Origin of the sequence: Apilactobacillus xinyiensis, from assembly GCF_019656235.1 — a bacterium.
In the GTDB taxonomy this organism is placed as follows: Bacteria; Bacillota; Bacilli; order Lactobacillales; family Lactobacillaceae; genus Apilactobacillus; species Apilactobacillus xinyiensis.
Genome location: NZ_BPLL01000010.1, coordinates 1 through 50397 on the forward strand (window position 1 = coordinate 1; position 50397 = coordinate 50397).

The 50397-nt window shown below is 31.4% G+C and carries 46 protein-coding genes and 1 tRNA gene; 41 read left to right on the forward strand and 6 right to left on the reverse strand.

Annotated elements, in window-relative coordinates; genetic code table 11:
- Positions 1-124 precede the first annotated feature (124 nt).
- Positions 125-197: transfer RNA gene (locus K5Q11_RS03345), tRNA-Thr, on the forward strand.
- 48 nt (positions 198-245) lie between these two features.
- Here K5Q11_RS03345 and helD read toward each other — a convergent pair.
- On the reverse strand, positions 246-2510 hold the full coding sequence (gene helD / locus K5Q11_RS03350; RefSeq protein ID WP_220751233.1) for an RNA polymerase recycling motor HelD: 2265 nt from the start codon (positions 2508-2510) through the stop codon (positions 246-248).
- Positions 2511-2828: 318 nt separating this feature from the next.
- On the opposite strand from helD, the gene trpS reads away from it, so the two are divergent.
- From trpS to K5Q11_RS03430, 16 genes are all read left to right on the forward strand, one after another.
- Positions 2829-3848, forward strand: a complete 1020-nt coding sequence (gene trpS / locus K5Q11_RS03355) for a tryptophan--tRNA ligase (RefSeq protein ID WP_220751234.1) — start codon at positions 2829-2831, stop codon at positions 3846-3848.
- A gap of 27 nt (positions 3849-3875) precedes the next feature.
- Positions 3876-4808: a Ppx/GppA family phosphatase gene (locus K5Q11_RS03360; protein ID WP_220751235.1), complete on the forward strand. Its 933-nt coding sequence runs from the start codon at positions 3876-3878 to the stop codon at positions 4806-4808.
- Between the two features lie 116 nt (positions 4809-4924).
- Complete coding sequence (locus K5Q11_RS03365; protein WP_220751236.1) at positions 4925-6175, forward strand: hydroxymethylglutaryl-CoA reductase, degradative; 1251 nt, start codon at positions 4925-4927, stop codon at positions 6173-6175.
- 3 nt (positions 6176-6178) lie between these two features.
- A complete protein-coding gene (locus K5Q11_RS03370; protein ID WP_220751237.1) occupies positions 6179-7141 on the forward strand; it encodes an IpaB/EvcA family protein in 963 nt (320 codons plus the stop codon).
- Between the two features lie 18 nt (positions 7142-7159).
- On the forward strand, positions 7160-7870 hold the full coding sequence (locus K5Q11_RS03375) for an NAD-dependent protein deacylase (protein ID WP_220751238.1): 711 nt from the start codon (positions 7160-7162) through the stop codon (positions 7868-7870).
- A gap of 13 nt (positions 7871-7883) precedes the next feature.
- Complete coding sequence (locus K5Q11_RS03380) at positions 7884-8729, forward strand: DUF72 domain-containing protein (RefSeq protein ID WP_220751239.1); 846 nt, start codon at positions 7884-7886, stop codon at positions 8727-8729.
- 70 nt (positions 8730-8799) lie between these two features.
- On the forward strand, positions 8800-10845 hold the full coding sequence (gene metG / locus K5Q11_RS03385; protein WP_220751240.1) for a methionine--tRNA ligase: 2046 nt from the start codon (positions 8800-8802) through the stop codon (positions 10843-10845).
- Between the two features lie 74 nt (positions 10846-10919).
- Positions 10920-11693 (forward strand): TatD family hydrolase, encoded by a 774-nt coding sequence (locus tag K5Q11_RS03390; RefSeq protein ID WP_220751241.1) that lies wholly within the window; start codon positions 10920-10922, stop codon positions 11691-11693.
- Positions 11693-12253, forward strand: a complete 561-nt coding sequence (rnmV, locus tag K5Q11_RS03395) for a ribonuclease M5 (RefSeq protein WP_220751242.1) — start codon at positions 11693-11695, stop codon at positions 12251-12253. Before K5Q11_RS03390 ends, rnmV begins: the two co-directional genes overlap by 1 nt.
- A 1-nt stretch (position 12254) precedes the next feature.
- A complete protein-coding gene (gene rsmA, locus K5Q11_RS03400) occupies positions 12255-13142 on the forward strand; it encodes a 16S rRNA (adenine(1518)-N(6)/adenine(1519)-N(6))-dimethyltransferase RsmA (protein WP_285289889.1) in 888 nt (295 codons plus the stop codon).
- An 87-nt stretch (positions 13143-13229) separates the two neighbouring features.
- Positions 13230-13481, forward strand: coding sequence for a Veg family protein (locus tag K5Q11_RS03405; RefSeq protein ID WP_220728834.1), 252 nt, complete (start codon positions 13230-13232; stop codon positions 13479-13481).
- 117 nt (positions 13482-13598) lie between these two features.
- Complete coding sequence (gene ispE / locus K5Q11_RS03410) at positions 13599-14447, forward strand: 4-(cytidine 5'-diphospho)-2-C-methyl-D-erythritol kinase (protein ID WP_220751243.1); 849 nt, start codon at positions 13599-13601, stop codon at positions 14445-14447.
- Between the two features lie 127 nt (positions 14448-14574).
- On the forward strand, positions 14575-15420 hold the full coding sequence (purR, locus tag K5Q11_RS03415) for a pur operon repressor (RefSeq protein ID WP_220751244.1): 846 nt from the start codon (positions 14575-14577) through the stop codon (positions 15418-15420).
- A gap of 9 nt (positions 15421-15429) precedes the next feature.
- Complete coding sequence (gene glmU / locus K5Q11_RS03420; RefSeq protein WP_220751245.1) at positions 15430-16803, forward strand: bifunctional UDP-N-acetylglucosamine diphosphorylase/glucosamine-1-phosphate N-acetyltransferase GlmU; 1374 nt, start codon at positions 15430-15432, stop codon at positions 16801-16803.
- A gap of 130 nt (positions 16804-16933) precedes the next feature.
- Positions 16934-17914 carry a ribose-phosphate diphosphokinase gene (locus tag K5Q11_RS03425; protein ID WP_220728838.1) on the forward strand — a complete coding sequence of 327 codons (981 nt, stop codon included), beginning with the start codon at positions 16934-16936 and terminating at the stop codon, positions 17912-17914.
- 47 nt (positions 17915-17961) lie between these two features.
- Entirely contained in the window at positions 17962-18264 is a 303-nt protein-coding gene (locus tag K5Q11_RS03430) for a DUF3899 domain-containing protein (RefSeq protein WP_220728839.1), read from the forward strand.
- Between the two features lie 53 nt (positions 18265-18317).
- On the opposite strand, the gene yidA is transcribed toward K5Q11_RS03430, so the two are convergent.
- Both yidA and K5Q11_RS03440 read right to left on the reverse strand, forming a co-directional pair.
- On the reverse strand, positions 18318-19127 hold the full coding sequence (yidA, locus tag K5Q11_RS03435) for a sugar-phosphatase (RefSeq protein WP_220728840.1): 810 nt from the start codon (positions 19125-19127) through the stop codon (positions 18318-18320).
- Entirely contained in the window at positions 19124-20488 is a 1365-nt protein-coding gene (locus K5Q11_RS03440) for an HD domain-containing protein (RefSeq protein ID WP_220751246.1), read from the reverse strand. The genes yidA and K5Q11_RS03440 overlap by 4 nt, the downstream gene beginning before the upstream one ends.
- 150 nt (positions 20489-20638) lie before the next feature.
- Between K5Q11_RS03440 and K5Q11_RS03445 the strand changes: the two genes are divergently transcribed.
- The 12 genes from K5Q11_RS03445 to K5Q11_RS03500 all read left to right on the forward strand — a co-directional run bounded on the left by K5Q11_RS03445 (position 20639) and on the right by K5Q11_RS03500 (position 31922).
- Complete coding sequence (locus K5Q11_RS03445) at positions 20639-21067, forward strand: YwiB family protein (RefSeq protein ID WP_220751247.1); 429 nt, start codon at positions 20639-20641, stop codon at positions 21065-21067.
- 89 nt (positions 21068-21156) lie between these two features.
- On the forward strand, positions 21157-21660 hold the full coding sequence (rpoE, locus tag K5Q11_RS03450) for a DNA-directed RNA polymerase subunit delta (RefSeq protein ID WP_373311485.1): 504 nt from the start codon (positions 21157-21159) through the stop codon (positions 21658-21660).
- 193 nt (positions 21661-21853) lie between these two features.
- Entirely contained in the window at positions 21854-23461 is a 1608-nt protein-coding gene (gene pyrG, locus K5Q11_RS03455; protein WP_220728844.1) for a CTP synthase, read from the forward strand.
- A 151-nt stretch (positions 23462-23612) separates the two neighbouring features.
- Positions 23613-24881: a UDP-N-acetylglucosamine 1-carboxyvinyltransferase gene (gene murA, locus K5Q11_RS03460; protein WP_220751249.1), complete on the forward strand. Its 1269-nt coding sequence runs from the start codon at positions 23613-23615 to the stop codon at positions 24879-24881.
- Positions 24882-25002: 121 nt separating this feature from the next.
- On the forward strand, positions 25003-25254 hold the full coding sequence (locus K5Q11_RS03465; RefSeq protein ID WP_220728846.1) for a type B 50S ribosomal protein L31: 252 nt from the start codon (positions 25003-25005) through the stop codon (positions 25252-25254).
- Positions 25255-25323: 69 nt separating this feature from the next.
- Positions 25324-25980 (forward strand): class A sortase, encoded by a 657-nt coding sequence (locus K5Q11_RS03470; RefSeq protein WP_251067902.1) that lies wholly within the window; start codon positions 25324-25326, stop codon positions 25978-25980.
- Between the two features lie 75 nt (positions 25981-26055).
- Positions 26056-26841 (forward strand): hypothetical protein, encoded by a 786-nt coding sequence (locus K5Q11_RS03475; protein WP_220751251.1) that lies wholly within the window; start codon positions 26056-26058, stop codon positions 26839-26841.
- A 99-nt stretch (positions 26842-26940) separates the two neighbouring features.
- Positions 26941-28320 carry a UDP-N-acetylmuramoyl-tripeptide--D-alanyl-D-alanine ligase gene (locus K5Q11_RS03480; protein ID WP_220751252.1) on the forward strand — a complete coding sequence of 460 codons (1380 nt, stop codon included), beginning with the start codon at positions 26941-26943 and terminating at the stop codon, positions 28318-28320.
- Between the two features lie 162 nt (positions 28321-28482).
- Positions 28483-30003 (forward strand): degradosome RNA helicase CshA, encoded by a 1521-nt coding sequence (gene cshA, locus K5Q11_RS03485; RefSeq protein ID WP_220751253.1) that lies wholly within the window; start codon positions 28483-28485, stop codon positions 30001-30003.
- A 93-nt stretch (positions 30004-30096) separates the two neighbouring features.
- Positions 30097-31221 (forward strand): alanine racemase, encoded by a 1125-nt coding sequence (gene alr, locus K5Q11_RS03490; protein ID WP_220751254.1) that lies wholly within the window; start codon positions 30097-30099, stop codon positions 31219-31221.
- A gap of 44 nt (positions 31222-31265) precedes the next feature.
- Positions 31266-31544 (forward strand): antitoxin, encoded by a 279-nt coding sequence (locus K5Q11_RS03495; RefSeq protein WP_220728851.1) that lies wholly within the window; start codon positions 31266-31268, stop codon positions 31542-31544.
- A gap of 15 nt (positions 31545-31559) precedes the next feature.
- Positions 31560-31922, forward strand: a complete 363-nt coding sequence (locus K5Q11_RS03500) for a type II toxin-antitoxin system PemK/MazF family toxin (protein ID WP_220728852.1) — start codon at positions 31560-31562, stop codon at positions 31920-31922.
- A 64-nt stretch (positions 31923-31986) separates the two neighbouring features.
- On the opposite strand, the gene cbpA is transcribed toward K5Q11_RS03500, so the two are convergent.
- The 3 genes from cbpA to K5Q11_RS03515 all read right to left on the reverse strand — a co-directional run bounded on the left by cbpA (position 31987) and on the right by K5Q11_RS03515 (position 35218).
- Positions 31987-32628 (reverse strand): cyclic di-AMP binding protein CbpA, encoded by a 642-nt coding sequence (cbpA, locus tag K5Q11_RS03505; protein WP_220728853.1) that lies wholly within the window; start codon positions 32626-32628, stop codon positions 31987-31989.
- A gap of 59 nt (positions 32629-32687) precedes the next feature.
- Positions 32688-34172 (reverse strand): glycosyltransferase family protein, encoded by a 1485-nt coding sequence (locus K5Q11_RS03510; protein WP_220751255.1) that lies wholly within the window; start codon positions 34170-34172, stop codon positions 32688-32690.
- A 95-nt stretch (positions 34173-34267) separates the two neighbouring features.
- Complete coding sequence (locus tag K5Q11_RS03515; RefSeq protein ID WP_220728855.1) at positions 34268-35218, reverse strand: L-lactate dehydrogenase; 951 nt, start codon at positions 35216-35218, stop codon at positions 34268-34270.
- A gap of 203 nt (positions 35219-35421) precedes the next feature.
- Between K5Q11_RS03515 and pth the strand changes: the two genes are divergently transcribed.
- The 12 genes from pth (at position 35422) to lysS (ending at position 50099) form a co-directional block, all read left to right on the forward strand.
- Positions 35422-35979, forward strand: coding sequence for an aminoacyl-tRNA hydrolase (pth, locus tag K5Q11_RS03520; protein WP_220728856.1), 558 nt, complete (start codon positions 35422-35424; stop codon positions 35977-35979).
- A gap of 26 nt (positions 35980-36005) precedes the next feature.
- A complete protein-coding gene (gene mfd, locus K5Q11_RS03525) occupies positions 36006-39530 on the forward strand; it encodes a transcription-repair coupling factor (RefSeq protein WP_220751256.1) in 3525 nt (1174 codons plus the stop codon).
- Entirely contained in the window at positions 39517-41082 is a 1566-nt protein-coding gene (locus tag K5Q11_RS03530; protein WP_220751257.1) for a putative polysaccharide biosynthesis protein, read from the forward strand. The genes mfd and K5Q11_RS03530 overlap by 14 nt, the downstream gene beginning before the upstream one ends.
- 11 nt (positions 41083-41093) lie before the next feature.
- On the forward strand, positions 41094-41366 hold the full coding sequence (locus K5Q11_RS03535; protein WP_220728859.1) for an RNA-binding S4 domain-containing protein: 273 nt from the start codon (positions 41094-41096) through the stop codon (positions 41364-41366).
- Positions 41367-41388: 22 nt separating this feature from the next.
- Positions 41389-41766, forward strand: coding sequence for an FtsB family cell division protein (locus K5Q11_RS03540; protein WP_220728860.1), 378 nt, complete (start codon positions 41389-41391; stop codon positions 41764-41766).
- Between the two features lie 75 nt (positions 41767-41841).
- Complete coding sequence (locus tag K5Q11_RS03545; RefSeq protein WP_220728861.1) at positions 41842-42306, forward strand: S1 domain-containing RNA-binding protein; 465 nt, start codon at positions 41842-41844, stop codon at positions 42304-42306.
- A 69-nt stretch (positions 42307-42375) separates the two neighbouring features.
- Positions 42376-43782, forward strand: coding sequence for a tRNA lysidine(34) synthetase TilS (gene tilS / locus K5Q11_RS03550; RefSeq protein WP_220751258.1), 1407 nt, complete (start codon positions 42376-42378; stop codon positions 43780-43782).
- Entirely contained in the window at positions 43775-44317 is a 543-nt protein-coding gene (gene hpt / locus K5Q11_RS03555) for a hypoxanthine phosphoribosyltransferase (protein ID WP_220728863.1), read from the forward strand. Before tilS ends, hpt begins: the two co-directional genes overlap by 8 nt.
- Positions 44318-44452: 135 nt before the next feature.
- On the forward strand, positions 44453-46513 hold the full coding sequence (gene ftsH, locus K5Q11_RS03560; RefSeq protein ID WP_220751259.1) for an ATP-dependent zinc metalloprotease FtsH: 2061 nt from the start codon (positions 44453-44455) through the stop codon (positions 46511-46513).
- Between the two features lie 75 nt (positions 46514-46588).
- Positions 46589-47485: an Hsp33 family molecular chaperone HslO gene (hslO, locus tag K5Q11_RS03565; RefSeq protein ID WP_220751260.1), complete on the forward strand. Its 897-nt coding sequence runs from the start codon at positions 46589-46591 to the stop codon at positions 47483-47485.
- A gap of 36 nt (positions 47486-47521) precedes the next feature.
- Positions 47522-48517, forward strand: coding sequence for a tRNA dihydrouridine synthase DusB (gene dusB, locus K5Q11_RS03570; protein ID WP_220751261.1), 996 nt, complete (start codon positions 47522-47524; stop codon positions 48515-48517).
- An 82-nt stretch (positions 48518-48599) separates the two neighbouring features.
- Positions 48600-50099 (forward strand): lysine--tRNA ligase, encoded by a 1500-nt coding sequence (gene lysS, locus K5Q11_RS03575; RefSeq protein WP_220728867.1) that lies wholly within the window; start codon positions 48600-48602, stop codon positions 50097-50099.
- The last annotated feature ends 298 nt before the right edge of the window (positions 50100-50397 follow it).

Sequence of the window (50397 nt, forward strand, 5' to 3'; positions counted from 1 at the left end):
GAACACAGTAGTTAAGCTTCTGTACGCCAAGAGTAGTTGGAGGATCGCCTCCTGCAAGGGTAGGACGTTGCCACGCTCATTATGAAAAGCTTTCGATTTATTTCGAAGGCTTTTTGTTTAATATGCCGTTTTAGCTCAGGAGGTAGAGCGTTTCCATGGTAAGGAAGAGGTCCCGGGTTCAAATCCCGGAAACGGCTTAATAAAAATATAAAAAGGTTTCCCTAATTTAATTAGAGAAACCTTTTTTACATTTTATAATCTATAGTAAAGTCAGCTTTGCTTTTCTTTATAATATTAGAAACTTCACCAATGCTTATCAATGTTAGTGTGTGCATTGCTCTTGTTATTATGGTATATAAAGTTCCAAGTAATTTTTTATCATTACTGTAGTTATTTTTAGAAATATTCCAAGCAATAACATTATCAAACTCTAAACCTTTGGCTAAATAGACTGGCATAATAACGTTTTGGTCTGGTAAAGATCTGTCTTTATCAGACATTAAATTAAGATCTATTTTATTGTATAAATTGCTATATAATTCTTTTGCTTCTTTCATGTTTTTGGTTATTATAGCTACATTTTTTTCCGCATTCTTAATTCTATTTATTAAATCATTTAGTGCAAGATTGTAGTTCTTTCTAATAATTATTTTAGGAATTTCTCCTCTACGGTTAAAAGCTTCTATTTCATTTCCATTAGGTAAAATAGATTTAGCTAAATTTGTTATTTCGTAAGTTGAACGATAGGAACGATTTAGTTTAATTAATCTTGAACGTTTTGTTTTAAACGCAACATTTAAATTATTTAATAACTCTTCTGGTTTTTCTACTTTTTTAAATAATGCTTGTTCACTGTCACCAATTAAATTCAATTTAGCATTTGGAAATGAATGTTTTATATATGTTAATTGAGCTATTGAATAGTCTTGCATTTCATCTATAAATAAATACTTAATCTTGTGATTTTGTCCGTCACCAGTTAACAATGATCTTAAGTATAGTATTGGCGCTACATCATCTAATGATATTTTATGAAATTCTAGTTTATTGGAAAAATTGTCTATCTCGTCACTATATATGTTTTCAGTACTTAAAAAGTTTAAATATTGAATATAAGGATCGAAGAAATTTCCATTAAAAATGGCATCATATATTTTTTGCAATTTTTTTCTGACAATGCTTTTAGCAATGTGATTTCTTTCATCGATTTCATCTTGAAACATCGAAATTTGGTAATCTTTCAGTAAATCATGATATTGTTCGGAACTAAGATTATCAATTTCTTTATCAACCCATGGTTCTTTTATAGATTCATTTATTAAGTTTTTTAACTCTTTAATTAGAGTGTTTTTAGTATTCAAAAACTTATCTTGGCTTTTCATTAATTTTGGTAATTTGTCATAAATATTTTTAATATGCTTTTTACTAAAATAAACTTCGCCATCTAAAGTTAGATTATTAAAAGCAATATCTGAACTTTTAATGTTTTCACAGTATTTTTCAATTGCTTTTGTAAAGTTATAACTACCTTTTATTTCTGATAAATTACTATCAAGTTTATTATTGGAACTACTACTTTCATATTTATCAAAGATGGTTTCAACTTTTAACCCTTCTAAACGATGTGATACAAACTCAGAAAATGTTACTTGTTGCATATTTCTTTCACCTAAACTAGGTAAAACATCTGAAATGTATCTAGCAAATAATTTATTAGGGGAGAATAATACTATTTGATCAGCATCTAGTGAATCACGACTGTGATAAAGTAAAAATGCAATTCTTTGTAATAACGTAGAAGTTTTTCCGGAACCGGCGACACCTTGAACAATTAATAAGTCACTTTTGGTATCTCTAATAATGTCATTTTGTTCTTTTTGAATTGTGGAAACAATATTTTGCATCTTTTCATCATTATGTTGACCTAAAACGTTTTGTAACATTTCATCTCCAACCGTTTCATTAGTATCAAAAACGTTTTTAATTTTACTATCTTTAATAGAAAACTGTCTTTTCTTTTTCAAATCAGTTTTTTGAATTCCTACAGGAGTTTGATAACTTGTTTCACCTAATGTTCCATTGTAATAAATACTAGAAATAGGAGCTCTCCAATCGTATACTAAAAAGTTTTGATCTTTATCTACAAAAGAAGAAGTGCCAATATATAGTTTTTCAATATCTGGATCGTCATCATCTTGAATATCAATTCTTCCAAAGTAAGGAGAATTAGCTAAATCCTTTAATTTTTTTAATTGATTGTTGATAATACTTTCATTTTCTACCACTCTATTAACTAATCCACGTTGTTGTTGTAAATCAGCTGATGTTTCAATTCGGTCATCTACTTCAAAGTAGTTAACAGAGGTATTATTGCTGTAATTAGTCTGAACATTTTTAGTTTCTTGTTTAGCTTTTTTGTATTCTTCATTAGTAGTAATAATTTTTTGCTTAATTTTATTTACTACTGAATCCACTCTGTCTTGTTCCAATTTAACTTCTTTAGGACTCATTTTCTACCTCCATTATTTTATTAAATTCGCCCAACTATTCTAGTGATTAAAAGTTGATATGTCAATAATTATTGCTTTGACATCAATAATTAAATCCAGTAAAATGTAAATGATTATACAGTAGTGGAACCAACTAAACAGAGAGATTATGTATAGCTGAAAAATAATCTGGTAACATGAATTGGAGATTAAAAAGGGTAGTTCCCGTATCACTAAAGTGGCAAATTATAATTTGCAATTTAGGTGGTACCGCGTTTCTAACGTCCTATTGGTTTTATTTCCAAGGGGCGTTTTTCTTTTTATAGGAGGATGATATATATGACAGACAAAAAAGTTATTTTAACGGGTGATCGTCCAACAGGAAAGTTGCATATTGGTCATTACGTTGGTTCATTAAGAAATAGAGTTCAACTACAGAATTCAGGAAATTACGACACTTATATCATGATTGCTGATATGCAAGCTTTGACTGATAATGCTCGTGATCCTGAAAAAATTAGACATAGTTTAATTCAAGTTGCACTTGATTATTTAGCAGTTGGGATTGATCCTAAGAAATCAACTATTTTAGTTCAATCACAAATACCTGCACTAAATGAACTTACAATGCATTATTTAAATTTAGTTAGTGTTTCACGTTTGGGTAGAAATCCAACAGTTAAAAATGAAATTCAACAGAAAAAATTTGGCCAAAGTGTTCCAGCTGGATTCTTTATTTATCCAGTAAGCCAAGCAGCTGATATTACTGCCTTTAAAGCCGATACTATTCCTGTTGGTGAAGACCAAGAGCCTATGCTAGAACAAACCCGTGAAATTGTTAGAAGTGTTAACGGAATATATGGTAAAGACATTTTAGTAGAACCAGAGGGATACTTTCCACCTAAGGGAATGGGACGTATTCCAGGGTTAGATGGCAATGCCAAAATGAGTAAATCTCTAAATAACGCTATATATTTATCTGATGATGAAGACACGATTAGACAAAAAGTTATGTCTATGTATACTGATCCAAACCATATTCATATTGAAGACCCTGGTAAAGTAGAAGGAAATACAGTTTTTACTTATCTTGATATTTTTGCAGAAGATAAGGATAAAGTTAATGACTTAAAAGCTCAATATCGTCATGGCGGTCTAGGTGATGTTAAAATCAAAAAATACCTAAATGAAGTTTTACAAGCACATTTAAAACCAATTAGAGAACGCCGTGAAGAATATGCTAAAGATGAAGCAGCTGTTTATGACATCTTAAAACAAGGTAGCGAAAAGGCTAACCTTGTGGCAAATAAAACTTTGCAAGAAGTTAGAGATGCAATTGGAATTAACTATTTCGGCTAATCTTTAGTTACCAGAGAGGGGGATTGGATGGATAAATTAGTGGTTGTGGATGTAGGTTCTAATTCCGTAAGAATGTCTATCTATCAAATTAATAAATATGGTAACTATCAAGAAATCAAACGTATGAAAAGCGATAGTCGTCTTTCTGAAAATATGGGATCTGGTAAAATTTTAAAACCTGCCGCAATTAATAGAACCATTCAAGCTCTTCATTCATTTAAAAATGTATATAAAAGAATGAATAATATAACTGTTTTGTCTATAGCTACCGCAGCAGTTAGACAAGCACGTAATCAAAAAATATTTTTAAATAAAGTAGAAAAACAACTTGGTTTAAAAATAAGAGTTTTATCAGGAAATGAAGAAGCATATTACGATTATTTAGGTGTTATTAATCGAGTTAAGATGAATGATTATTTGTTAGTAGATATTGGTGGTGCCAGTATCGAATTAGTACGAGTACGTGGTAAAAAACGTAAGAATTTAATTAGTTTGCCAATTGGTGCCGTTAATATTTCTGAACGATTTCATCTAGATGGTCTTCCTTCAGCAGCAGATTTGTTTAACGCTCAACGTTTTTTGAAAAGAATATTTCATCAAGTTCCATGGTTGCAAAAAGCTAGTCATTATCAATTGGTAGTTTTAGGTGGGGCAGCTCGAACTTTAGCGCGAGTAAATCGTTATCGTCAACACTTTGGTTATAGTGATAATTTAAATGGTTATCATCTTAATCAGCATCAAATTTTTACGACTTATGAAAATTTGTTAAGTAGAAATTATCATAGTAGACAAACGATTCCAGGAATAGAAAAAGATAAAGCTGATATTATTGTCGGGGGATTGTTACCTTTGATTACTTTAATTGATGAGTTAGACTCTAGAAGAATAGTTTTTTCTGATGGTGGAGTTCGTGAAGGTTTAATTAACGAATATGTTGATAAATATTATAAACACAATTAATTGGGGTTTTTAGTTCGATTTGAATTAAACCCCTTTTTTAATAATTTATATTTAAGTATTATTTAATTATAAATGTTATTATTAGCCTATATAAAGCGATAATGGGGTGTGTTCAAATGACTGAATTTAGACATTTTTATACTAAAAACTATAAAGATAGATTAAACATAATAAGTAAATTTTCCAATATCGATGCCCAATATGTAAACGAACAAACTGATTTTAATGCCATTAATGATAATTTAATTGAAAATTATGTTACCGATTATTCACTACCAGAAGGTGTATGTGTTAATTTAAAGGTAAATGGTAAGACGTATGTGGTACCAATGGTAACTGAAGAACCATCTGTGATTGCTGCAGCTAGTAATGGAGCTAATTTGTTAAGCTCATTTGATGGAATTCAAGCAGATGTTGATAAACGTTTGTTAACGGGTCAAATAATTATTAAAACTAATAATTATAATTTATTATATGGATATGTTAATAATCATATTTCTGATATTATAAAAATTGCGGATGATGCACATCCTTCTATTTTAAAATATGGTGGTGGAGCTAAAAAAATAAGTATTCGTCGGCTTGATGATGATTATTGCTCTATCGACTTATCAGTAGATGTTGCTGAGGCCATGGGTGCAAATATTATTAATACAATGTTGGAAGCGGTGGCAGGTTTCTTAAGTAATCGCTATGGTGATAACATTTTGATGAGTATTTTGTCTAATTATGCGACTGATAGTTTGGTTAAAGTCCGTGGAACGGTTAAGTATGAAAAGCTATCACAATCAAACGGTTTACAGATAGCTCATAAAATTGCTGAGGCTAGTCATATTGCACAAATAGATCCATATCGTGCTACTACACATAATAAAGGTATTATGAATGGGATTGATGCAGTTGTTATCGCAATGGGAAATGATTGTCGTTCGATCGAAAGTGCTGCACATGCCTATGCTGCTAATAACGGCAATTATCATGGATTAAGCACCTGGGTTGTTGACGATGATAAACGAGAGTTAATTGGTGAAATGACCCTTCCATTACCATTAGGATATGTAGGCGGAGTTACCAATGTTTTTCCTAAAGTCAAATTAAATCAGCAAATGGCACAAGTTAATTCTGCTAAGGAGCTAATGAAAATAACTGCTGGAGTTGGATTGTCACAAAATTTGGCAGCTTTAAAAGCATTAGTGACCGATGGAATTCAAAAAGGTCACATGCATTTACAACTTAAATCATTAGCCATGAGTGCAGGTGCTAATGCTGATCAAGTTAAAAATGTAGTTAAAGAGTTAAGATTAATAAAACATCCAAGCTTATCTGATGCTAAGCTAATATTACAAAAAATTAATAAAGGTGAATAAAAAATGGAAATTGATTTAAATAAAGATACACAAAGTTTAATTAATGTTGTAAACAGATTCTTTCCCGGAAAAGTGACCGTACAATTCGTAGGTCAACTACAATCCGGATATGTTCGTCATGATCAAGCACAAGTAGTGCAAGATGGCGAAAATATCTATATTCAAGTATCTGATTTATCAGCACCAAATTACACTGCTTCTCATGAGTTATTGCATGTTTTAATGACTTTAAGAGGTTTTCCACAAATATTTTTCAGTTTAACTTCTGGTGACGAAAAATTAGATGAACAACTACAAATTATGGGGACTGAATTATTCGATATCGTTTCACACATTGTAGTGGTGTCAGAACAACGAAAACATAATTTAATAAATGAAAATATCGAAGAAATGTATCTAAAGGGAATTAAGAACACTATTAGACCAGAACCAGAAAAATTAGATAATGAAATGGAACTACGTCTATTAACTTTAATTGATGCCCATGTTTTTTATGGCGACACATTTGATGAAAAAGTTCGTGATATCTTAGAAAAAGATTATCCGGTTGCATTAAAAGCATCGGATGAAATTTATAAAATAATTACTGAAAAACCTACTGATTCACCTTTTGGATTGCGTAGAAACGTGGTGAAATTATTCAGAGCTTTTGATGAACAATTGAAAGCCTGGGGACTTCCAGCTTTGCATAATAATGATTTTACAACTGTTTCCAGTGTACTTTCTGAACGTCAACTAGGATTAAAAGTTAATCAGATGTTTGAAATATTCCATTCAGATTTACATGAAATGAAAACTCAACGTCGTGCTTATGTAGGATTTAATAAAACTGATAATCAAAATTCGTTTGTTATTCCTGCACCTACCGGAATGGAAGATAGTCCAGCTTATTTTAAGAAGATATACGATAAAAGTGTAAAAGAATTATTTAAGGACTTACAAATGCCCTATATTATTAGAAAATAATTTTAGGAGGAACGTTATATGAATAGTGATATTCAATCAATGTTTAATGATGCTAAAAAGATTGTATTTTTGACTGGGGCAGGGGTATCGACTCCATCAGGAATTCCTGATTACCGTTCTAAAAATGGTTTATACTCATCTTCAGCACAAGGTAAACCGGCAGAATACTATTTAAGTCATTCTTGTTTAGTTAACGAACCAGAAACCTTTTATCAGTTTGTTAAAACAAACATGTACTTTCCTGAAGCTAAGCCTAATGTGATCCATGAAAAGCAGGCTGAATTTACTCAAATGGGAAAAGCCTCAATCATTACACAAAATGTTGATAATCTTTATAAAGTGGCAAATGCTAAAAATTTGATTGAATTTCATGGTAATTTATATAATGTTTCATGTGAACGTTGTCATAAAACAGTGGCTTGGCAAGATTATTTAAATACCCCAGTACATGCTGATTGCGGAGGAATTTTACGTCCAGATATTGTTTTGTACGATGAAGGTTTAAATGAACAAAATATTATGAATAGTATTAATCTGATGGAAAATAGTGATTTGATAGTAATTGTAGGAACTTCAATGCGAGTTTATCCATTTGCAGGGCTTTTAGATTATCGTAATCCAAATGCTAAAGTTTTAGCGATTAATAAAGAACAATTGCATTTTGCATTTCCTTTTGAAATGATTCAAGCCGATGCAATCGAATTATTTAGCCAACTAAATGTGAACTAGGGGATGCATATACTTGATTACAGTTGGATTAACTACTTGGAGTGAGCATCCAGCGTTGAACAATGGATTATCACCAGTAAGTTTAAATAATTATGCAGCTTATCTTCCTACAGTTGAAATAGATAATTCATTTTATGGGGTTCCTCGTATATCAACCGTTAATAATTGGTTAAAACAAGTTCCTAAAAATTTTCAATTCATTATTAAAGCCAATCAATTCATGACTAAGCATGATTTGAAAAATGCAAAACCAATGGATTTAATTGAAAGGGAACAAGTTTTTAAAGCTTTTTTATCATCCATCAAGCCACTTGTAATTAATCATAAGCTAAAGACAATTTTGTTTCAGTTTCCACCTTACTTTAATTGTACGGATGACAATATTAATTATTTAAGAAAAGTCAGATTTATGATGGCTAACATGCCGATAGCAATTGAATTTAGAAATAACAGTTGGTATTACAAAACCAATAGACTATCTACAACTAATTTGTTAAAAGAGCTCAATTTTACAGAAGTGATTGTAGATGAACCACATAGTATTAATACCGGAGTGCCTTTTTATCCAATAGTGACAAATGAAGCATTAACAGTCATCAGATTACATGGTCGAAACAATAAATGCTGGAACATACGTACTAAAAATTGGCGAAAAGAAAGAACGTTATATTGTTATTCAGATGTTGAATTAGCTAATCTAGCTAAGATTGTTAATAGATTGAAACTTAAAACTAAAGAAGTATGTATTATTTTTAATAATAACTCTGGAAAAGATGCTGCGCCTAACGCTTTAAAGTTAGTAGAATTATTAAACTTACATTTTAAAGATTTAGCTGATAGGCAATTGAGCTTATTTTGACGTTAAAAGTGAGCATTAAAAATATGATATAATTGTTACAATAATTTTAAACAAATTAAGGATGATATGAATGGTAGATAATAAAAAAACATTTTATGTTACAACTCCAATTTACTATCCTTCTGGACGTTTACACATTGGTAATTCATACACAACAATTGCTTGTGATGCTTTAGCACGTTTTAAACGTTCTAATGGATATGATGTGTTCTTTCTAACTGGTACTGACGAACATGGTCTAAAGATTGAACAAAAAGCGGAAAAGTTAAATATGTCTCCACAAAAGTATGTCGATGGAATGGCTGACCAAATTAAAAAATTGTGGAAAACTTTAGACATTACGAATGACAAATTTATTCGTACTACTAATGAATATCATGAAAAAGCAGTACAAAAGATTTTTCAAAAACTGTTAGACCAAGGGGACATTTACTTAGGTGAATATTCTGGTTGGTATTCAGTGTCTGATGAAGAATACTTCACTGAATCACAGTTAGGTGAAGTATATCATGATGAAAATGGTAAAGTTATTGGTGGTAAAGCACCTAGTGGCCATGAAGTTCAGTTAGTTAATGAAAAATCATATTTCTTCAAAATGAGTAAATATGCGGATTGGCTTTTAGACTATTACAAATCACATCCTGACTTTATTCAACCTGAATCTAGAATGAATGAGATGATTAATAACTTTATTAAACCAGGATTAGAAGATTTAGCTGTATCTAGAACTTCATTTACTTGGGGAGTTCCAGTTAAATCAAATCCTAAACATGTTGTATATGTTTGGATTGATGCCTTAACTAATTATATTACTGCTCTTGGTTATGGTAGTGATAATGAAGAATTATTTAATAAATTTTGGCCAGCAGATGTGCAAATGGTAGGTAAAGAAATTGTACGTTTCCATACAATTTACTGGCCTATTATCTTACATGCGTTAGGCTTGCCATTACCTAAGCACATTGTTGGTCATGGTTGGTTAACAATGAAAGATGGTAAGATGTCCAAGTCTAAAGGAAATGTGATTTATCCTGATGTTTTAGCTGAACGTTATGGTTTAGATTCAGTTAGATATTATCTTTTAAGAGCGGTACCATTTGGTAATGATGGAATGTTTACTCCAGAAGATTTCGTAGATCGCATTAATTATGACTTGGCTAACGACCTAGGCAATTTATTAAACCGTACAATAGCGATGATTAATAAATATGAAAATGGAATTATTCCAGAATACAAAGCTCCAATGTGTGATGCTGATAAAGAACTAGAATCAGTTGCTGAAACAGCAGTTGCTGAATATAACGCTTGCATGAATAAAACTTATTTTGCAGATGCATTATCTAATATTTGGAAATTAGTTTCACAAAGTAACAAATACATTGACCAAACAACTCCATGGATCCTAGCAAAGAGTGATGCTCCAGAAGATAAAGCTTTATTAGCTTCAGTTATGGCTCATTTAGCAGCTAGTTTAAGATTAATTGCTTTATTAATTAGTCCAATTATGACGCAAGCACCACATGAAATCTTTAATCAACTAGGCTTAGATGATAGTGATTTTGATTTAACTAATCCAAAACTAGCTGATTTACCAAGTGGTGATAAGGTTGTTGAAAAAGGAACCCCAATTTTCCCTCGTTTAGATCATGACGAAGAAGTAGAATATATTAAAAATAAAATGCAAAAATCTGATAAACAAAAGGGTCGTGCAGCCAAAGAAGCAGCTGCTAAAAAGCAAATAGAAGCTGCTAAAAAACAAGCTGAAGAAAACGATTCAGACAATAAAGAGATTCGTTTTGATGCTTTTGAAAAGGTTGCTCTACGAGTAGTACAAATTAAATCAGTAGAAAAAGTTGCTAACGCAGATAAGCTATTGAAATTTAGCTTAGATGATGGAACTAGTGCTGGTCGACAAATTCTATCAGGAATTGCTAAATGGTATCCTGATTATGAAAAATTAGTTGGCAAAAAAGTTATTGCTGTAGCAAACTTAAAGCCTAGAAAAATGCGTGGCGAAATAAGCCAGGGAATGTTGTTGTCAGTTGAACATGATGATGGCAACGTAGAACTAGTTACAGTTGGCGAACAATTTGAAAATGGTTCCTTACTAGAATAATAATTAATTTATAATGATAAAAAAGCCATTAATTAATTGTATTAATGGCTTTTTTATTGAAGAAAGGATAGATTATGCAAATTTTTGATTCACATACCCATTTAAACGATGATGCTTTTATTGACAATGTAAAAAAATACATTCATCACGCGGAAAAATTGGGTGTTTGTAAAATGGCCATTGTAGGGTCCAATGCTAAACTTAATCAATTGTCGCTAGAACTTTCGCATAAATATGACAATTTATATTCAATTATTGGTTGGCATCCAGAAGATGCTTTAAATTATAATGATGAACAGGAAAACATTTTAAAAGAACAGTTAAAAGACCCTAAAGTAGTTGCCTTGGGGGAAATTGGTTTGGATTATCATCAAGATGTAACTCCACGAAAATTGCAAATGAAAATATTTCGTCGACAAATTCAAATTGCAAAATCCATGAATTTACCTATTTCAGTTCACAATCGAGATGCATTTGAGGATACTTATGAAATAATTAAAGATGAAGATGTACATGCTAATGGTGGAATTATTCATAGCTTTAATGGTGACGTCGATTGGTTAAATAAATTTATTGATTTAGGCATGCATGTTTCATATAGTGGGGTAGCTAGTTTTAAAAAGACACATGAAGTTCATGATGCCGTTAGAGCTACTCCAATTGACCGTATGTTGGTAGAAACAGATGCACCTTATCTAGCACCCGAACCATTACGTAGACATCAAAACGAACCAGCCTACACACTATACACTTTGGAAGCAGTTGCTAGATTTAGGGATGAAGATCCAGATGTTATTGCTAAAGCAACTTACAATAATACTTTAAAATTATTTGGGATTAAAGATTAATGAAAAAAATAGAAGAAGTAATTGTCGTTGAAGGTCGTGACGATACTAAAAGAATTAAAATGGCGGTTAATGCTGATACGATTGAAACCAGAGGTTCGGCAGTTTCTGATGAGACCATTAAATTAATTCAAAAGCTAGCTAAGACTAGGGGTATCATTATTTTTACCGATCCAGATTTTTCTGGAGAAAGAATTCGTCGAATTGTTTCGCAAGCAGTTCCCAATGCTAAACATGCTTTTGTTGCTAGAAATAAGTCAGTACCAACTAAATCTGATGGATCTTTAGGTGTTGAACATGCTAGTGTAGAAACTATTCGTGAGTCTTTAAGCAATCTATATACAGAAAATACTCAAGCTGATGAACAAATCAATCGTGATGATTTAATGGCAGCACGTTTAATAAATGATGTTCAAGCTAAAGTACGTCGTGAAAAATTATGTTCCATTTTGCAAATTGGCTATGTAAACGCAAAACAATTAAGTAAACGCCTACGCATGTTTGGTATTTCTAAGCATGAATTTAATACAGCAATAAAAAGCATTGACGAGAAAGGAATTTAATATGTCTAATATACCTGATATAGCAACTCCCGCAAGAACACAAGCAATTTTAAATCGTTATCATTTATCAGCAAAAAAAAGTTTGGGTCAAAACTTTTTAACAGATTTAAACATTTTACAAAAAATAGTAGATGCAGCTAATGTATCTGACGAAGATAATATTATAGAAATTGGTCCAGGAATTGGTGGATTGACTGAGCAATTAGCCAAACGTGCTAAGAAAGTATTAGCTTTTGAAATTGACCAAAACCTATTGCCTGTTTTAGATGACACACTGGCTGAATATAATAACGTTAAGGTTATTAACCAAGATATCTTACAGGCTAATTTACCTCAAACCATTAGTTCTGAATTCGAAGAACAAGGACCAGTTAAGGTAGTTGCTAATTTACCATACTATATTACAACACCCATTATCTTAGACTTACTAAAAGGAAATGCTAATTTTGATCAAATTGTAGTTATGATGCAAAAAGAAGTAGCGGATCGTTTAGTTGCTAAGCCAGGAAGCAAAGACTATGGATCATTGTCTATTATAATTCAGTATTTAAATAACACTGAAATTGCATTTGAAGTTCCTAGAACTTCGTTTATACCAGCTCCTAAAGTTAATTCAGCAATTGTTTCATTAAGTAGTAGAGAAAATATTGATAATCCAGTTTTTGACTTTGATAAATTTTGTGGATTTGTTAGAGGTTGCTTTTTACACCGTCGTAAAACTTTTTGGAATAATTTACAAGGCTTATTTGGTAAAACTCCTGAAATCAAAAATGAATTAAAATTAGCATTACAAAATTTTGATATTGATGCAGGTATTCGACCAGAAAAATTATCAATTGATGAATATGTAGAACTGGCAAATTATTTTCATGATAAGAAAATGCTTTAAAAAATTGTTGAATTATAAATTATGTTATGATATAATTTGAAATATTTTCATTATAGTTGTATAATGACTATAGTGAGGTGACAGATTATGCCAACAAGCTTGACAAATATTAAAAGTAAGTTGGATGATCGTCTTGGCCAAGAAGTCATGGTGACCGTCCAAGCAGGACGTAACAAGATTGTAGAAAGACACGGTGTTTTATCTGAAACATTTCCTGCCGTCTTCGTTATAGATTTAGAAAAAGATGAAAATTTAAAACGAGTTTCTTACAGTTATACAGATATTTTAACTAAAAATATCGATGTAGAATTCGAAAATGATATTGCTGAAGAAGTTTAACATTTAATTAGGATTAGACATTTGTCTAATCCTTTTTTCATGTTTTATAAAACTGACTTTTTACAGTTATTTTAGTATAATACATATAAAATATTGCGATGAAGCGGAGCGATATGCATGGAAATCATAGAAAAAGCACCGGCTAAAATAAATTTAGCTTTAGATACACCGTATAAGCATAAAGATGGTGAACCGGAGTGGAATATGGTTATGACTTCGATTGACATTGCTGATTATGTACGAATTGTTGATAATAATAGTGGAAAAATAACTGTTCAATCAGATAGTTTATTTTTGCCTGAGGATCATCGAAATTTAGCTTATCAAGCTGCTGATTTAATTAAAAATAAATTTAATATTCATTTAGGTGTAGAAATAACTATTAGAAAAAATATTCCAGTTTCAGCTGGATTAGGTGGAGGGTCATCTGATGCTGCAGCTGTGTTACGTGGTTTAAATAAAATATGGAATTTAAAAATGAGTTTAGAAGACTTGGCCAATTTATCATTAGAACTAGACTCAGATGTACCTTATTGTATTTTTAGTAAAACTGCTAAAGTTAGCGGTCGAGGATCTAACATTAATCCTTTACATAAGCTGCCATCAATGTATTTTGTGATTGTTAAACCACAAGTTAGCATTTCTACGCCTCAAATTATAAGAAAAATTAACTATAAAAGTATTGAGCATAAAAATGTAAATAATTTAGTACAGTCAATTTATCAAAACGACTATACTGAAATTGTTAATAATATGTTTAATGTTTTAGAACCTATTTCTGCTGAAAAACATCACGAAATTTATAAAATAAAAATGAAAATGCTTAATTATGGAGCAGATAGCGCTCAAATGAGTGGCACTGGTCCAACTGTATTTGGTGTTTGTAAAACTGAACAAAGTGCTAAACATGTTTTTAATAGCATTAGAGGCTTTTGTTCGGAAGTATATTTAGTTCACTCACTTTAATGATAAATTTATAGTTTTTATCGAAAAAAATAGCTTGTTTTCATAAAAACGTTTTATAAAAGCCGAACATTATGATAGTATTTAAATGTGATTTTATTGATGACATGAATACTATGAGGTGAACAATTTGAAGAGTAAAAGAAGTGCGCGTTTAATTGATATGACTAGGTATCTAATGGAAAATCCACATACATTAGTTCCGTTAACTTTTTTTGCTGAACGATATGGCTCAGCAAAATCTTCCATTAGTGAAGATTTAACGATTGTTAGGCAAACTTTTAGAGACAGAGGAATTGGACTTTTGGAAACTATTCCAGGAGCTGCTGGTGGAAGCAAATTTATACCATACATTCTTAAAGAAGAAGCCGAACAATTTGTAGGTGAAATTAAGCAGGCTTTAAATGATCAATCTAGATTATTGCCGGGTGGATATATTTATATGGCAGACTTGTTAAGTCGTCCATATATTTTGAGACAAATTGGTCGCATTATTGCAACTCAATATTTAAATCATGATATTGATGCAGTTATGACAGTGGCTACCAAGGGAATTCCAATTGCACAAAGCATTGCTAATTTATTAAATGTTCCATTTGTTATTGCTCGTCATGATTCTAGAATAACTGATGGATCAACTATAAGTGTTAATTATGTATCTGGATCAAATCGCCGTATTGAAAAAATGGTCTTATCCAAAAGAAGTTTACCAGAAGGATCTAACGTTTTAATAGTTGATGATTTTCTACGAGGTGGCGGTAGTGCTGCTGGACTATCTGATTTAGTAAAAGAATTTAATTGTAACGTAGTGGGAATTTCTTTCTTTGCTGAAGGTGTTTATAATGGAGAAAGAAAGATATCTGCTGATCAGTATACGTCAATCTTTAAAATTAACACTGAGAGCGATAAAATTAGTGTATCTGAAGGTAACTATGATAATAAGGTATATGGATACTTGGATAACAAGGAGAATTAATTATTAATAATGAATACTAGAAATACGATTATTTTAGCTGCGGGTAAGGGTACTCGTATGAAGTCTAAACTGTATAAGGTTTTACATCGAGTTTGCGGTAAAACGATGGTGGATTGTGTTTTAACGCAAGTAGAAGCTAACAATATGGACAACATAGTAACAGTTGTAGGTTATGGTGCTGAAAATGTAGAACATACATTAGGTGATAGAACAAAATATGTGCTACAAAAAGAACAACTTGGAACTGGTGATGCAGTTAAACATACAGCAGAATTACTTGCCAATTTAGAAGGTTCCACTATGGTTGTGAGTGGGGATACACCGTTATTTAAAGCAGAAACGTTTAAAAAACTTTTTGATTATCATGAATCACAAAAAGCGACAGCTACAATATTAACGTCACATGCTTCTAATCCATTTGGTTATGGACGAATTGTTCGTAGTTCTAATGGGGATGTTGCAAAAATAGTTGAACAAAAAGATGCTAGTGAAAGCGAAAAACAAATTCATGAAATTAATACGGGTGTTTACATTTTTGATAATCATGCTTTATTTGAAGCCCTAAAGAATGTTAAAAATGATAATGCACAAGGTGAATATTATTTACCTGATGTTATTGAAATCTTTAAAGCTAATAACTTAAAGGTTTCAGCTTATGAAATGGATGATTTTAGCGAATCTATGGGTGTTAATGATCGTGTTGCTTTATCAAAAGCTACTAAGGTTATGCAAAATAGAATTAATGATTTTCATATGCGAAATGGTGTTTCAATCATTGATCCAGACAATACCTACATCGATTTAGATGTGCAAATTGGTCAAGATACAGTAATAGAACCAGGAGTACAAATTCATGGTAAAACTGTTATTGGTAATGATTGTAAAATTGGTGCTAATTCAGAAATTATAAATTGTAATATTCATGACAATGTTACAATTACTTCATCATTATTAGAAGATTCTGAAATGTTAGATAATTCTGATATTGGACCATATAGTCATTTAAGACCACAGGCATTAGTAGGTAAGGGCGTTCATTTAGGTAACTTTGTTGAGGTTAAAAAAGCTCAAATTGATGAAGGAACTAAAGTAGGTCATTTAACATATATTGGGAATGCACATTTAGGTAAAAATATTAATGTGGGTTGTGGAGTAATATTTGCTAACTATGATGGTGCTAATAAACATCAAACTAATGTAGGCGATGACAGTTTTATTGGTAGTAATTCTAATTTAATTGCGCCATTAGAAATTTCGGATCATACCTTTATAGCAGCTGGTTCAACCATTACCGATGATGTTAAGCAATACGATATGGCTATAGCTAGACAACGTCAAACTAATAAGGCTGGTTACTTTAAAAAGTTGCCTTATAATAATTAATAATTCTAAGTTATAAATGTTATAATATTTGTATGAAAAAAATATGCTTTTAGTGTAGAATTGATGTAGAATTATATCTGTTAATCAGCGATTAATAGTAAAAAACAATGAATAATAGTTGGAGGAACTTATGTCTGAAAAATATTCTGACCCTAAATTGAAGATTTTTGCATTAAATTCCAATCGTCCTTTAGCTGAAAAAATTGCTAAACGTGTTGGTGTAGACTTAGTTGAAACTTCAGTAGATAGATTTAGCGATGGTGAAATTAGAATCAACATTGAAGAAAGTATTCGTGGTGATAATTGTTATATTATTCAATCAACATCAGCTCCAGTAAACGATAATTTAATGGAATTGTTGATTATGATTGATGCTTTAAGACGTGCCAGTGCTAAGACCATTAACGTAGTAATTCCTTATTATGGTTATGCTAGACAAGACCGTAAAGCTCGTTCACGCGAACCAATTACTGCAAAATTAGTTGCTAATATGTTGGAAACTGATGGAATCACTCGTGTGGTAGCTTTAGATTTACATGCTGCTCAAATTCAAGGATTCTTTGATGTTCCGGTTGATCATTTAATGGGAGCACCACTATTAGCTGATTACTTTATGAATAATGGTTGGAATTCAGATGATGTAGTAGTATCACCTGATCATGGTGGTGTAGTTCGTGCCAGAGCATTAGCCGAATTCTTGAAATCTCCAATTGCTATTATTGATAAACGTCGTCCACAAGCTAACGTCGCTGAAATTATGAATATTATTGGTGATGTTAAAGGTAAATCTTGTTTGATGATTGATGATATGATTGATACAGCTGGAACAATCACTTTAGGTGCTCAAGCATTAATTGATGCTGGTGCTAAAGAAGTTTACGCTTGTTGTACGCATCCAGTCTTATCTGGCCCAGCGATTGAACGTATTGAAAAATCACCAATTAAACAATTAGTTGTTACTGATTCAATTCGTTTACCTAAAGAAAAGCAAATTGATAAAATTAAACAAATATCAGTGGCTCCATTAATTGGTGATGCAATTATTCGAGTTAATGAAAACAAACCTGTTAGTCCACTATTTAGTAATAGATTTCGTGGGGATGACAAGTAATCAAAAATAAAAGATATATTTTAACTGCAATTTTTATAATTATTACTTTGATAGCGATTTTAGCTCGTTTTGTTGTAAACATTTCATTAGCGGTTAGTAATACTTATTTTATGGTAGGTATGTTAATGATTGTTGTTGCATTGTGCATAATTGTTTTTCACGGTGGATTGTTTACGGGATGGCGTATATTTCACCGTAAGGGTGACGATGTTCGAAGTGAAAATGAGAAAATTCCTTATAATAAGATAGGACGTGTTAAAAACAAACCTATCAGAGTTGGTAAATTAGATACTATATTATTATTGTTTGGTATGTATTTAGCAATATTAAGTGTTTTAATTACAGTATAAAAAATAAAGCATTCAATCTTATTGATTGAATGCTTTATTTTTTATACATTTTTTTATTTTAAAGCATAATTCCTTATAGCGTATGCAACACCATTTTCTTTATTAGACTTAGTAATAATATCTGCAATGTCTTTTACCTTTTGAATACTATTACCCATGGCAACACCTTTGCCTGCGTATTCAATCATAGACATGTCATTTCCTTCGTTACCAATTGCCATAACGTTTTCTGGAGTCATGTTTAAATCTTGGACTAGTTTATGCAAAGCTTTGCCCTTAGTGGCGTTTTTATTCATAAATTCGATAAAAACAGGTTCAGATCTAACCATTGATAATCTTTCGGTTAAATCTTTTGGAATGTTTTCCATAGCATTATCAATAATGTCAGGATTAGCGATAAGCATAGCTTTAATAATATCAAAATCGTCAGTTATTTCTTTAGGAGTTCTTACACGAATTGGCATATTAACTAAATAACTTTCAGTAATTGAAAATGGACTTAAGTCACGATTAGTTGCATAAATGTATTCATTAGTTTCAATTTGAAAATTAGTATTTAATTCATGACTTAATTTTTCAATTTCTTTAAAGTCAGAATGTTGTAATGAATATTTTTCAATTACTCGACCGTTGCTATCTTGTACTTGTGATCCATTAAAAGTTATTGCATATTCTTTATTTCCAGAAATGCCTAATTTTTTAAGATATGGTTTTACACCGGTTAGTGGCCTGCCAGTACATAAAACGACTTTAATTCCTTTATCTCTAGCTTCTTGAACGGCTTTAATAGTGTCCTCAGTTAATTGATTTTCTTCATTTAATAACGTTCCATCAATATCAATTGCAATTAATTTAATACTCATAATTGTTCTCCTTTTTGATTAATTATATGGTCATTTTTGATAAAACTTTGAAATTTTTCATAGTAAGGTTGAAATATTTCAATATTACTATCTATACTTAATAATTCTTTTGGGAAAAAGAATCTTTCATCACCTAACTGTTTGCCCGTTACTGCTTTTACTAGCGGAGAAATAGTTGACAGTTCAACTAACGAACCGTCTTTTTGTCTTAACTCAATTTGGGTGGTGTGATTTTTTTTCTTAGGGTCATATGCATCATATGGTAGATCAAAACTATTATTAGTATCAGTATAATACTTAACGTTATAACCAACTTTTTTTATTATATCTTCCATTAATTTAATTAAATGTTTGTTTTGTTGATTATATTTAGTGGATTTAAAAGGTTTACGGTCTAAAAATCTATGTGATAAGTCAGCAAGAATAGGGTCATTATTATCACACCACTGTAAAAAGTAAGTATTAAGAACACCATCATCTAATTTTAGATAATCATTTAAATTAAAATGATGATTAAAAAATGGCATTAACATATACGGTGTACTGGGTGAATCAGTAGGTAGTTTATTAGACAATTCTCTAGCTCGCAATAGTAAATGAGTTAAAATCACTTCCATTGATCTAGAAACTGGATGAAAATAAACTTGCATATACATTTGCAATCTACTGATAATATAGTCTTCGACAGCGTGCATACCTGAAATATCAAAACAAATACCACCATTGTACGGACGCATTACTCTTAAAATTCTAGTTAAATCAAAAGTCCCATACTGTGCACCAGTGTAGTAAGCATCTCTTAATAAATAATCCATACGATCAGCATCACATTGACTCGAAATCATTTGAACTACTTGAGGATTAGGGTAAGTGTGATTTATAACACTGGCTACTTTTTCAGGAAAGTCATCACTAACCGTTCGCAAAACGCGATTTACATTAGTTTTGGGTGATGTAATGATTTGACGTGTAATGTCCTCATGATTGGTATGAAAAATGTGTTCAAATGTGTGCGAATAAGGACCATGTCCTAAATCATGTAATAATGCTGCACATAATGCTACCAAACGTTCAGAGTCATTCCATAATCCATCATCATTACTTTTGCTAGGAAAATTTCTTTGAAAAACATCACAAATTTGACGGGTGATTTCATAAACGCCTAAACAGTGACCAAATCTTGAATGTTCAGCACCATGAAATGTGTATGAAGTAGGCCCTAACTGTTTTATCCTTCTTAATCTTTGAAATTCTGGAGTATTAATTAAATCCAAAATAACATGATGTTGAACGAATATGTAATTGTGTATAGGGTCTCTGAAAACTTTTTCACGAGGTAGCAATTGGTCTTTATATGCCAAACAATTACCTCCTTAAATATATTATTTTCTTACATAACATTATAACAAAATTTATGCTTTTAACGTTGTATTGACTACTAAAATTAATGCATATAGAATGGACTAAGCTTATAATTAATTTGATTAATTAGATATGAAAGAAGGGTATTAATGCACCGTTCTAGAAACCAACAAGTAAAAATTAGTTTAAAAACGCAAATTGAACAAAATAATGAAGTTAATGATTTTAATTTCGATGTTATAGGTAGTATTGTTCAAATTGAAGATAGTTTATACATTAGGTACAATGAAAACAATGATGTTACAGTACCAGTAACTATTAAGATACCAGGTAATGATCAAGATGTTCAATTAACTCGTAAAGCTGCGGGTACGCATACCAAGTTATTTTTTAATAAAAACAAAGTGATTCCCACTAAGTATGAAACACCATATGGGAAGATTGACATTAGAGTTTTTACTTCTAAGCTAGAGTTTACAGATAAAAAAGAATATGGTAATTTGTCGATTGATTATATAATATCTGACCATCAAGATATACTAGGTCGTTATAAGATTAGATTGCAATTTACAGCTTAAGCGAGTATTATATTTATTAGATTTGTGAAAGGACGTGTACCAATTTGAAATTAAAATCCTTGGAAGGTAAAGATAAAAAAGAATTATCCATGGTTGAAGTTGCTCATGCTATTCTTGAGGAACGTGGTGACGTTATGGCATTTGCTGATATAGCAAATGAAATCCAACAATATCTGGGCGATTCTGACGAAGAAATTCGTAAACGATTGGTTCAATTTTATACTGATATGAACGTCGACGGTAGCTTTATTTCTTTAGGTGATAATCTCTGGGGACTAAGAACTTGGTACCCTTATGAATCTATCGATGAAGCTACTGTTCACCCAGAAGATGAAGATATTGATCGTCCTAGAACTAAAAAGAGACGTAAAGTTAACGCATTCTTAGCAGATGCTTCAGATGATGATGACGTTATTGATTACGATGACGATGATCCTGAAGACCAAGATGATGATTTTGAAGATACTGACATTGATGACGATGTTGATAACAAATATGATAAAGATTTAGATGATATTGATGACGATGATTCTGATTTACCAGACGGTATTGAAGGCGACTTGTCAGAATTAAAAAACGATGATGATGAATAAATTATCATAAAAAATTCTTGACGAATTATTTTTAATTATGTATTATATTCTTTGGGCGCTTCACAGTTTAGTCTGTGGAGACAATTGATCGAAAAAATTAATCATTGGCTCCCTATTCTTGATGAATAGGGAGTTTTTATATTTTTGATTTAAAAATATTTACCCTAAATAAATTTTATGAGGAGTTATATAAATGACTAAATATGTTTTTGTTACTGGTGGAGTTGTTTCTTCACTAGGAAAAGGAATTGTTGCTGCTTCACTTGGTCGTCTATTAAAGAATCGTGGCATAAACGTCACAATCCAAAAGTTTGATCCATATATTAACGTCGATCCTGGGACAATGAGTCCTTACCAACATGGTGAAGTATTTGTTACTAATGATGGTACAGAAACTGATCTTGATTTAGGTCACTACGAACGTTTTATTGACAATGATTTAAATAAATATTCTAATGTAACTACTGGTAAAATTTATGAAGAAGTATTGAAAAAAGAACGTCGTGGTGATTATTTAGGGGCTACAGTTCAAGTTATTCCACATATTACAGGAATGATTAAAGAAAAAATAATGCGTGCTGCTAAGGTTTCTGATGCTGATATAGTTATTACTGAAATTGGTGGAACTGTTGGAGATATTGAATCTCTTCCATTCCTAGAAGCTATTCGTCAAATGAAAGCTGAAGTAGGTGGAGATAATGTATTTTACATTCACACTACTTTAATTCCATACCTAAGAGCAGCCGGTGAAATGAAAACAAAACCTACTCAACATAGTGTGAAAGAACTACGCGGTTTAGGTATTCAACCTAACTTATTGGTAGTTAGAAGTGAACAACCAATTGATGAGTCTATGCGTAAGAAAATTGCTTTGTTCTGTGATGTAAAACCACAAGCAGTGGTAGAATCACTAGATGCACCAACACTTTACTCAATTCCATTAATGCTACAAAAACAAGGTATGGATCAACAAATTGTTGACCATTTTGGTATTAAGTCAGCTCCAGCTGATATGTCATCTTGGAAAGCTTTGGAAAGCAAAGTACAAAATCTTGATAAAGAAATTAATATTACTTTAGTTGGTAAATATGTAGCTTTAAAAGATGCATACATTTCAGTTGCTGAATCACTTAAGCATGCTGGATATCCATTAAATGCTAAAATCAATCTTAAGATGATGGATGCTGAAACTATTAAAGAAGACAATGTTAAAGAAAAACTACAAGATGCTGATGGTATTTTAGTACCAGGTGGTTTTGGTGATCGTGGAACTGAAGGAATGATTACTGCTGTTAAATATGCACGTGAAAACGACGTACCATTCTTTGGAATTTGTTTAGGTATGCAAATTGCAAGTATTGAATTTGCTCGTAATGTATTAGGTTATGCTGATGCTAACTCTACTGAATTAAATCCAGATACTAAGCATAAAGTTATTGATTTAATGGCTGATCAAGCTGATTTAAACGAAATGGGTGGAACTCAACGTCTAGGTGCTTATCCATGTAAGTTAAAACCAGGCACAGTAACAGCAGCTGCTTATGGTAACAAGGAAGAAATTTCTGAACGTCATCGTCATCGTTATGAATATAACAATGCTTACAGAGAACCAATGGAAGCTAAAGGATTGGTTATTGCTGGTACTTCTCCAGATAATCACTTGGTTGAAGTTGTTGAAATTCCAAAAAACAAATTCTTTGTAGCTTGTCAATACCATCCAGAATTCTTATCTCGTCCAAATAGACCAGAAGGATTATTCAAAGCGTTTGTTGATGCAGCATTTGAACAACATGGTGAATAGTTAAAGTTTATTAAAAATCGTAGATTGAATTTACGATTTTTTTTATTACATTTTTATGAATTTACTATAAACTATTGTATTTTACCTATTATTTATTTATGATTGTAATGTTTGCTATATTTTGGTAAAAACATAAGTGAGGAATTTGAGCATGACTAAAATGATAATTCACGGGGGTACCCGTTTATCAGGGGATGTTACAATTGGAGGCGCAAAAAATAGCACAGTAGCATTAATTCCAGCTGCTATTTTAGCCGACACCCCAGTACAATTAAATATGGTTCCAGATATATTAGATGTTCACAATTTAATGTTAATTTTAAAATCAATGAATGTTCGTTCTGAATTTGCTGATGGAATGCTAACGATTGATCCAACTAATATTGTTGAAAATATTCTACCCAGTAAAGCAATTAAAAGTTTAAGAGCTTCTTATTATTTTATGGGAGCTTTACTTGGCAAATTTGGTGAGGCAACATTAAGTTTTCCAGGTGGGGATAATATTGGTCCTAGACCGATTGATCAACATATTAAAGCGTTTGAAGCACTAGGAGCGGATGTTACTAACAACAACGGTACTGTTCACATTAAAGCCGGTAAAAATGGTTTACACGGTGCACAAATATTTTTAGACTTAGTATCAGTAGGTGCAACAATTAATGCAATTTTAGCTGCAGTGAAAGTGAAGGGTTCAACTGTAATTAGAAATGCGGCTAAAGAACCTGAAATTATTGATATTGTAACCTTTTTAAATAATATGGGCGCTAAAATTAGGGGTGCTGGTACAGATGTTATTCGTATCGAAGGAGTAGATAAGTTAGAAGCTCAAAATACGCATATTGTAATACCTGATCGTATCGAAGCGGGAACTTATCTTTCATTAGCAGCAGCTTATGGTGATGGTGTGACCGTTCACAATGTAATTCCAGAACATTTAGAATCATTTATTGCTAAATTACTGGAAATGGGTGTTGATTTAGAAGTTAATGAAGACAGCATTTTTGTACCACGTTGTGATCATTTTAAAGGAATTGAAATAAAAACAATGGTTTATCCAGGCTTTGCAACTGATTTGCAACAACCTATAACTCCATTATTGCTTAGAGCCGATGGACAAAGTGTAATTACTGACACTATTTATCCTGAGCGAACTAAACATATTTCTGAATTATCCAAAATGGGTGCTAATATTAAATATCAAAATGGTTCTATTATTATTAATCACACTGGAAAGTTAACCGGTCAAGAAGTTTCCGCTGGTGAAATTCGTGCGGGAGCAGCTGCAGTGATTGCTGGAATTATGGCTGATGGAACTACAACCATTTTTAATGCCGATAATATTTTACGTGGATATGATAATATTATAGATAAATTAACTGAGTTAAATGCTGATGTAGAGCTACTTAACGATGATATGTAATTTATTAAATTGTTAATAGGTATTGATAGAATTTTATAATAGTGTTAAACTACTTAAGTTAAGTCAACTAATCGATAATCTCTGTTTCAGCAAATGATTCAGGGCAAAGGAGCGATATATTATGAAAAAAGGAATTCATCCAGAATACCATCAAGTAGTATTCCAAGATTCAAGTACTGGTTTTAAATTTATGGCTGGTTCAACTGTTAATTCTGACGAAACTATTAAGATGGAAGACGGTAATACTTACCCATTAGTACGTGTTGAAATTTCATCAGATTCACATCCATTCTACACTGGTCGTGAAAAATTCACACAAGCCGATGGTGCTGTGGACCGTTTCAACAAAAAATACGGATTTACAAACAAATAATTTTTGTGAGAATATCATGTTTTACAACTTGGTATTCTTTTTTTGTACCTAAATTTAGTGAGTGATTTTATGAAAAAATTTTTAAAAATTGTATTATGTATATTGTTGATGATAATAGCAATCGTTTTAATTTTTAATAGTCAAATTAGCAATCTTATGACACAAAGTTATCATCCCAAAATCGATAAGACTATTATTCAAAAAAACATTAATAAGCCGGCAGATTTTGATTTTTCAAAAACTAAGTCGGTTGATTTTTCAAGAGTTGTTAAAGCAAAATTAAATCAGTCGCATATAAAAGTCGTTGGTAAGATTATTATTCCACAAATTGGGATTAATTTACCAATTGGTAAAGGAATAGATAATAACACTTTATCATTAGCTGCAGGTACTATGCGAGCTGATCAAAAGATGGGTGTTGGCAATTATCCATTGGCTGGACACCACATGGAAGATAAGAAAGTATTATTTAGTCCGCTTTATTATAAAGCTAAAGTTGGTCAATATGTATATTTAACTAATATGAACAAGATTTATAAATATCGTATCTATCAAAAGAAATTTATTAAGGCTACAGACTTATCAGTGATAAGAAATACTAAAAATAAAATTGTAACTCTTATAACTTGTGATGCAACTGGAATTGGTAGGTTGATGGTTAGAGTCAGTTTAGTTGATACTACTAGCTATACTAAAAGCAATGTTAATAAAATTTATGCACAATAAACAACATTTTTAAGAAATTATTTTAATATAGTAGTAAAATAATACTTGTGAAATTTTGAGAAAGAGTGGAAAATTATGCGCGGTAATTTTATTTATATTAATTCTAATCTTGTGCGTAATATGGTTATTTCCCATGGTATCAATTCAGCTGACTTTGTGAATGGAATAAATGAAATGCCAAACAATATTTTGCTGCTAAATGATGATCGGGAAAATGCCAATAGTATTAACAGTCATACGCGTTTTAGCACTATTACTGGTAAAAGTGCGGTAAGAAGTTTCTTTCTTAACAAACAAATAACAAACAAAAAAATTATTGATTTTAAAAGTGCCGATGATTTAGATTCCATGTTAGATAGTGAAATTGCTAGTTTGCTTTACTTAGGACACATGGAAGTTCCAATGTTGTATCCATTTTCTTCAAAGTTGCAAAATAGATATATTTATATGGATATCAGACATAATTTGGTAAAAACATTTTACCGTAAGTTTTCTGATTTTAACCACGTTTTAGATATTAGTTTGAAACGCCATTTAAGATACACACATAATGGTAAAAGAGTTTTTATTAGACCACTTGTGGTAAAAAACGTTCCTAATGACATCGTTTTGAAGTTAGTAAAGTTAAGTAATGATGGTATATTAATTGCTTTTGACCTTGCAAATGAAAAAAATCGTATTTATCATATACCATTATTTTTAGAAGATCGCTCAGAATATCAATATACTTGGAATGATGTTAATAGCTTTTATGATAGTGCAATTAAAATTGGTAGTTTAGACTATGATATTAATCTTTCAGTGTGGAAACTTAATATTACAGTACAATTTGAATCGATTGATTTAAACTATTTGTTGTAACACTTTTGTTTGCTAATTTAAAAGACTTTGTTTTTCATGATATACTTATTTAATAATTTAACTGTATAAAATATTTAAAAATTAGGAGTTCTATTTGTTATGAAAATGTCACTTGCTGAAATCAATCGAGCGGTGGACTCAAAAAGCGATGTTAGTAAATATCAAGACATCGAAGTTACTAGCGTTGCATTTGATAGTCGTAATTTAAAACCAGGCGCATTATTTATTCCGTTGGTTGATAAAAATGACGGCCATGATTATATTAATGATGCCATTAAAAATGGTGCAGTTGCTACTTTATGGCAAAATAATCATAAGAACCAACCGTTAGATTTTCCTGTTTTGCAGGTTAATGACACTTTAGATGCATTACAAGAATTAGCTAAATATTATTTAATTAAAATTAATCCTAGAGTTATTGCTGTGACTGGTAGTAATGGTAAAACTACAACTAAAGATATGATAGCATCAGTTCTTTCAACTCAATTTAATGTTACTAAAACGCACGCTAATTTTAATAATGAGATTGGTGTTCCAATTACTGTATTGTCTATGGAACCAAATACTGAAATGTTAGTTATTGAAATGGGAATGGATCGTCCAGGTCAATTAGATCATTTAAGTCGTTTAGTTCAACCAGATATCGCAATTATTACCATGATAGGGGAAGCTCATATTGAGTTCTTTGGGACTCGTGATAAAATTGCCGACGCCAAGATGGAAATTACTCATGGATTAAAAGCTGATGGTACTTTTGTTTATAATGGGGATGAACCTCTATTAAATGAAAGAGCTGAAGATTTAAACTTTAGAAAATTTACATTTGGAAGTCATAAAAATAATGATTACTATGTTGAATCAATAAATAACTTAGGTAACGCTATTAATTTTGAAGCTAACAAATGGGAAAATACCCAATTTAAAATTAATATGTTAGGTAATTACAATGTTAACAATGCTTTAGCTGCTTTAGTTGTGGGTGATTTATATCATATTCAAACCAGTAATTTGCAACAGGCTTTGGATAAATTACAAGTTACTGAAAACCGAGCTGAATGGATTAATGGTAGCAAAGGTGAACGTATTCTTAGCGATGTATATAATTCTAATCCAACAGCAGTTAAAGAAGTTTTGAAGGCTTTTACTAACGATTCATCTGATAAAAGGAAAATAGTTGTTTTAGGTGATATGTTAGAACTAGGTAGTAAGTCTAAAGAACTACATGAATCTTTAGCTGATAGCTTTGACATTAATAGAATTCAAAAAGTTTATCTAATAGGTGATGACATTAAATCACTTTATGATAAACTTAAATTAGCGTATCCAGCTGATAAGGTAATTTATTATCAGACTAAGCATTTAAGAGATTTAAGCGAAGCCTTGAATGATGACATTTCTGAAAATGATGAGGTTTTATTAAAAGCTAGTCATGGGATTCATTTGGAAAAAGTTTTGAATCATTTAACTACTGAAAAATAGTTTATTTGCTTATTTGATATAAAAGGTTTAATATGTTTTAGTTACGTGTTTTACAATTATAAATTTTGTTCAATCAAATAGTTAGTGCTTTATTGGAAAACGGATTTTTTCCAGGCTAATTATGGTATTGTTCATAAATGTTTCGTTTAGGAGGAAACATATTTGAAGTTTAGAGAATTAGGATTATCCGAAGATTTGTTAAAGGCAATTGAAGAAAAGGGATTTAAAGAAGCTACTCCAATTCAAGCGGAGACAATTCCACTAACCCTTAAAGGTAAAGATGTTATTGGTCAAGCTCAAACTGGTACAGGAAAAACTGCTGCATTTGGCTTACCAATTATAGAAAACATTGACTTAGACAACCCCAATGTTCAAGCATTGATTATTTCACCAACTCGTGAATTAGCAATACAAACACAAGGTGAAATTAAAAAGTTTGGTAAATTTAAGGGAATCGATGTAGCTGCTGTATACGGTGGCTCTGACATTAGAAGACAAATTAGTACATTAAAAAGACATCCTAGAGTAGTTGTTGGTACTCCAGGAAGATTATTAGATCATATTAATCGTCGTACTTTAAAATTAGGGCATGTTAAGACTTTAGTTTTAGATGAAGCTGATGATATGTTAGACATGGGATTTTTAGATGATATTGAAAGTATTATCAAACAAGTTCCTGAAGAAAGACAAACCTTGTTATTCTCAGCTACTATGCCACAACCAATCAAACGTGTTGGTGTGCAATTTATGAAAGATCCTCAACAAATAACAATTAAAGCTAAAGCAGTTACAACTGATTTAATTGATCAATATTATATTAAAGTTAAACAATTTGAAAAATTTGATGTTATGACTCGTTTCTTTGATATTCAAGCACCAAAGGTAACAATTGTATTTTGTCGTACTAAACGTCGTGTAGATGAAGTAGCCAAAGGACTTTTACTAAGAGGTTATTCAGCTGCTGGATTACACGGTGATTTAACTCAAAATCGTCGTTCACAAATTTTACGTGAATTTAAAAATGAAAAAATTGATGTTTTAGTTGCAACTGATGTTGCGGCTAGAGGAATTGATGTATCAGGAGTTACTCACGTATACAATTATGATATTCCTCAAGATTCCGAAAGTTATGTTCACCGTATTGGTCGTACAGGTAGAGCCGGTAATCATGGGGTTTCAATGACTTTTGTTGAACCAAATGAAATGAGTTACTTAAGAGATGTTGAAAAATTAACTAAAGTTAGAATGATGCCACTTAAGCCACCTTCGGCTGACGAAGCACTTAGTGGACAACTATCTGTAGCAAGTAAAGAAATTAGTTCATTACTTAAAAAATTATCAGTTGATAAATTTTCTAAGACTGCTGATGAATTACTTGAACAATATGATGCTAAAGACTTAGTAGCTCTACTTTTAAGTAAGATGACTAGAAACCAAGTTAAAGTTCATATAACACCAGAACGTCCTTTACCAAACCGTAAGGGTGGACACAACAAATTTGGTGGTAGAAATAAACGTCGTGGCGGATTTAAAAAACGCTATGGCAATGGTGGTAATAGACATCATAATGATCGTCATTCAAGAAATAATAATGATAGCCATCATAGTAACAATTATAGAAGTAATAAGAGTAACAATTCAAAACGTCCTAATAAGTCTTTTACAATTAAACATAAAGACTAATATAAAAGCTATTAATTTATTAATAAATTAATAGCTTTTTTGGTTTTATAGAATTACAATAGATGTTATTACGTATAATTGTGAGGTAATATTATGGCTGTTGGATTGCATCGAAATGCTAAAATTGTCATTAATAAGGATGCTTTATTTAAAAATATAAAAGCAGAAAAAGATAGATTAGATTCTAAAACAAGTTTATTTGCTGTAGTGAAAGCTAATGCATATGGACATGGAGCAGTAGAAGTAGCTGAAATAGCTAAACAAGCAGGTGCTAGTGGATTTTGCGTAGCTATTTTGGATGAAGCCCTTGAGCTTCGAGAAGCAGGCTTTAAAGACCCAATATTAGTACTAGGTATTAGTCGTGTTGAAGACATTGAATTGATTATGAATAATAATATTTCTATCTCAGTTTCATCGTTAGCTTGGATAAGAGAAGCTACTAAAATAATTCAAACTCACCAATTGAATGGAAAATTAAAAATTCATATTGCGTTAGATACAGGAATGGGCAGAATTGGTTTTCAAAATGTAAATGAATTAGGTGAATTTACAGAATACCTGGAAAATAGTAATAATTTTGATGTTGAAGGTATTTTTACGCATTTTTCAACTGCTGATTCGAAAGACAACAGCTACTTTAACAAGCAATTAGAAAAGTTTAAATCAATGAAATCCTTTTTACTTGATCATTTTGCACCTAAATATGTACATGTTTCTAATTCTGCTACTAGTTTATGGCATAGTGAATGTAATGGAAATATGATTCGATTTGGAGTAGTTATGTATGGATTAAATCCATCAGGAAACGATATTTCAGTTCCATATCAATTGAATCCAGTTTTGTCATTGACATCAGAGATTGTTCATTGTAAATTAGTGCCTAAAGGTAATGCTATTGGATATGGTGCAACTTATACTACTCAAAAAGACGAATGGATTGGGACAGTTCCAGTTGGCTATGCCGATGGATTTAATCGTAAGATGCAAGGTTTTTATGTTTTAGTTGATGGTATTAAGTGTCCCATTGTGGGTAGAGTATGTATGGATCAATTTATGATTAAACTACCTTATGAAGTGAATATGGGTACTAAAGTTGTTATAATAGGCGATAGTGGTCATGAGACTATTACATTATTTGATATTGCCCAGTATTGTGATACTATCCATTACGAAGTATCATGTAATTTGAGTAATCGTTTGCCACGATTTTATGTATAGCTCATTTACATTAGTTAATAATATTGTTTAGGAGTACTTAAAATATGACATTCAATAACAAAAACAGTTTCTCAGTGGTATTTAATGAAAATATTTCTAAAGAATTAGATAATTTTGTTAATGATTTATCTTTTAGCTTTGATAATAATGTTAGAGTTTTTATTAAGAAGTCATATTTTACTGATGATGAAATTATACAATCCATGATTAAGGGTTATTTAGAAATGGCTTCTTTGAATAGAGAGATAGTTTCAGAATTTAATGATTGTGAAGATGATGCTGAAATAAAATTAGATAAATACAGAAAAAATGAATTAAACTAGACAGGGGATGTCACGATGTCTAAAGTAGAAATAAAGCGTGGCGATATTTTTTATGCAGATTTATCACCTGTAGTAGGATCTGAACAAGGTGGGATGCGTCCCGTTTTGATTATCCAAAATAATATAGGAAATCATTACAGTCCAACTGTAATCGTTGCGGCAATTACAGCCAGGATATCCAAGCCTAAGATGCCTACGCATGTTGGAATTAGTTCTAAGAAAACTAAGATTGAAAAAAACTCGGTTGTATTATTAGAACAAATTAGAACAATTGATAAACAAAGATTGCATGATAAAGTTGCTAATTTAGACGAAAAGACAATGAAATTGATTGATAATGCACTTAGTTTAAGTGTGGGTTTGGGTAAAAGGAAGTAGCCTTATACATAAAAAGAGAGTTCGCTATAGCGAACTCTCTTTTCTTTTAATCTAATCGATTTTATTAATATTCATCATGTAAATCTTCAATTTCAGCTACTCTAAAAGATTTTCTTTCTAGTGCAGCAGTAATACGACTTAATAATTCTTTGTCTACTGAGTTAGGAAGGGTGAACATTACACGATGAACTAATTCTCCTTCTTGAGCATCTAAACTGATTACACTGGCAATAGAAGTGTATTTACTGATTATTTTTGACATTCCTTCTAAATCGCCACGATCACCGTGCGACAAGACCGTAACTACATAACTACCTATGTTAACATTCCAAGATTGTGATAACATATCTAGCAATCTAGTATGAGTTAAAATACCATAAAAATTATTGTTGTTATCTAGCACAGTGATATATGGTAAGTCTTTGATTGAAAAGAATACATAGAAGAAAGCGGAATTAATATTAACGAACTTAGTGGCATTTTTTAGTAAGGTTGTAACAGGTAATTGCATATCACCACCGCGAGACTTATGACGATAAATATGCATTTTATAAATATTTCCTCTAAAAATATTACCAGTGGTGTCTAAAACAGGTACACATCTAAAATCAGAATCTTCTAATACTTTTAAAGCTTCTTCTAATGTTGCATCTTCATTTAAAGTTGTTAAGCGACTCTTTGGTTTGACTAACGATTTCATTAACATAAACATATCTCCTTAAATTAGAAATTTTCTCATAAACACATTTTATCATAAAAATAATTCTAATATTTTAATTTGTATAATTTATTTATAAAATCACTGTTTTCAAAACTAGAATTAGTTGTGTTAATTAATCGATAATGTTGTTTTAAATAGGGAATAGCTTCGATATTGAAATCGTTGGGTGCATCTTTTGGTTCAGTTAGTTCAACAAATTCATTATTTTTGTTTTTTAAATATTCTAATTGACTATTATGAACTTTTTTATAAGCGGTCATGTTAATTTGAGCAAAATATTTATTATGTGGAACGATTCCGGCAACTGTGTAAATTCCTACGTCTAGGTTTCCATAATTTAGTAATGTTTTTTGCTGACCTTTATTTATTAACTTGGCATATTTAATTTGAAAAATATTATTACCGTAAAATTGCTTAATAGCTAATGGTAGTGAATTATTAGTTATAGTACACATACCTAAACAGGCTAAGATATAAATACCTACTTTTAATTTAGTTAAATGAATAGACAAATTATTAGCAAAATTAGCAATTGTTAAAATGAAAAACAATAGATATGCGCTTAAGCCTACCATGTAGTATCGATAATTATTGCTAGCGCCCATTATAACGATTAAGTTAGTTAAGAGAGTGGTTAAAATTAAAGCGATGTTATTTATCTTTTTATAATTTATCAATACATATACTATTCCAATTATGAATAATATAGCGATTATGTCATTTTCTTTTCCGGCTAGGGGAAACATGATTATATTTTTTATGACATTAATAAATGTAAATGAATTTTTGTGATAATAATTTAAATTTAGATAAAAATACACATAGAATAAATCTGATAACGCCTTATTGATCCAATAAAATATGATTATTGGAACAGTTATTATAGCAAACCCAGTCATGAAGTTAATAATTAATTGTAAAATTTTTTTATAGTCTTTATGCATTAAAAAATAAATAAAGATATAACCAAAAAAGCCAATCCAAGGGGCAACTAAAGTATATTTAGTCCAAAAAGCTATTCCTACAAAGACAGCTTGCAAAATATATATACGTTTAGGCATTTTATCTATAGAATATTGCAAACTATGGTATATCATAACTATTATCATTGGAGTGATAAATTCCTCTGGTAAATCACCATTTTCAAAAAAGTATGAATTAAATATAATTGGAATAATTAAAAAAACTACTAATTGTGCAATTTTGTTTTTGAAAAATAAGTTAACTATTTTGTGGGTGTATATTAAATCAATTGATAGTGCAATAGATTCAAAGATATAAATACCTAAAAAAGATTTGTAAGAAATTAAAGCTGCAATACTATGCATGAAGTATATAAGGGGACCTCTTTGATCGAATAAGTCTTTGTAAGGTAGCATACCATTCCATAAACTTTTCCCGATTGTGAACATCATATTAGCATCCCAGGCACTGTTAACTTTAAAAATGGGGGATGCTGAAGTTAAAATTAACATTGCTATGAATCCTACAACAATGTATAAAAAGTTTAATTTTTGATTATGTAGCATTTTATTCACCTGTTTTTTTTAATAAAATAACCGAGCCATCTATTCAGACAGCTCGGTTATTTTTAGTCAACAGTCATTAAATTAACTATTAGCTATTATTTTAAAGCATCCATGCCTTTTTCAGCAGTTTCTTTTAAAGTCTTAGCTGAAGCAGCCATTTTTGCTTTTTCATCTTCACTTAATGGAACTTCCATAACCTTAGCAATACCTGAAGCGTTAACTACAGCTGGAGTACCAATGTAGATATCGTTTAAGCCATATTCACCATTCATTGGTGCACCAACAGGCAATACTGAGTTTTCATCACGTAAAATAGCGCGAGAAATTCTCATTAATGCAGTAGCAACACCGTAGAAAGTAGCACCTTTCTTGTTAATGATAGTGTATGCTTTGTTTCTAGTTTCATCTTCTAGTTTTAGTAAGTCATCTTTACTTAGACCAGCTTCCTTAGCAACGTCTAATAATGGACGTGAACCAACAGTAGCTTCGTCAATAGCAGCAAATTCTGAATCACCATGTTCACCCATAATGTATGCATTTACATCAGCAGGGTTAACACCTAGTTTTTTACCAACAGCAACTTGGAAACGAGTTGTGTCCAATGAAGTACCTGAACCAACAACCTTTTCTTTTGGCCAACCTGAAAGTTTTTGTACACCATAAGTTAAGATGTCAACTGGGTTAGCAGCTACAAGGAAAATACCTTGGAAGCCAGAATCAACAACTGGTTTAACAATTGAAGATAAAATCTTTAAGTTTTTACCTACTAAGTCTAAACGACTTTCACCAGGTTTTTGAGGTGCACCAGCAGTAATAACTACTAAGTCAGCATCCTTACAATCACTGTAATCACCTGAGTAGATGTTCTTAGGAGCAGTGAATACTTGAGCATCTTCAAGATCCAATGCGTCCCCTTCAGTACGATCTTTGATAATATCAACGATGACGAATTCTTCGCCGATTCCTTGTTGCATCATAGCAAATGCGTATGATGAACCAACGGCACCGTCACCAACTAAAACGACTTTTTGATGTTTTAAAGCCACAATAACCATCCCTTCAAAATCAAATTTAAAGTTCCAAAGAAAATTATATCATGAAATTATAAATTCTAAAGGATTTGTATTGAAATCTTGTAATTAAAGTCTATTTTAGATATAATTTTAAGTTTTAAACTACGCAATTAAGTGCAAATTTTGACTATGATATAATTACAGTTAATTAAGCAATACAAAGGGGATTTTTTGTTATGAAAATGATTGTGGGATTAGGAAATATTGGACCACAATATGATGGCACTAGACATAATACTGGTTTTTCAGTGGTAGATGATTTTGCTGAATCAAACAACATATCACTTTCTACTATCAAGATGAATGCCAAAATCGGTTCAGGAATTATAGATGGTGAAAAAGTAATTCTAGTTGAACCAACTACTTTTATGAACGAATCTGGTCGAGCAGTTAGACCTTTGATGGATTTTTATAAATTAGATATAGAAGATTTAATTGTAGTGTATGATGACATGGATTTACCGGTTGGTAAAATTCGCCTAAGAAGTCATGGATCTGCTGGTGGTCATAATGGAATTAAAAGTTTAATTGCACATTTGCAAACTGATAAATTTTATCGCATAAAAGTGGGTACGGACCATCCTAAACGTCAAAGTGTCGTTGATTATGTTTTAGGTAAATTTACTGATGAACAAAAACCACATTTTGATGAAGCTAAAATTCAGGCTAATAAAGCTTTATTAGATTGGGTCAATGAAGTAGATTTTAATAAATTAGAAAACACGTATAACTAAAGTTTAGGTGAAAGGGAGCTTTTAATTTGCAATTAAGTCAGTTTTTTACAGAATTACCAGATTATAAAAAAATAAAAAGCGAACTAGAACCCAAACAAAGACAACTGGTTACAGGTTTATCTGGTTCTGCCAAAACAATGTTTTTAGCTAGCTTAATGCAAGATACTAAAAAGCCAATATTAGTTGTAACAGATACTTTAGCTCATGCTAATGGTTTATCTGAAGATTTACGAAATTTATTGCCAGATGAGCAAGTTATGGAATTTCCAGTTGAGGAGTTATTAGCTGCTGAAATATCAACTAGTTCACCACAATTTAAATTGCAACGAGTTGAAGCTTTAACAGCCTTGCAAAGTGATAATCCGGTTATCATAGTTACTTCAATATCTGGCACTAGACGTTATTTGCCTACGCCAGATAACTTTAAATCTTCGATTATAGATTTGAAAGTTGGCAATGATTATGAAATAACAAACTTACGTAATGAATTGTTTGATTTAGGTTATGTTCCACAAAAAATGGTTTCCGCACCAGGTGAGTTTTCAATTCGTGGTTCAATTGTTGACATTTATCCACTAAATAATGAATATCCAATTAGATTAGATTTTTTTGATACAGAAATTGATTCATTACGTTTTTTTGATGTTTCTAATCAAAGAAGTATAGAAAATATTGATTCTTTTTCCATTATTCCAGCTAGTGATTTTATATTTAGAAATAGTGATAAGCAATCAGCAGCTAAAGCGATGCAAAAAGACCTAAATAACGAGTTAAAATCGATTGCTGACGATAAACTAAAACATTTATTAAGTAATAATGTCCAACCAGTTATAGATGATCTAAAAAATAGTATAGTTGGATCACAAGCTTTATTATTTTCTAAATACTTGTTTAATACACCGGCTTCAATTTTTAATTACTTAAATGATAATGGTATAGCTGTTTTTGATGATTATAGTCGTTTATTAGATTCTAATCGCCAGTTAGTTTCAGATGAACAAAATTGGTTAGAAATGAAAATTGAAAATGCTGAAGTATTACCAAACTTGAAATTAGGATTTGATTTTTTAAAACTTTTTAAGGGACTAAATCAAACTGAAATTTTGTTATCAATGTTTCAAAAAGGTTTAGGTCGAATGAAGCTTGTACAAATTAGTGATTTAAAAGTGAGACCAATGCAGAAGTTCTTTGGCCAAATTCCAATGCTAAAAACTGAAATTGATCGTTGGAAAAAGCAAAAAGATACCGTTGTAATTATGGTTAAAGATGCTTCTAGAATTCAAAAAGTTAATAAAACCTTAGAAGATTTTGAAATTAAGGCAGTTCAAACTAGTTCAGATAAAATTTTAGAACATGAAGTGCAAATTATTCCAGAAAATCTTAATAATGGTTTTGAAATTCAGATAGCTCAAATGGCTATAATTACTGAATCGGAAATGTTTGCTAAGGTTAATAAACGTAAACCTAGGCGACAAACTTTTTCTAATGCCGAACGAATTAAAAGCTACTCGGATTTAAAACCAGGGGATTATGTTGTTCATGTAAATCATGGTATCGGTCAATATAAAGGGATGCAAACCATGGAAGTTGATGGGAAGCATCAAGACTATATGACAATTGATTATCGTGATAATGCACAGCTCTTCATTCCGGTTACGCAGTTAAATTTAATTCAAAAATATGTATCTTCAGAAGATCGTCATCCTAGAGTAAATAAACTAGGTGGTTCTGAATGGCAAAAAACTAAGCGTAAAGTACAGAGCAAAATAGAAGATATTGCAGATGATTTGATTGCTTTATATGCTAAACGTTCTGCTGAAAAGGGGTTTGCATTTCCTAAAGATGATGAATATCAGCATAAATTTGAAGATGAATTTCCGTACCAAGAAACACCTGATCAATTGAGAAGTGCTGAAGAAATTAAGCATGATATGGAACAATCGCATCCAATGGATAGGCTATTGGTTGGTGACGTTGGATATGGTAAAACTGAAGTGGCTTTAAGGGCAGCCTTTAAAGCAGTTGAAGCTGGCAAACAAGTAGCTTTTTTAGTGCCTACAACGGTTTTAGCACATCAACATTATGAAACAATGCGCAATCGCTTTGAATCTTTTCCAGTCAATATATCTGTTCTATCTAGATTCAGAAGTCGCAAACAAGTAACTGAAACTAAACAAGGATTAGCTGATGGTAGTATTGACATTGTTGTAGGAACCCATCGACTATTGTCAAAAGACATTAAGTTTCATGATCTAGGCCTTTTAATGGTTGATGAAGAACAACGTTTCGGAGTTAAACACAAAGAAAAAATCAAACAATTAAAAGATAATGTCGATGTTTTAACTTTAACTGCAACACCAATTCCTAGGACTTTAAATATGTCCATGATGGGGGTTCGTGATTTATCGGTTATCGAAACTCCCCCTGCTAATCGTTATCCTATTCAAACTTACGTAATGGAAGAAAATGCTGGAGCGATTAGAGAGGGTATTACGCGTGAATTACAACGTGGTGGTCAAGTTTTTTATATGCATAATCGAGTTAATGACATAGAAGAAACTGTTAATCATCTACAAGCTTTATTACCGGATGCACGAATTTCTTACATCCATGGTCAAATGACTGAAAATCAATTGGAAACTATTTTATATGATTTTGTAAATGGTGATTATGATGTTTTAGTGACTACCACGATTATTGAAACTGGGGTGGACATCCCTAATGCTAATACATTATTTGTGGAAAATGCAGATCATATGGGACTATCACAGCTGTATCAAATTAGAGGACGAATTGGTCGGTCCAATCGATTAGCTTATGCATATTTTATGTATAAACCCAACAAGGTGTTGACTGAAGTTTCTGAAAATAGGCTAGAGGCCATTCGTGATTTTACCGAGTTAGGTTCAGGATTCAAAATTGCTATGCGTGATTTGTCATTACGTGGAGCTGGAAACTTATTAGGTAAGCAACAGTCCGGGTTTGTAGATTCAGTTGGATATGATTTATATACGCAAATGCTATCTGATGAAGTTGCTCGAAAACGTGGTAAAAAAGTATTGCCTAAAGTTAATTCTAATATTGAATTAGGTATAGAAGCATATTTACCTTCAGAATATATTCATGATTCACAACAAAAAATTGAAATTTACAAACGTATTCGTCAAATGGAAAATAATGATCAATATATGGAAATTCAATCTGATATTATTGATCGTTTTGGTGAATATCCCCAAGCAGTTAGTAATTTACTATCAATTGGTAAATTAAAAATGTTTGCTGATACAGCATTAATTGAACAAATAAAACGCCAACAAAATACAATTAATATTATTTTTTCAGAATCCGGGACCGAGTCTTTAAATACTAAAACATTATTAAAATGTATTTCTGAAACCAATTTTAGGTCGACAATTAGTGACCATGATAATAAAATACAAGTTAAACTTATTATTCAACCTAATAGTGAATTAACAGGTTGGTTAAATGGTTTAATTGAATTAGTAACTTTATTTGAACGGGAAATTGGTAAAATTAATGATGAAAAATAATCAAATGAACGTTTTGATGAAGGGAGCAATGTTATTAACCATTGCTTCCTTTATTTCCAAAGTATTAAGTGCAGCCTATCGTGTGCCTTTCCAAAACATGGTTGGAAACATAGGATTCTACGTTTATCAACAAGTTTATCCTATCTATGGAATTGGTACAGCATTGACTTTAAGTGGTTTGCCAGTTTTAATATCACGATTGATTGCTAAACAATCTAATTTAGACGATAAATTAGCATTAACTAAGCAAATTTTTAAATTGCTAGCTACTTTTGGAATAATAGTATTCATACTTTTAAATTTATTTGCGGTTAATATAGCTATGCTAATGGGTGATATACGTTTACACTCAGGTATTAGTGCCATCAGTTGGATGTTTTTAATAATGCCATTTTTAGCAACTGGAAGAGGTTATTTTCAAGGTAATATGAATATGTTACCCACTGCATATTCACAAACTATAGAGCAAGTAATTCGAGTTTCAATAATTTTAGGAGTTGCTTATCTTTATACCAAAGGATTATTTAATCCTTATACTATGAGCAAATATGCAATGCTTTCAGTAGTTATAGCAGGGTTATTTGCCATGTTAGTGTTGCTTTACTTTACACGTAAACATGGTTTTACGTTTAATCACAGTAGAAATGTAATTCCCTATAATAAATTAATTAAAATTATTACTCTTGAAGGAGGTACCATTTGTTTAGCTTCTTCGGTCATGGTGCTTATGCAGTTAATTGATTCATTTACATTGCGAAAAAATTTGGTTAACTTTGGTATGTCAAATTTAGCATCGCAAATGTCTAAAGGTATCTATGATCGTGCGCAACCCATGGTACAACTGGGATTAGTAATTGGAATGGCATTTGCTTCAGCTTTATTACCAACTTTGGTTCTAAATAAAAATAATCGTACAATTTTTAACAAAATTCTATCTAATGTAATGCACATTAGTTTAACTTTAACTGCAGCAGTAGCAGTTGGAATGCTTAGCTTAATGCCATTGATTAACACAGTTTTATTTGGTAATTCACAGGGAAGTTATGTAATTGGAGTTTATTGTTTAAGCATAATTTTTGCTACTCTAATTATCGTTTATAGTAGTGTTTTGCAAAGTCGTGGTAATTTCAAAATAATTTTATTTTCAATTTTAGTGGGAATAATTATTAAAATTATCCTAACTAAGTTGATGGTAGTTCATCTAGGTATGCTTGGGGGTAGCTTGTCTACTTTAATGGCTTTAATGTTGGCATTTGAGACCAGTTGGTTGTTGTCTAAAAACTATATAAATATAAAAATATTTAGCTTTAAATATTTTTATAAGCTTCTTTTAAACTTAATTTTGATGTATTCTTTTGAAGTTTTAAGTTTAAAAATGTTTAGTGCTTATATTGATTTTTCCGACCATCGTCTAATATCACTATTAATATTAATGCTATTAGCAGCTTTAGGAGCAACTTTATATTTAACGATTACGGTAAAATTTAGACTATTAACTGTTGATGAATTATCAACGATTCCCTTTTTAGGTAAATATTTAAAAAATGAATGAGAGGTTTTAATATGAGACTAGATAAATTTTTAAAAACAGCTAGAATCATTAAAAGACGTACTATTGCTAAAGAAATTGCTGATCAAGGTAGAATATTAGTTAATGATCGTGTAGCAAAGTCTTCAACTGATGTTCATCCATCAGACAAAATGATTATAAAATTTGGAAATAAGACATTAACCATTCAGGTTCACGAAGTATTAGAAACTACTAAAAAGGCTGATGCTTCTCGTATGTATAGTGTTTTAGATGAAAGTTATGAGCATGATTATTCACAGATATAGTATTTCAATGGAGGAATGAGACATGAGTTCAAATAAAATTAGTCACTTAAACAATGCTTATACTAGAAACAAAAAATTACACAGTGCTGGTTTAATGCGAGCTCGTAAAAAACGTGCGATTATACTAATTTCATTTTTTCTATTGACTTTTATGATGTTCATTTTTCAAATTGTACACACACGGATTCAAACACGTAATTTAATTAATCAAGAAAAAAGGCAAAGTCAGCTGTTACATGAACAGCAATCAGAGAAAAAGAACTTACGTTTAAAAGTAAAACAGTTGTATAATAATGATTACTTAGAACAATTAATTCGTGAAAGATACTATTACACTAAAAAAGGTGAAACAGTATACAGTTTGCCTGGCGATGTTTCTAAGGACGTTACACAAAATTAATTATTTATATACAATAATTGTTTATTCAGTGATATACTAAAATTACTTATTTTTATAGGAGGATATTCTTTATTTATGGCTATTGAAGTGGGAACAAAAGTTTCCGGTAAGGTTTCTGGAATTACTAATTTTGGTGCATTTGTTGATTTAGGTGATCATAAGACAGGATTAGTTCACATAAGTGAAATTTCAGATGGGTTTATCAAAGATATTCACGATGTTTTAAAAGTTGGCGATGAAGTGACTGTTAAAGTTATTTCAGTTGGTGATGATGGAAAAATTGCTCTTTCAATTAGAAAAGCACAGGCTCCTTCTGAAAAGAAAGAATTCAGCAAGAGTAACAACGAAAATCATCATCGTGGCGGTCATTTTAACAACCATTCTAAAGGAGAATATCGTCATAATAATGGTGGCGAACATAAGAAAAAAGACTTTGATGATTTAATGAACAACTTTTTAAAAGATAGTGAAAGTAGATTAGCTACTATTAAAAAGAACACCGAAGGTAAACGTGGTGGCCGTGGTGGCCGTCGCAGTTAAAACAAAAAAATGATTAGGGATTTTCCTTAATCATTTTTATTTTAACAATTTTTTGAAGAGGGTTTTAAATTGGTAAAACAAAACCGAGTTTTTGATAATTTTTTTAACCAAGTGCGAGACAATCATTATTGGTCACAAAATGATCCGGTAGTAGTAGCGGTGTCAACCGGAGTAGATTCAATGGTTTTATTAGATTTACTGACTAAGTTGCCACCTACATTAAAGCCGAAAATAATTGTTGCACACATAAATCATAAGCTACGTAAGCAAAGTGAGAAAGAACAAATATTTTTACAAAAATACTGCCAACAAAATGGCTTGATTTTTGAATTAAGTATCTGGGCTAAAAACATGCATCCTGCTACAGGCATTGAAGCAGCCGGTCGACAATTTAGATATGCTTTCTTTAAAAAGGTTATGCATAAGTATAATGCACGAATTTTAATGACGGCACATCATGCGAACGATCAAGCTGAAACTGTTTTGATGAAACTAATTCGTGGAAATTATATTTCTGGACTATCTGGAATTGAATTAAAACGGTCGTTTGACACAGGGGAACTAATTCGCCCACTACTTAAATTTAAAAAAAATGATATTAAGCAGTATGCGATAAAAAATGAAGTTAAATGGTTTGAAGATGTTACTAATAAAGATTTAGATGTTCAAAGGAATCGATTTAGAAATGTTATCTTACCACTGATGCAAAAAGAAAATTCGCATGCGGTTGAACATATTGGTGAATTTTCCGAAGAATTAAACGATTTGAAAAAAACTAATGAATTTTTATTAAAGCAAACTTTGAAGTATGTTTGGAATTCAAAAAATGATAGCTTAAATATTAAGTCATTATTTAAATATCCAGACTATATACAAAAGTCATTAATAGTATATTTAATCTTTCACAAAAAAAACATTAAAAATGTAAAGCCTAAACTGATAGATGAAATTTTAACGTTATTGAAAAATTCACATAAACCACAAGCTAAATTTCGATTAACTAAAGATGTTTATCTGACTAAAAACTATAATTTATGTACAATTAATGACGATAATAACGAAACTTTAGTGAATGATGCTAAAACAACATCACTATTAATTAATCATTGGTACAAAGCTATTGCGGGATTTTCTTTTGGAGTATTTGATGAACAATTTAATTATAATGCATTGAATGAAATAGATAGAAAGTCAACTTTTTATTTAAATGATAAACAATTGCCCTTAATAGTGCGTTTGACCAATAAAAATGATAAAATAACTTTAAAAAATGGTGGACATCAATCCGCTAAAAGAATTTTTATTAATAAAAAAGTACCTAATTTTTTTCGCGAAAGAGCTCAAACGTTGTTAGATAAAGATGGCAGAGTGCTATCGATAATTGGATATAGTGAATCAACTATTTTAAAATCTACCGATAAACGTTATACTCTATTAGTTAAAGGGATAAATTTGAAAGGGGAAGAACATGAATAACGATATTCTTAAAACACTTTATAGCGAAGAGGATATAAAACAAGCTTGTAAAAAACTTGGTAAACAAATTTCTGAAGATTATAAGGGAAAAACACCAATTATAATTGGCGTTTTAAAGGGTGCTATTTTCTTTATGACAGATATGGTTCGTGAAATGGATATTTATACTAAGTTAGATTTTATTGACGTTTCTAGCTACAATGGTGGTACTAAATCTTCAGGTTCTGTTAAATTAATTAAAGATATTGATATAGATGTTAATGGTCAAGATATTATCTTTATGGAAGATATTATTGATACAGGCCGTACTTTAAAATATTTAAAAGAACTATTAGCTGATAGAGGTGCTAATTCAATTAAGGTATGTACATTAATGGATAAACCAGAAGGTCGAGTAGTTGAAGTGAAAGCCGATTATGTAGGTTTTGAAGTACCTAATGAATTTGTTGTTGGATATGGCTTGGACTATGATGGTAAATATCGTAATCTTCCCTATGTTGGTGTGTTAAAACCTAAAATTTATTCAGATCAATAAAAATCAATTCAAATTCTTTGTTTTTACTATGATATTGTATATCATAATATAACGTATCGCTTTTATCGTGATATAATGATGATAATAAATTATGTGCTGATTAATAATATCAGCACTTTTTAGAGGAGGCAGTTAATGAATAATAAGGGAAAAGGAATATTTAAAAATAGTCTTTTCTATATTGTTTGTTTGCTAATTTTGATGGGAGTATTTTTTGCCATTGGTGGTAGAAATGGTTCTGGTCAAAGTCAAGCAATTCAATCAAGCCAATTCGTTAATGATTTAAAGAGTAATAAAGTTAAAAGCTTTTCTGTTCAACCTTCGGGTGGCGTTTATCAAGTTTCTGGTCAATACAGAACTGAACAAAATGCTGAATCACAAAAGAATTATGGCTTTACTTTAGGAAATTCTAGAAGTAATACTAAGGTTTCTTCATTTACAACAACTGTTTTGAAGAATAATAGCACTATCTCTGAAATTACTAATTATTCTAGAAAAAATGATGTCAAGATGGGTGCAAAAGCTGCTGAAACTAATGGTTTCTGGGTAAATCTTTTAGTTTCAGTACTTCCATTAGTACTTATTTTTGTATTTTTCTTCTATATGATGAGTCAAGCTGGTGGCCAAGGTGGTCAAGGTGGAATTATGAAATTCTCCAAGAGCAAGGCTAAACCTACTAGCAGCAAAGATAACAATGTAAGATTTTCCGATGTTGCGGGTGAAGAAGAAGAAAAACAAGAATTAGTAGAAGTTGTTGAATTTTTGAAAAACCCTAAGAAGTTCTCTAAATTGGGTGCAAAAATTCCTCATGGTGTATTACTTGAGGGACCTCCTGGTACAGGTAAAACTTTATTAGCTAAAGCTGTTTCTGGTGAGGCAGGGGTTCCTTTCTATTCTATTTCTGGTTCTGATTTCGTTGAAATGTTTGTCGGTGTTGGTGCTAGTCGAGTTCGAGATTTATTTGAACAAGCTAAGAAATCTGCTCCAGCAATTATTTTCATTGACGAAATTGATGCCGTTGGTCGTAAACGTGGCGCCGGAATGGGTGGTGGTCACGATGAACGTGAACAAACTTTAAATCAGTTGTTAGTAGATATGGATGGTTTTAGTGGTAATGAAGGAGTTATTGTTATCGCTGCTACTAACCGTGCTGATGTTTTAGATCCTGCTTTGACTAGACCAGGTCGTTTTGATCGTAAAGTTTTAGTGGGTCGTCCAGATGTACGTGGTAGAGAAGCTATTTTAAAAGTTCATGCTAAGTCTAAACCATTAGCAGAAAATGTTGATTTAAAAGAGATTGCTAAACAAACACCTGGATTCGTAGGTGCTGATTTGGCTAACTTGTTAAATGAAGCTGCATTGCTAGCTGCACGTAGAAACAAATCTGAAATTGGCCCAGATGAATTAGATGAGGCTGAAGATCGTGTAATTGCTGGTCCCGCTAAGAAGAGTCGTGTAGTTAATGCACAAGAACAAAAAACAGTTGCTTACCATGAAGCAGGTCATACAATTGTGGGTCTTGTTTTAAATGATGCACGAGTTGTTCATAAGGTTACAATTGTACCTCGTGGACGTGCTGGAGGTTATGCAATTATGTTACCTCGAGAAGATCAACAATTAATGTCTAAGAAAAACGCAATGGAACAGATTGCTGGTTTAATGGGTGGTAGAACTGCTGAGGAAATAATCTTTAATTCAGAATCTTCCGGAGCATCTAATGACTTTGAACAAGCTACTAATTTGGCTAGAGCAATGGTTACGCAATATGGAATGAGCAAGAAAATTGGTACTGTACAATTAGAAAGTCCTTCTCAAGATCCATATTCAGGTAGAAAATATTCTGAACGTACTGCTTCTGAAATCGACGAAGAAGTTCGTCGTATCATTAATGAAGCTCATGAAAATGCACGTGAAATTATTGAATCTCACCGTGAACAACATGAATTAATTGCTAAGGCTTTGCTTAAGTATGAAACTTTAGACGAAAAGCAAATATTGAGTTTGTATCATGATGGTAAAATGCCAGAAGATGATGATAAATCTGAATTTCCAAGTGAACATGCTACAACATTTGAAGAATCTAAAGAACAATTAGAAGAACGTGAAAATTCAGAGGCTGAAAATACAAATAATAAAGCTCAAGAAAATTCTAGTTCTGATGTTAAAGACGAAAATGATAAATCCAATAAGGACTAATTAAAGAAACGTGGGCGAATTCTTTCACTCACGTTTTTTTACGATTATAAATACTAATATGAAAGAGGAATAATTATGAGCGATTATTTAACTAAAAGTGTAACTAATGACGGTATGTTTAGAGCATATGCTATAACTGCTACTGATACAGTACAAGAAGCTCAAGAAAGACATAAAACATGGCCAACTGCTTCAGCGGTTTTAGGAAGAAGTTTAGTTGGGGGAGTTTTATTGGCTTCTTCTGTTTTGAAGGGTAAAGAGACTATGACCATAAAAATTCAAGGTGATGGTCCCGCAGGCATGATTGTTGTAGATGCTGATGCTAATGGAAATGTTAAGGGATATATGCATAATCCAAATGTTGATATTCCTTTAAACAAGCACCATAAATTAGACGTAGGTGGAGCTGTTGGTAAAAATGGTTTCATGCAAGTTATGAAAAGTTTGGGTGGAAATGAACCTTATACTAGTGAAGTTCAATTAGTTTCTGGTGAAATTGGTGATGATTTTACTTACTATTTAGCACAATCAGAACAAATCCCATCAGCAGTTGGGGTTTCAGTATATGTTAATGATGATAACAATATAGGTGCAGCCGGTGGATATTTGATTCAAGTTATGCCAGGTGCTTCTGATGATGCAATTTCTAAGTTAGAAAAACGTTTGAAGTCTTTGCCAATGATCTCTGAATTAATTTTATCTAAGCAAAAACCAGAAGATATTTTAAAATTAATCTTTGGTGAGGATAATTTAAAAATATTGGATAACATGCCGGTTCAATTCAAGTGTGATTGTAGTAAACAAAAATTTGCTGATAAAATTATTGGAATTGGTTCAAAAGAAATCGAGTCAATTATTGAAGAGGATCACGGAGCTAAGGTTGTATGTAATTTCTGTCAAAATGTTTACGACTATAGTGAAGATGATTTAAAAGCCATGAAGGTTTTGGCTGATGCCAGAAAAAAATACTAAAAAAGATGATGATAAAGAATAGCGAGGTAAAATACTATGGAATGGCAAATAGGCGACGTTAAAATTCCTAATCGTTTAGTAGTAGCACCTATGGCTGGTGTAACTAATCCAGCATTTAGAATTATATGTAAAGAATTTGGTGCAGGATTAGTAGTTTGTGAAATGATTTCTGACCGTGGCATTATGTATAAAAACAAAAAAACCTTAGATATGATGTTTGTAGATCCCAAAGAGCATCCTATGAGTATCCAAATTTTTGGTGGAACTAAGGAAACATTGGTTGAGGCTGCTAAATTCGTAGATCAAAAAACTTCTGCAGACATCATTGATATCAATATGGGATGCCCTGTAAATAAAGTAGTTAAAACTGATGCTGGTTCTAAATGGTTATTAGACCCAGATAAAGTATATGAAATGGTTTCTTATGTAACTGATGCTGTTAAAAAACCAGTTACTGTAAAAATGCGTACTGGTTGGGACAGTGATCATATCTACGCGGTGCAAAATGCTCTAGCAGCTGAAAAAGCTGGAGCATCAGCTATTGCAATGCATGGACGTACTAGAAAACAAATGTATCAAGGTCACTCTGATTGGAATGTCTTAAAAGAGGTCGCTAGCAATTTAACAATTCCTTTTATGGGAAATGGGGATGTTGTCACTCCTCAAGATGCTAAGAAGATGTTAGAAGATGTTGGCGCAGATGCTGTAATGATTGGCCGAGCGGTTGAAGGAAATCCGTGGATGCTTACACAGACTAAGCATTATTTAGAAACAGGTGAATTGTTACCTGAACCAAGTGTAGAATCTAAAATAGCCACTGCCAAAGAACACTTGCATCGATTAGTTGGTGTTAAGGGTGCCAATGTTGGACCTAGAGAATTTAGAGGACAAGCTGCATATTATCTTAAGGGAATTTCACATTCTGCTAGAACTAGAGCAGCTTTAAATAGTGCTGATACTGAACAAAAAATGATTGACATTTTCGATAAATTCTTAGAAAAAAATCAAAAACGTGCAAATAGAACAAATTAATCAAAATTCTATTTTATGTTGTTAGTAATTTTTATGGTATGATTATTAATATAACAATTTAATAACTTATGGAGGTTTTAGTGTGGCACAAGAAAAGCAAATGAATGATCAACTCCGTGTTCGTCGCCAAAAAATGGACGAATTACGTGAAGAAGGCATTGATCCTTTTGGTCATCGTTTTGAACGTACTAATTTAGCACAACAACTACATGACAGTTATAACGATTTAACTAAAGAAAAATTAGAAGAATTAGATAAAAACGTTAAAATTGCTGGTCGAATGGTTGCTAAACGTGGAAAAGGTAAAGTAGGCTTTGCTGATATTCAAGACCGTTCTGGACGTATTCAAATTTACGTTAGAAAAGATGTTATTGGTGAAGAAAAATACCATATCTTTAAGCGCTCAGATTTAGGTGATCATTTAGGAATCGAAGGCCAAGTTATTAAGACTGATATGGGAGAATTAACAGTTAAGGTAAGTTCTGTTACCTTCCTTTCTAAAGCTTTACGTCCCTTACCAGATAAATTTCATGGTTTACAAAATAAAGAACAAAAATATCGTCAACGTTATTTAGATTTAATTGCTAATCGTGATAGTTTTGATCGTTTCCAAAAACGTAGCAAAATTATTTCAGCAATTAGAAACTTTTTAGATAATGAAATGGATTGTACAGAAGTTGAAACACCAGTGCTTCATAATCAAGCTGGTGGGGCTAGTGCACGTCCATTTATTACTCATCATAATGCATTAGATATTGATTTATATCTAAGAATTGCTCTTGAACTTCATTTAAAACGATTAATCGTAGGTGGAATGGAAAGAGTTTATGAAATTGGACGAGTATTTAGAAATGAAGGAATGGATACTGACCATAATCCAGAATTTACTGAATTAGAATCATACATTGCTTATTTTGACTTCCATGATGTTATGGATGAAACTGAAGGAATCTTTAAAGCCGCTGCTAAAGTTGTTTCTGATAATGGTAAAATCACTTACCAAGGAAATGAAATTGACTTTAACAAGCCTTTTGAACGTCTTCACATGGTAGATGCCATTAAACAATATACTGGTGTAGACTTTTGGAAAGAAATGAGCTTAGAAGATGCCAGATCATTAGCTGATGAACATCATGTCAGCTATGAAAGTTATTGGAAAGTTGGACATATTATAAATGCATTCTTTGAAGATCTTGTACAACCTAAAATTCAAAATCCAACATTTATTTATGGACATCCATTAGAAATATCACCATTAGCTAAAAAGAATGCTGATGATCCAAGATTTACAGATCGTTTTGAACTATATGTTTTAGGCATGGAATATGCTAATGCATTTACTGAACTTAATGATCCAATCGATCAAAAAGCTAGATTTGAGGCTCAAGCAGCTGAAAAAGCTCAAGGAAATGATGAAGCTCAACCAATCGATAATGACTTTGTTGAATCATTGGAATACGGTATGCCTCCAACAGGTGGTTTAGGAATTGGAATCGATCGTTTAGTAATGCTATTAACTGATGCTAAATCTATTCGTGACGTGTTATTATTCCCAACTATGAGACCTGAAGAAGAAGAATAGTTATAAAAAAGGAAATTAATTTAAATTAATTTCCTTTTTTTATTGACATTTTTTAAAATACACGGTATATTATTACTTGCGCTGTTAAATGTGCATATCACTTAAATATTTAAATGTTAACAAATTAAAAAAAGTTGTTGACATTACAAAATATAAATGATATTATTAAATAGTTGTCGTTAAGGCGATGACAAAATAGATTAGATCTTTGAAAACTGAACAAGATTTTGATAATCGATGATGTGTAAGGAACTTACGAAAGTAAGTAATTAAACATTGCGAAGTCAATTCGCTTATA

Bases quoted from the DNA above. Each gene is read 5' to 3' on its own strand.
- helD (WP_220751233.1), bottom strand. From the start codon at position 2,510: ATGAGTCCTAAAGAAGTTAAATTGGAACAAGACAGAGTGGATTCAGTA.
- trpS (WP_220751234.1), top strand. From the start codon at position 2,829: ATGACAGACAAAAAAGTTATTTTAACGGGTGATCGTCCAACAGGAAAG.
- K5Q11_RS03360 (WP_220751235.1), top strand. From the start codon at position 3,876: ATGGATAAATTAGTGGTTGTGGATGTAGGTTCTAATTCCGTAAGAATG.
- K5Q11_RS03365 (WP_220751236.1), top strand. From the start codon at position 4,925: ATGACTGAATTTAGACATTTTTATACTAAAAACTATAAAGATAGATTA.
- K5Q11_RS03370 (WP_220751237.1), top strand. From the start codon at position 6,179: ATGGAAATTGATTTAAATAAAGATACACAAAGTTTAATTAATGTTGTA.
- K5Q11_RS03375 (WP_220751238.1), top strand. From the start codon at position 7,160: ATGAATAGTGATATTCAATCAATGTTTAATGATGCTAAAAAGATTGTA.
- metG (WP_220751240.1), top strand. From the start codon at position 8,800: ATGGTAGATAATAAAAAAACATTTTATGTTACAACTCCAATTTACTAT.
- K5Q11_RS03390 (WP_220751241.1), top strand. From the start codon at position 10,920: ATGCAAATTTTTGATTCACATACCCATTTAAACGATGATGCTTTTATT.
- rnmV (WP_220751242.1), top strand. From the start codon at position 11,693: ATGAAAAAAATAGAAGAAGTAATTGTCGTTGAAGGTCGTGACGATACT.
- rsmA (WP_285289889.1), top strand. From the start codon at position 12,255: ATGTCTAATATACCTGATATAGCAACTCCCGCAAGAACACAAGCAATT.
- K5Q11_RS03405 (WP_220728834.1), top strand. From the start codon at position 13,230: ATGCCAACAAGCTTGACAAATATTAAAAGTAAGTTGGATGATCGTCTT.
- ispE (WP_220751243.1), top strand. From the start codon at position 13,599: ATGGAAATCATAGAAAAAGCACCGGCTAAAATAAATTTAGCTTTAGAT.
- glmU (WP_220751245.1), top strand. From the start codon at position 15,430: ATGAATACTAGAAATACGATTATTTTAGCTGCGGGTAAGGGTACTCGT.
- K5Q11_RS03425 (WP_220728838.1), top strand. From the start codon at position 16,934: ATGTCTGAAAAATATTCTGACCCTAAATTGAAGATTTTTGCATTAAAT.
- yidA (WP_220728840.1), bottom strand. From the start codon at position 19,127: ATGAGTATTAAATTAATTGCAATTGATATTGATGGAACGTTATTAAAT.
- K5Q11_RS03445 (WP_220751247.1), top strand. From the start codon at position 20,639: ATGCACCGTTCTAGAAACCAACAAGTAAAAATTAGTTTAAAAACGCAA.
- rpoE (WP_373311485.1), top strand. From the start codon at position 21,157: ATGGTTGAAGTTGCTCATGCTATTCTTGAGGAACGTGGTGACGTTATG.
- pyrG (WP_220728844.1), top strand. From the start codon at position 21,854: ATGACTAAATATGTTTTTGTTACTGGTGGAGTTGTTTCTTCACTAGGA.
- murA (WP_220751249.1), top strand. From the start codon at position 23,613: ATGACTAAAATGATAATTCACGGGGGTACCCGTTTATCAGGGGATGTT.
- K5Q11_RS03465 (WP_220728846.1), top strand. From the start codon at position 25,003: ATGAAAAAAGGAATTCATCCAGAATACCATCAAGTAGTATTCCAAGAT.
- K5Q11_RS03470 (WP_251067902.1), top strand. From the start codon at position 25,324: ATGAAAAAATTTTTAAAAATTGTATTATGTATATTGTTGATGATAATA.
- K5Q11_RS03475 (WP_220751251.1), top strand. From the start codon at position 26,056: ATGCGCGGTAATTTTATTTATATTAATTCTAATCTTGTGCGTAATATG.
- K5Q11_RS03480 (WP_220751252.1), top strand. From the start codon at position 26,941: ATGAAAATGTCACTTGCTGAAATCAATCGAGCGGTGGACTCAAAAAGC.
- alr (WP_220751254.1), top strand. From the start codon at position 30,097: ATGGCTGTTGGATTGCATCGAAATGCTAAAATTGTCATTAATAAGGAT.
- K5Q11_RS03495 (WP_220728851.1), top strand. From the start codon at position 31,266: ATGACATTCAATAACAAAAACAGTTTCTCAGTGGTATTTAATGAAAAT.
- K5Q11_RS03500 (WP_220728852.1), top strand. From the start codon at position 31,560: ATGTCTAAAGTAGAAATAAAGCGTGGCGATATTTTTTATGCAGATTTA.
- cbpA (WP_220728853.1), bottom strand. From the start codon at position 32,628: ATGTTAATGAAATCGTTAGTCAAACCAAAGAGTCGCTTAACAACTTTA.
- K5Q11_RS03510 (WP_220751255.1), bottom strand. From the start codon at position 34,172: ATGCTACATAATCAAAAATTAAACTTTTTATACATTGTTGTAGGATTC.
- pth (WP_220728856.1), top strand. From the start codon at position 35,422: ATGAAAATGATTGTGGGATTAGGAAATATTGGACCACAATATGATGGC.
- K5Q11_RS03530 (WP_220751257.1), top strand. From the start codon at position 39,517: ATGATGAAAAATAATCAAATGAACGTTTTGATGAAGGGAGCAATGTTA.
- K5Q11_RS03535 (WP_220728859.1), top strand. From the start codon at position 41,094: ATGAGACTAGATAAATTTTTAAAAACAGCTAGAATCATTAAAAGACGT.
- K5Q11_RS03540 (WP_220728860.1), top strand. From the start codon at position 41,389: ATGAGTTCAAATAAAATTAGTCACTTAAACAATGCTTATACTAGAAAC.
- K5Q11_RS03545 (WP_220728861.1), top strand. From the start codon at position 41,842: ATGGCTATTGAAGTGGGAACAAAAGTTTCCGGTAAGGTTTCTGGAATT.
- hpt (WP_220728863.1), top strand. From the start codon at position 43,775: ATGAATAACGATATTCTTAAAACACTTTATAGCGAAGAGGATATAAAA.
- ftsH (WP_220751259.1), top strand. From the start codon at position 44,453: ATGAATAATAAGGGAAAAGGAATATTTAAAAATAGTCTTTTCTATATT.
- hslO (WP_220751260.1), top strand. From the start codon at position 46,589: ATGAGCGATTATTTAACTAAAAGTGTAACTAATGACGGTATGTTTAGA.
- dusB (WP_220751261.1), top strand. From the start codon at position 47,522: ATGGAATGGCAAATAGGCGACGTTAAAATTCCTAATCGTTTAGTAGTA.